This is a genomic window from Croceibacterium soli (assembly GCF_009828065.1).
Classification (GTDB): domain Bacteria; phylum Pseudomonadota; class Alphaproteobacteria; order Sphingomonadales; family Sphingomonadaceae; genus Croceibacterium_B; species Croceibacterium_B soli.
Map to the genome: position 1 here is coordinate 1 of NZ_WTYK01000010.1, position 54524 is coordinate 54524.

Below are 54524 nucleotides of genomic sequence, written 5' to 3' on the forward strand. Positions count from 1 at the left end.
TGGCCCTTCGTGGCTTCGTGTGATCGAAAATCCTCCCTGTTCGGCGCAGCCGAATGGGGAGGGGGACCGCGACACCGCAGGTGTCGTGGTGGAGGGGTAAGGCCCGCCAGACCCCTCCGTCAGACGCCTGACGGAGTCTGCCACCTCCCCATTCCCGCCCCTCCGTTCGTGGTGAGCCCGTCGAACCACGACCTGCGCGTCGTCCCTCAAGCCGGCTGCGCCGCCTGCATCTCGGCGATCAGCGCCCCGTCGATCGCCTTGCCCGCCTGATACGCCTCCCGTTGCCGCACGCGTTCGGCATAAGCGGAGAGGCTGTCGCGCGCCGGGATCGTGCCGAACTGCATGCCCCAGTCGACATGCGAGCCGACATAGACGTCGGCCATCGTGAAGCGGCTGCCGCAGACGTAGTCGCGCCCGGCGAACCAGCTTTCCAGCGCGTCGACAACTTTGTCATAGCTGCCCCAGCCGACGGTGATCTGCTTCTTGCGGTCGTCTCCGCTGTCGAAGCCGAAGGCCTTGGCGGTGACCGCCGCTTCGAGCGGTCCGGCGGCGAAGAACAGCCAGCGGAAGTAATCGGCCTTCTCCTCCTGCCGCGGGAGCAGTTCGGGCGCGGACATTTCCGCGAGGTAGTGGCACACGGCCGCGGCCTCGCTCACCGCATGGTCGTGCCCGCCATGATGGTGGATCACGGTCGGCAGCTTGCCCAGCGGGTTCGCGTCGAGCAGGGCCTGGGGCTTGTTGTCCCAGTCCACGAATACCGGTTGATAGTCGGCGTGCGCCTCGTGCAGAGCCCAGCGGGCAATCTGCGCACGCGACATCGGATTGAAGAAGAAGGTGTACTCGGCCATCGAATCGCCCTCCGTCCAGAAGCGGAACATTGCAAGAACAAATCCTACAAGTCAAGCAGCTTCGCAAAGCGCCTTGAGCTGGTCGGCGCAGGCGCCCCAGCCTTCGGTGAAGCCCATTTCCTCGTGCCGCTTGCTGTCCTCCTCTTTCCAGTGCCGGGCACTGGCGGTGTAGCGCGTTCCGCTGCCTTCGGGTTCGATCGACCAGATGCCGATCATGAACGGCCCCGCAGGTTCGAGGTCGCCGACGATCGCATCGGTGGAGGCGAACCGGTGCCCTTCGTCCCAGGCGAGCACGGTTCCCGGATGCGAATGGACCTCGCCGTCCGGCCCGTACATCGTGCAGTTCGACACTCCGCCGGGCCGCCGCTCCAGCCGGTCGAACTCGGCGCGCCACGGCTTTGGGCACCACCATTCCTCCATCCGGTTGACCATGACGTCCCAGACTTTCTCCGGCGGGGCGTCGATGAAGCGGGTTACGCTAAGCTCATGCATGGGGTGGTCTCCTTCAATCCCGATCAGGGGCACCGTATGGAAAGAATGCGCGATAGGGCCGCGCGTCGTCCACGCAGCGAACGACTGCGGGCAGGGCGAGTAGCTCCGCACGCAGGGCGGCGAGGCGCGGGCAGTCGGCGGGGATCGGCTCGACCCAGTCGGCGTAGAACAGCGACGGGGCGGCTGCGCAGGTGACCAGCGAAACGTGCGGGGGCAGGGCGTTCTCGCCGAGCCAGCGCTCGAGCCAGGCATAGGCTTGGCGCAGCCGCGCCTGGCCGGCCGCCACTTCCGCCGCATCGGGGCTGTCGCGCAGGCCTTTTCCGGGATTGTCGCGGTCGGCGAAATGCGCCGCGATGACCCGCTGCATGCTGCCCATCACGTAGTTGTCGAACACCCGGTCGAGCATCCGCACGGTCGCCGCCTCGGCCGGGTCGCCCGGGATCAGCGGAGCGGGGCCGGGGTGGTAAAGTGCCAGATGCTCGACGATCGAGCTGGTCTCGACCACCACTGTCCCGCCGTCCACCAGCACCGGGAACTTGCCCGCGGGGTGGACCTGCCGAAGAAAGTCCATGCTGTAGCCGTCGTCCGGCCCCAGCGCGCGGAACTCGAACGCGGTTCCGTTGGCATAGAGCGGGATCAGTGCTTTCCAGGTGTAGGACGAGAACGGGTGTCCGTAGAGCGCCAGCATCACTAGATATTCTCTCCGCATGTCTTCATGCCGCGAGCGGGATCTTCGATCTTTCCCCTCCCGCAAGCGGGATCTTCGATCTTTCCCCTCCCGCAAGCGAGAGGGGAGAAGATCACGCTTCGGCAGGTTCGCCTTGCGCCGCCGCTTCCAGAGCAGCGATGTCGATCTTCCTCATCGTCATCATCGCCTCGAAGATTCGCTTGGCGCGCGCGGGTTCGCCGCCCATCGCCTCGGCCAGGAGGCGCGGGGTGATCTGCCAGGAGACGCCCCACTTGTCCTTGCACCAGCCGCACATGCTTTCCTCGCCGCCATTGCCGACGATCGCGTTCCAGTAGCGGTCGGTCTCTTCCTGGTCCTCGGTGATCACCTGGAAGGAAAACGCCTCGCTCTGCTTGAAGTGCGGCCCGCCGTTGAGGCCGAGGCAGGGAATGCCCAGCACGGTGAAGTCGACCGTCAGCGGTTCGCCTTCCTTTGCCGACGGGTTGTCCGCCGGCGAGTTATGGACTTTGCCGACCGAGCTGTCGGGGAAAGTCTCGGCGTAGAAGCGCGCAGCTTCCAGCGCGTCCTTCTCGTACCACAGGCAGATCAGCGCTTTGTTCGTGGCCATGGTCATCGGCCTTCGACGAACAGCGGCTGGAAGCCACCGAAGATCATCCGCCCGCCGTCGAACGGCATCTCCATTTCGCGCATGACCGGGTCGTCCATGATCCCGGCCATGCCGGCATCCCGCGTGGCTTTGTCCGGCCATTCGATCCAGCTGAAGACGACCGTCTCGTCCTCCTTCGCCTGCACCGCGCGTTTGAAGTCGGTGACCTTGCCGTCCATCACGTCGACGCCCCAGCTCTCGACCAGCCGGGTAGCCCCCAGCCTGCGGAACGCCTCGGACGCAGCCTTGGAGAATTCGACGTACTTGTCGCGGTTGGCGGAAGGGACCGCGGCGACCATGCCGTCAAGATAGCCGAACGGCCCGCCGCCTTCGTCCATGATGCACTCGAACCCGGAATAGACCATCCGCTTCGGGTCGAACGGCATCTCTGGCGGCATCTGCATTCGCTCATCGGATTCCATGCGCTTGCCCGCTTCGTCGCAGGTCGCCTTGTCCGGGTATTCGATCCACGAGAACACGACGTTCTCGCCCGGCTCGGCAGCGACCGCACGCTTCATGTCGGTCTGCTTGCCGTCGGGCACGTCGTCGCCCCAGGCTTCGACGATGCTGGCGGCGCCGAACTCGGTGAACATCGGCGCGGCGTCCGCGGCCATCTTGAAATAGCCGTTCTTCTTCTCGTTGGGGACGGGCAGCAGGAAACCTTGGATGTACGTCATTGTCACTCTCCTCAGGCTGCTATGGGTGGTTCTTCGCTGAAGGCCTCGAGCTGGGCTTCGATGGCCCGGCCGAACGCGGGCCGCTCCATGCCGCGCTCGAGATAGGCGGCGAGCGACGGGAACTTGCGCAGCTGGCCGTTCCGGTCGAACTCGCGGAGCGTGGTGACCAGCGCGATGTCCGCGATGGAGAAGTCGCCGGCGATCCATTCGCGCTCACCCAGTGCATCGGTCACGCGGGAAAGCTTCTTGTCGATCGTCTCGAACAGGATCGGCTTGCGCGCTTCGGCCCAGTCCTCCCCGGCATGGAAGATCAGCACGCTGGCCTGCTCCATCGCGACCGGTTCAATGCTGTTGTAGGCGGCGAACAGCCAGCCGAATACGTCGGCGCGGGCCTGTCCGGACTGCGGCAGCAGGCGGCCCTCCCGCTCGGCGAGGTGCACCAGGATCGCGCCGCTTTCGAACAGGCGCAGGGCGCCGTCGCGGACTACAGGCACCTGGCCGAACGGCTGTTCGGCATAGAACCATTCGGGCCGGTGCATCGCGCTGATCGGCCGCTCGCGATAGGCCAGGCCCAGTTCCTCGCAGGCCCAGCGCGGGCGCAAGTCGCGCACGAAGCCGCGGGCGAAATCCGGCACCCAGTCGAAGCAGGTGATCTCGATGGTAGCATTCGGATCGACAGGCATCGTCAATTCCTTTCGCTGGCAATTGGTAGGACGGAGCCGAACGGCCGATCCCTCGGCCGCGCCGGTCCGAATGGGCGTTCAGGCCAGTGCCTGCTCCGCCACGGTCTCGCCTTCGGGCACGGCGCCCATGTTCATCCAGACGTTCTCCCAAATGTGGCCGTCGGGATCCTCGAAGCTGCGGCCGTACATGAAGCCCATGTCCTGCTTGGGCGTCGTATCGGCCTTGCCGCCGGCCGCCACGGCCTTGTCGACGATCGCGTCGACATCGCCCTGGCTGTCCTGGCTCAGGCACAGCAGCACTTGCGCCGTCTCGTGCGCGTCGGGGATCGTCTTGCTGGTGAAGGTTTTCCAGAAGTCGTGCCGCAGCAGCATGACCACGATCTCGTCCGACCACATCATTGCAGCGGCCTGCTCGTTGGTGAACTGGGGGTTGTTGGTGAAGCCGACGGCTTCATAGAACGCCATCGACCGGGGCAGGTCCGTCACCGGCAAGTTCACGAAAATCATCCGGGGCATCGCTTTCTCCTTCCATCCTCTGCGACTCGTCACTTGCGATTCGTGGCCCATCAAGTTACTAAAGGCAACCATGAAGTTACTAAAAGAAACTAAGCCTCTGTCAGATCACGGAAAATGGTACCAGGACGCATGCGGCACGGCCTTCGCGATGGAACTCGTGGGGGAGCGCTGGTCCATGCTGATCGTCCGCGAGCTTATGCTGGGCGGACGACGGTTTTCGGACTTGCGCGCCAGCCTGCCCGGGATTTCGGCCAAAGTGCTTACCGAACGGCTCGCGAGCCTGGAGCAGGCCGGGGTGCTGATCAGACGCAAGCTGGCGCCGCCCGCCGCTACGCAGGTCTATGAACTCACCGAGTGGGGCTACTTGGCGGAACCGGCGATCCAGGAACTCGGCCGCTGGGCCGCGCGCTCCCCGCAGCACAACCCGCAGCTCCCGCTCTCGCCGGTCTCGTTCATGCTTTCGCTGCGCACGTTGATCGATCGCGAAGCGGCGCGGCATTTGGAGACGACCGTCGGCTTCACCGTGTCCGGCGAGAGCTTCCTGGCTGAGCTGCGCGACGGGCAGATGCCGGTTCGCCGCGCGCAGCCGGGGGAGGGCGAGATCGGGTTCGAAGCCGACGAACCGCTGCCCCTGCTGCGCGTGTTCTATGGCAAGCAGCCGATCGAAGCGGCGCTGCACGACGGTGGGATCAGGCTGACGGGCGACCAGGCGCTCGCCGAGCGCTTCGTCGCCCTGTTCGGCCTTCCGCCGAAGGTCGACCTAGCCGCCGAGTGACGCGAGTACCGTCGCTTCCTCTTCGGCCACCTTGCGCCAGGCCGGGCGTGCGGCGGTGCGTTCGAACCATGCGGCGATCTTCGGATGGCGCGCCGTGTCGAGCGTCCAGCCGGCGTAGCTCAGCGTCTTGATCGACGAGGCGAGGCCGATGTCGCCGACCGAGAAGGTGCCGTCGAGCCAGCCGTCCTCGCGCAGTTCGCCTTCGAGATAGTCGAGCGGGCGCAGCACGGCCTCCTCGGCGGCCGCTGCAGCCGTCTCGTCGCCTTCGGTGCCGAAGATCTTCGGCCGCAGGAAGCGGTTGAGCACGATCGGCGCGGCGGCGGGGATCAGCACGGTATCGATCACTTCGTCGAACCACACCGAGCGGCCTCGCGAGCGCGGCTCCGCCGGCAGCAGCGGGGGCTCGGGATACTGCGCATCGAGGTAGGTCACAATCGCGGTCGAGTCGGCCAGGCAGAAATCGCCGTCGGAAAGCGCCGGAATCTTCTTGAACGGGCTGATCCGCGCGAACTCTTCGGTCGGCTGGCTGGGATTGCTTGGCTCCCATTCGTAGTCGAGCCCCTTCTCGCTGGCCGCGACAGCCACTTTGCGCACGAACGGCGACAGCGGGAATCCGTAAATCTTCATGGTGCATCTCCTCCCCTAAGTCTTGCCGATTGATACAGCGCGATCGCGACACGTCCAATGCCGGCGCGATCAGCGGCCGAAGGCCCAGCGCAGGGTCCGGGCGATGCCGAACGTCGCCGCGCGGACCGGCAGGGCCTCCGCGCCGCCGGAGCGCAGATCGAGCATCGTTCGCGCATAAGGCGGCAGCAGGTCGACCGCCGCGGCGGCCAGGAGCGGCTGTATCGCGCCCACTCCGCGCGGCCGTTGCTCCAGGATCAGCCTGGCGATGGCTTTGGCCTGTTCGCTGCCTTGCAGGTGCGGCTGCATCGTCCGTTCGAGTTCGGCGGCCTCGCTGCGGCTTTCCGGCACCGGGTCGGCCCCCAGCTTGCGCGCGATGATCGCCGACTGGCGGAAATAGGCGTCCTGTTCGGCCAGGGGCATCGCCGGCTGGACATAGCGCAAGTGTGCTTCGAGGAAGCTGGTCGCCTCCGCGAGGTGGACCCAGGCAAGCGTCCGCGGATCCCGCGCGGAGTAGGGCGTGCCGTCGGCCAGCCGGCCTTCGACCGACCCATGGATGCGGTTGACCCGCTCGATCGCCGCTTCGGCGTCATCTCGATGTCCGTAAGTCGTGACGGCGATGAACCGCGCAGTACGCCGCAGCCGGCCGTGCATGTCGGCGCGGAAGTCGGAGTGGTCGAGCACGCCCTGCAGCGCGTGCGGGTGAAGCATCTGCAGCATCAGCCCGCGCATTCCGCCGACCATCATCGCCACCACGTCGGCATGGACCATGCGGATCGGAGAGTTCCGCTCGAACAGCGCATCGTCGGATGGCTGGACCGGCCGTTCGCCCGCCTCGATGTCGTTGAACATGGCGCGAACTTCGCGCACCAGGCGCCGGCGCAGCGCGTCGGACGGCGACAGCTTCATCAGGCGATTGCGCAACGACACAGGGCCCTCGCTCTCGATACGGCAGCAATGCCTACGAAGCGCCTGGCGCACCGTCGAGTCATCTTGCGCTGCCGCCGCCATTGCCGGTTGCAGCACCCAACGCGCGCGTCTAGGCACGCCGACGCGATGAACGAGATGACCAACACCCATGGCGACTCAGGCACGGCGATGTCCGCGCCCGACAAGGAAATCGACGTCCGCGAGACGTTTGGCGTCGATATCGACTGGAAAGTCCCCGCCTTCTCCAAGGCCGACGACCGCGTGCCCGATCTCGACGAAGGCTACGTCTTCGATCCGGACACCACGCTCGCGATCCTCGCCGGCTTTGCGCACAACCGCCGGGTGATGATCCAGGGCTATCACGGCACCGGCAAGTCGACCCATATCGAACAGGTGGCCGCCCGCCTCAACTGGCCCTGTATCCGCATCAACCTGGATGCCCACATCAGCCGCATCGACCTGATCGGCCGCGACGCCATCGTGCTGCGCGACGGACTGCAGGTGACCGAGTTCCGCGAGGGCCTGCTGCCGTGGGCGCTGCAGCATCCCGTGGCTCTGGTGTTCGACGAATACGACGCCGGCCGCCCGGACGTGATGTTCGTCATCCAGCGCGTGCTGGAACAGGCCGGCAAGCTGACCCTGCTCGACCAGAACCGCGTCATCCGCCCGAACCCGTGGTTCCGCCTGTTCGCCACCGCCAACACGGTCGGCCTCGGCGACACCAGCGGCCTCTATCACGGCACCCAGGCGATCAACCAGGGCCAGATGGACCGCTGGAACATCGTCACCGCACTCAACTACCTGCCGGCCGAAACCGAGCTGCAGATCGTCAAGGCCAAGAGCACGCTCGAGCCGAAGAAGATCGCCGACATGATCCGCGTCGCCGATCTTTCGCGCCAAGGCTTCATCAACGGCGACATCTCGACCGTGATGAGCCCGCGCACCGTGCTGACCTGGGCGCAGAACACCGAGATCTTCGGCGACATCGGCTTCGCCTTCCGCCTGACCTTCCTCAACAAGTGCGACGAGGCGGAACGGATGCTCGTGGCGGAATACTACCAGCGCGTGTTCGGCGAGGAGCTGCCGGAGAGTGTGGTCGCGAAAGCTTGAGCGCGAATCCTCCCCCCTCCTCTTCAGAGGAGGGGCCGGGGGTGGTGGAAGCACCGTGAAACGTCGCGTCCTGCCTCCGCATCGCACGCTGATGAAACCGCTCGCAATCGCTGTATTGTTAGGATAACACAGCGGAATGGCTGCCTGGCGTCCCTTCGCTAACAGCAAGCCCGCGCGCGGCGGTCCGGAGGATCCGGGCTATTACGCGCTGCAGGAGCCGCCGGGCGATCCCTGGGCCGATCGCCTGGACGAGGTCGACCGCTACCTCGAAGCCGACCGCGAACAGCCGAAGAAGGCCCGCACGCGCTGGTGGTGGTTCAGCCGGGGCGTGGCGGCGTTTCTGGCGCTGCTCATCCTCCTGGCGCTCTGGCTCGCGTTCACCGCGCCGCTCTCCAAGTCGCTGCAGCCGATCGCCCCGCCGCAGATCACGCTGCTCGCCGCCGACGGCACGCCGATCGCCCGCAACGGCGCGATCGTGGACGAGCCGGTCCAGGTCGAGAAGCTGCCGCCGCATGTCGTGCAGGCGTTCCTCGCGATCGAGGACCGGCGGTTCTACAGTCACTGGGGTGTCGACCCGCTCGGCATCGCCCGCGCGTTGTGGGGCAACCTGACCAGCAGCCGTACGCAAGGCGGCAGCACGATCACTCAGCAGCTCGCCAAGTTCACGTTCCTGACCCCGAAGCAGAGCCTCACCCGCAAGGCGCGCGAGGCGCTGATCGCCTTCTGGCTCGAGGCCTGGCTGAGCAAGGACGAGATCCTCGAACGCTACCTGTCGAACGCCTATTTCGGCGACAACACCTACGGACTGCGCGCCGCCTCGCTGCACTACTTCTACCGCCATCCGGAGCGGCTGAAGCCGGAACAGGCGGCGATGCTCGCCGGCCTGCTGCAGGCGCCTTCGCGCTATGCGCCGACCAACAACTTCGACCTGGCCGAGCAGCGCATGCGCACGGTGATCGGCGCCATGGCCGATGCAGGGTACATCACCGCGGCGGAGGCGAGGGCGATGCCCACGCCGCGGCTTGACGTCCGCCCGCGGAACGACCTGCCGACCGGCACCTACTTCGCCGACTGGGCGCTGCCCGAGGCGCGCAGGCTTAGCGATGTCGGCTATTCGCGACAGACGCTGCGCACCACGCTCGATTCCCGGCTGCAGGGGATCGCCCGGCGCGTAGTCGGCAATGCTCCGCTGGGAGGGGCGCAAGTGGCGCTCGTGGCGATGCGCTCCAACGGCGAGGTCGTGGCGATGATCGGCGGCAAGGACTACGCCGCATCGCCCTTCAATCGGGCCACCCAGGCGCGGCGCCAGCCTGGATCGACCTTCAAGCTGTTCGTCTACCTTGCGGCGCTCGAAGCCGGGATGACGCCTGAGACCCTGATCCCGAACACTGCGTTCAAGACAGGGTCCTACCGCCCCAAGAATTCTGGCGGCAATTACTCGGAGAGCATCACCCTGCAGGATGCCTTCGCCCGCTCCAGCAACGTCGCTGCCGTGCGCGTGCTGCAGCAGGTCGGCGACGACGCGGTGATCGAAATGGCCCGCCAGCTCGGCGTGACATCTCCGCTGGCGGAGGGCGACCCGAGCCTCGCTCTCGGCACTTCGACGATGAACCTGATCGAGCTGACCGCCGCTTATGCCGGGGTCGCGGCGAACCAGTTCCCGGTCAAGCCGCGCGCCTTCCCGGCGGCGGAAGCGGGCTGGTTCGACTGGCTGTTCGACGATCGCCACAGCCTGTCGGGCCGGGCTCACGAGGACATCCAGCAGATGCTCCGCCGCGCCGTGAACCGGGGCACGGGGCGGGCGGCAATGCTGTCCGTGCCGAACTTCGGCAAGACCGGCACCAGCCAGGACAACCGCGACGCCCTGTTCGTCGGCTATGCCGGCGATCTGGTCGTCGGCGTGTGGATCGGCAACGACGACAACACTCCGCTTGCCGGGGTCCACGGCGGCGGACTGCCGGCGCGGATCTGGCGGGACTTCATGACCCAGGCCCTCGGCCAGATGGTCGTGCCGCGTCCCTCGCGCCCCACGCCTTCGCCCAACCCCAGCGGTCCGGTCCAGCCGCAGGACGTGCCCGACCTGAGCGACATCCCGCTCGGCGACGGGCGCTCGCGCCTGAGCATCGGCGAGGGGGAGGCCGTGTTCTCGACCGAGATCGAAGGCGTGCCGATCGATCTGCGCGTGGACGAGAGCGGCCTGCAGGTAAACCCAGGCGCGCGTGCCTCGCCCACGCCGCGAGCGACCGCCACAGCGCCCTCGCCGGCTCAGCCACGTCCGGAGCTCTAGCTCCTCTGCCATGGCATCGGTCCTTCGAAACGGGCTCGCGGCCTTTGGCCTCGACCCCTCCTCAGGACGAGCGGGTAAGGTGAGGGTCTCGCTCTCACCGGTTGTCCCCCCATCCCGTTCGTCCTGCGGAGCGAGGACGCAGTCCGAGGGTCTCGAAGGACTAGGCGCTACTCTTCCGGATAGGCCGCCCGAACGAAGTACAGCCCCTCACTCGGTGCGTTGAGACCGAGGGCCGCTCGGTCCTGCGCCGCCAGCGCCTCGCCAACCTGTTCCTCGCGCCACTGCCCCTGTCCAACCAACGCCAGGGTCCCCACCATCGAGCGCACCTGGTGATGCAGGAAGCTGCGCGCAGCGGCCTCGACGATCACGCGGTCGCCCTCCCGCCGGACGTCGAGCCGGTCGAGCGTCTTGAGCGGGTCCCTGGCCTGACAATGGGCGGAGCGGAACGTGGTGAAGTCATGGAAGCCGACCAGCGCCTGCGCCGCCCTGTGCATGGCCTCTGCATCGATCGGGCGGGCGATATGCCAGGCGCGGCCTTTCTCCAGCGTCAGCGGCGCGCGGCGGTTGACGATGCGGTATTCGTAGGCCCGCCCGACGCAGGAAAAGCGCGCATGCCAGTCACCGGGCTTCACCTCGCAGGCGGTCACCGCGATGGGGTTCGGCCGCAGCACGGCGTTGAGTGCCTGCATCAGCCGGAACGGCGCGATGTCCTTCTCGACGTCGACATGGCTGCGCATTGCGAGCGCGTGCACCCCGCTGTCGGTTCGCCCGGCCGAGTGCATCGTCACCGTCTCGCCGGTAATCGCCTGGACCGCCTCCTCGACGCACTGCTGCACGCTGGGGCCGTGGTCCTGCCGCTGCAGGCCCATGAACGGGCCGCCGTCGAACTCCAGAGTGAGGGCGAAGCGGGTCATGGGGCCGTCCGCAGCACCGTCCCTGCCGGCACCGGCTTGCCGCGCAGGAAGGCCTCAGCCTCCATCGCCGGCTTGCCCGCGCGCTGGATCAGCAGCGGGCGGATCGCCGCGTTGCCGCAGGCGATCGTCAGCTTGTCGTCCAGCACCGTGCCTTCGGCGCCGTTGACCCCGACAACGCGCGCCCGCAGCACCTTGATCCGTTCACGGTCCAGCTCGAACCATGATCCGGGGAAGGGCGCGAAGGCGCGCACTTCGCGCTCGATCAGTTCGGCCGGCTTGCTCCAGTCGATCCGCGCTTCGGCCTTGTCGATCTTCGCGGCGTACGTGGCGCCGAAATCCGGCTGCGGTTCCGGCCTGATTTCGTCCAAATGTGCGACAGTCCCGACCAGCAGCTGGGAGCCGATCTCAGCCAGTTCCGCGTGCAGTTCACCTGCGGTCTTCTCGTCCACCGGCACTTTCGCGGTCGCCAGCATCGGACCCGTGTCGAGCCCTTCCTCCATCCGCATGATGGTGACGCCGGTCACGTTATCGCCGGCCAGGATGGACCGCTGGATCGGCGCGGCGCCGCGCCAGCGCGGCAGCAGCGACGCGTGGACGTTGAGACAGCCGCGGGTCGGCCCATCCAGCACCGCCTTCGGCAGGATCAGCCCGTAAGCAACGACGACGGCCAGCTCCGGCTGCAAGGCGAGGAAATCGGCCTGCGCGTCCAGGTTGCGCAGCGTATTCGGATGGCAGACGGGAATGCCGAGCGCTTCGGCCGCGCGATGCACCGGCGATGTCTGTTCCTGCTTCCCGCGTCCCGCCGGGCGAGGCGGCTGGGTGTAGACGGCAGGGATCTCGTGCCCCGCCTCGTGCAGCGCGTGCAGCGTCGGGACTGCAAAGTCCGGCGTACCCATAAACACGACGCGCATTTGGCCCCACTTCCGTTCGCTCTATTGGCGGCGTCGCGCAACTCGTGGTTCGACAAGCTCACCACGAACGGGATAACACCGGTCCGTTCGCCCACGAACGGGACAACACCAGTCCGTTCGCCCTGAGCTTGTCGAAGGGCGACAAGCGCTCCCCGAGCCGATAAAGGGCCTGCCATGGCATCGCAAGAGATCGAGACCCTGGCGAGCGCACTGGCCCGGCTTCCCGGACTCGGCCCGCGCTCGGCGCGCCGGGCAGTTCTGTGGCTGGTAAAGCGGCGCGAGACTGCGCTGGTGCAACTGGTCCAGGCGCTGGCGGCGGTGCAGGATACGCTGGTGGAGTGCTCCATCTGCGGCAACGTCGACACGCGCGACCCTTGCGGCATTTGCGCCGATCCCAAGCGCGACCCGCGCCAGCTTTGCGTGGTCGAGGATGTCGCCGACCTCTGGGCGCTCGACCGGGCGCGTATGTTTACCGGCCGCTACCACGTGCTCGGCGGGCGGCTTTCGGCGCTCGAAGGCATCCGGCCGGAGGATCTCTCGATCGGCAAGCTGATCGAGCGGGTCGCCGAAGGTGGCATCGACGAGGTCGTCCTGGCCATGAACGCCACCCTCGAAGGCCAAACCACAGCCCACTACATCGCCGAGCGGCTCGAGGCGTTTCCCGTCCGGATCACCCAGCTCGCCCACGGCCTGCCCGTCGGCGGCGAACTCGACTATCTCGACGAAGGCACCCTGGCGCAGGCGCTGCGGGCAAGGCGGCCGGTGTCCTAAAATCCTCCCCGGGACGGGGAGGGGGACCGTGCGCAGCACGGTGGAGGGGGCTTACCGGCAGCGCCACGCGAGAAGGCGCACCCCCTCCGTCAGCCGCCTGCGGCGTCTGCCACCTCCCCGTTCCGGGGAGGACCTGGTCCTCGTTCACTTGTCGTTCGGGCGGGAAATGCTTATATTCGCGCGATGGCAATCCGTGAAATCCTTGAAGTGCCGGATCCCCGGCTGAAGATCGTATCCAAGCCCGTCGAGACTTTCGACGATGGCCTGAAGGCGCTCGTCGACGACATGTTCGAGACGATGTACGCCGCGCATGGCATCGGCCTGGCGGCGATCCAGGTGGGCGAGCCGATCCGCCTTCTGGTGATCGACCTGCAGGAGCCGGACGAGGATGCCTCGCCCGAAGATTGCGGCGATCATGGCTGCGGCCACGACCACCGCCCGGTCAAGAACGATCCGCGCGTGTTCGTGAACCCCGAGATCCTTGCGCCGGCCGAAGAGCTGTCGACCTACCAGGAAGGCTGCCTCTCGGTGCCTGACATCTATGCCGACGTGGACCGCCCGGTGCGCTGCCGCGTCCGCTGGCAGGACCTCGAAGGCCAGGTGCACGAAGAGGACATGGAAGGCATGATGGCGGTCTGCATCCAGCACGAGATGGACCACCTGAACGGCATCTTGTTCATCGATCACCTCAGTCGCTTGAAGCGCTCCATGGCGCTGAAGAAGCTCGAGAAGCTCCGCAAGGCCGCCTGATCGCGCCCGGCGGAGCCCGGCCTCGCCGGGTCCGCCTGACGCTGCTTCGGGTCTAGCTCAAGCCGCGCCGTGCTCGAAGGTGCTGCGCTGCCCGTCGGCGTGGACTTCGTCGTTCAAAGTCTCGAGAGCTCTGCGGCAATCGTCGGCACATTCGCGGCACATCTGCGCACAGCGTCGGCAGTGATCGGTGTCGTGCTTGGCACATTCTTCTTCGCAGATCTCGCAGGCGTGGATGCAGGTCGCCAGCAGCGTGCGGATCAGTTGGCGGTTCTCGTCGGTTCGCCGGGTGGCGACCCGATATGTCGCCTCGCACACGTCGGAGCAGTCGAGGCACAGCCGGATGCAGCGGCGCATGTCCATCTCTTCGGCGCTGCAGGCATCGGCGCAGGAGTTGCAGATCGCGGCGCAGTACATCGCGTGCTTGACCGCCTCGCCCAGAGCCTCGTTGTAGTCGGAGCCGACCGACGGGTGCTCGGAGATCATCTTTTGAATCGACATGCAAACCGCTCCTTTCCGTTCCGTTTGGGAGCGCTTCAGCAGGGCGTTGGTTCCGCCGCGGCCTGACTGGCCGCTCGCCAAACGAAAAAGGGTGGCGCGGCCTGAACCGCGCCACCCGAGAGGTCCTGCGATGCAGGTGTTTAGCCGCGCTCGCCGGTCGGCGGAACGTACGGTGCCGGGGGCACCGGGCAGTTCTGCATCACGCCCACAACCGAGCCGTCCGGGCAGGTCTTCGTCTGCGGCGGGGGCGGAGGCGGGGGCGGGGGCGGCGGGGGCGGCGGCGGCGGGGGCGGAGGCGTAGCCGCGCCGAAGTTGAAGATCAGGCTGGCGAGCAGCGAGTGGGAGCTGAAATCGGTGTCGAACCGGTCGTTGCCGGGGCTGACCATGCTCAGGTCCTCGACGTTGAAGTAACGGTACTTCACGCCGATGTCCGTGTTGGTGTTGAGCGGCAAGCGCATCCCGGCAATCAACTGCCAGGCCCAGCTGCCGTCCGAATCGTCCACGAACGGACCTGCGAGGCCTTCGATCTCACCTTCCAGGTCGACCCATGCGTAACCGACACCGCCGCCGCCGTAGAACTGGAGGCCGCCGTCCGGCGCGAAGTCAGCCAGAGCGTTGATCATGAGGCTCTTGACGTTCACGTCGCCATCGATCGGGAAAGCCGTGTCGATGGCGGGCGTGCCCGGGTTCAGGTCGAAGCCCGGTTCGGACTCGACTTCGTCGATATCCAGCGTCTTGTAGGCTGCTTCGCCTTCGAGGCGGAAGCCGCCGAAGTCATAGCCGAGGATCGCGTCGACATCCCAACCCATCTTGGTGTCGAGGTCGACGAGGTTGCGCTCGCCATCCTCGATGTCGCCATCGCCATCTGCGTCGTAGTCGACGGTTAGGGAATCGCCGAAAGCTAGCCCCCCTTCGATGCCTGCATACATGCTGCCGTCGCGAGCCAACGCCGGTGTGGCGGCGAGGATCGTTGTTGCAAGTGCCAGGCCGATTGCTGCCTTGCGCATTGTGTTAAGCTCCCTTTTGATCCGAGTACGGATATAGCGCCTCCGGGTGCGGCGGGTTTTTCCCGCCACGATTACGATCCATCGGCTGGAAATGAGACCATATCCGCTGCCTTTGGTTCCGGCCGGTGTTGCGAGTGTTGGAGACCTGTTGCGCGGCGGCCACAGTGAGTGGGGAGCGGGGGTTGCACGCCAGGTAGCCCGTTCGCCGGGCCGTACGCGTTCAGGCACCCCGGCGGCGCGCCTCAGCCAGTTCCTCAAAATCCTGCCCCTCTGGGGGAGGGGGACCACGCGAAGCATGGTGGACGCCCCCTCCGTCAGCCGCTTCGCGGCTGCCACCTCCGCCAGAGGGGAGGATCGAGGCCGGGGCCCGAATGGCAGGCGGCGTGCGCGTGTGCAGTCAAATGGGCTCTGGAACGAGTCCAGGATGACAGCGGAGTGTTCGCAGCGAGACCGGCTCAGTCGGCGAGTGCCGCGAGGGCGGTGCCTCCGAGCTTATCACGGCCGTAAGGATCGGGTCCGAGGGCGATCCTGTCGCCGTCGGCATGCGCGGTCAGGTAGGCGACGTAGATCGGAACCGGGCGGGCGAGGTCGATCTTCTGTTCCGGGCCGCTCGATGCTTCGGCGGCGGTACCGCCGAGCAGCCAGCGGGCCAGCCTGTCCGCGTCTTCCAGGCGGATGCAGCCATTGCTGAAATAGCGCGCCTCTTTGGCCAGCAGGTCCTTGTCGGGCGTGTCGTGTAGGTAAATGCCGAACGGGTTGGGGAATTCGAACTTCATCTCGCCCATCGCGTTCGAGGCCCCCGGGCGCTGACGGACGCGCAGGTCCAGTTCGCCTCGCTGCACGGCGCGCCAGTCGACGCTCTTCGGATCGAGCAGCTCCGCCTCCTCCTCCCAGCCGGACAGGACTTCGTAGCCGCGTGCCTTGAGATAGGCCGCGCCGCCCCTGAGGACCCCGGGTGCGATGGTCTTGCGGACGAGGTCGGACGGCACGTTCCAGTATGGATCGGCGATCGCATGGCGGATCCATCCCGAGATGGACGGCGTCTGGCTGTCGGGCTTGCCGACCACCACGCGCATCGAATCGACGGGGCGGTTGCCCTCGTACATCCACAGGCGGGCGCTGGCCGTGTCCACCAGGACGTGGCGTTCCCTCGGCTGCGCGGGGATCTGGCGGATGCGCTCAAGATTGCGGATCGCCAGTTGCCGGGCAGCGGCGGAGCCGCCCTCGGTCAGCAGCGTGCGCCGCAGCGGCGCGTAGAGCGGGTGCATCCACGCCATTCCACGGACGTATTCCTGCAACGAAGGGGCCTTTGCGGCCTGGTCGAGCGTCAGGTAAGTGCTGGGAAGTTCGGGCCGCAGCGCATCGTGCTCGTAGATCATGCCCGCATCCGTCGGCCGGCGCAGCGCCGCGACATAGGCGGCGAGCGTGCGCGAGAGAAGAAGCTCGGCCCTCTCCAGCGCCTCCGGCGTGCGCTGTGCCTCGGCCGCCTGGATGGCCTCGGCAAGCTCCGCCGCCTCGAGGGCGGCTGGAGCGATCCCGTCGTACTCCGCCGTCTGCACCAGTTCGAGCAGGGCCCGCGCCGCCGGATCGAGCGACCCGTCCGGCGAGATCCACAGCGGACTGCTGGCATAGGCATAGAACGTCCGGAGCTCTCCGCCCGCGCTTTTCGCCAAGCGAGCCTGGACCGTAGACGGCTCGGAAGGACTTGCGGCCAGCGCCGGAAGCGGCGCGGCAAGGCACATCGCGAGGGAGAAGGAGAAAAGCCGGGGTGAAATAAAGAAGCGGTTCAAGGACATAATCAACCAACCGCTGGTGGAGGCCCCGGTTCCACCTCTTGTGGAACCCGCGTGGCGCCTGACCCATTGCTCCGGCATGTTGACCGACCCTCAAATGCTTCAGTTCGCCATTGCGGTGGCGCGGATATTCGAGTTCGCCGGCATCGGAGCGATCGTCGTCGGAACGCTTGTGGCGCTTATCAAGTTCGGCCTGGCCGGCGTTGGGGCCCGCCGGGCCGACGGCGCCGAAGGCAAGTCCGAACTGTCGTCCGAATTCCGCAAGAACCTGGGCCGTTCGATCCTGGTCGGGCTGGAGCTCCTCGTCGCGGCGGACATCATCCGCACCGTCTCGGTCGTGCCGACGTTGGAAAACGTGCTGGTGCTTGCGCTCATCGTGCTAATCCGCACGTTCCTGTCGATGAGCCTGGAAGTGGAGATCAACGGACGATGGCCCTGGCAAAGCAGCGGAAAAGGCTGAGCGTCCGCGCGGGGTTTCTCCAGACGGCCGCTGCGAGGGCCGGCGGAACGATGATTCCGCGCCGCGGGCACGCCAGCGCCTGACGAGCGTTCAGCAGCGATGGGCCGCCGTATCCTCGTCGTGGAAGACGACCTTCTCAACCGGATGTTCTATTCCGCCGTGCTGGAAAGCGGCGGCTACGCGGTGGAGACGGTCGCCGACGGGGACCTCGCCATCGAGGCGGTAAGGAAGTTCTCGCCCGACCTGATCGTCATGGACATCCAGCTGCCCAATGTCTCCGGCCTCGATCTGATCGAAATCCTGCAAGCCGATCCCGAACTGAAAGCCATTCCGATCCTCGCCGTAACCGCGTTCGTGGGCAAGGGGGAGGAGCGTAGGATACGCCAAGCCGGAGCCAGCGGGTTTCTGGCCAAGCCGGTTTCCATCAAGCCCTTCCTCGCCGCGATCGAGGCGCTGCTGGCAGGGTAGGCAGCGCCGCGCGAGGGCGGGTCCTTCCGAAACGGGATTTCAGCCTGGCTTCGATCCCTCCTCAGGACCAACGGCGAGGAGTCGTCGTGACCAACGATAGTGGCTGCTCACCGTGGAATTCGTCATGCTGAACTTGTTTCAGCATCTATCGCTCCGACAGGACCGGGGTGCCCCACTCAGGCGCGGCCGGCCCCCCAATTGCCGATGAGCACTCTCCGCCCCAGCGGCCCCATGGACCCTGAAACGAGTTCAGGGTGACGAAGGAAGGAGTATAGAATTGGCAGCGGCCCCGAAGCCAGTCCGGGGCCGCACAGTGTTGCGCTTAGAACAGGCCTTCGATCTGGCCGTTCTCGTCGAGGTAGATGCCTTCCGCGCTCGGCACCTTCGGCAGGCCGGGCATGGTCATGATGTCGCCGGCGATGGCGACGACGAAGCCGGCGCCCGCGGAGAGACGCACTTCGCGGATGGCGATCTCGTGCCCGTCCGGCGCGCCGAGCTGGGTTGGGTCGGTCGAGAACGAGTACTGCGTCTTGGCCATGCAGACCGGGAAGTGGCCGTAACCCATCTCTTCCCACTGCTTCAGCTGGTTGCGCACCGCCGGGGAGATGCTCACGCTGCCGGCGCGGTAGATCTCGGTGGCGATCGTCTCGATCTTCTGCGCCAGCGGCATTTCCGACGGATAGAGCTGCTTGAAGCCGGGCGCGCCCTTGTCGGCCTTCTCGGCCACGATGCGGGCGAGCTCTTCCGCACCGGCACCGCCATCGGCCCAGTGCTTGCAGATCACGGCGTCGGTGCCGTACTTCTTGGCCATCTCCTGGATCACCGCGATTTCCTCGTCGGTGTCGAGGAAGAAGTGGTTGATCGCCACGGTCGGGTTGATGCCGAACTTGTTGAGGTTCTCGATGTGGCGCTCGAGGTTGACGGCGCCCTTGCGGACGGCGTCGACGTTGGGCTCACCGAGATCCTTCTTGGCGATGCCGCCGTTCATCTTCAGCGCGCGGACGGTGGCGACGAGAACGATCGCGTCGGGCTTCAGGCCGGCGGCGCGGCACTTGATGTCCATGAACTTCTCGGCGCCCAAATCCGCGCCGAAGCCGGCTTCGGTGACGACGTAATCGGCCATCTTCAGCGCGGTGGTCGTGGCGATCACCGAGTTGCAGCCGTGGGCGATGTTGGCGAACGGGCCGCCGTGGAGGAACGCCGGGTTGTTCTCCAGCGTCTGCACCAGGTTCGGCTGGATCGCGTCCTTCAGCAGCACGGTCATCGCGCTGTCGGCCTTCACGTCGCGGCAGAACACCGGCGTCTTGTCGCGGCGATAGCCGATGATGATGTCGCCGAGGCGCTTCTGCAGGTCCTCGAGGTCGGTCGCGAGGCACAGGATCGCCATGATCTCGGAAGCGACGGTGATGTCGAAGCCGGTCTCGCGCGGGAAGCCGTTGGATACGCCGCCGAGCGGGCCGACGATCTGGCGCAGGGCGCGGTCGTTCATGTCGAGCACGCGGCGCCACACGACGCGGCGCAGATCCAGCTCCAGCGCGTTGCCCCAGTAGATGTGGTTGTCGATCATCGCGCTCAGCAGGTTGTGTGCGCTGGTGATGGCGTGGAAGTCACCCGTGAAGTGCAGGTTGATCTCGTCCATCGGCATGACCTGGCTCTTGCCGCCGCCGGCGCCGCCGCCCTTGACGCCGAAGCACGGGCCGAGGCTCGGCTCGCGCAGGCACAGCAGCGACTTCTTGCCGATCAGGTTGAGCGCATCGTGCAGGCCGACCGAGGTGGTGGTCTTGCCTTCGCCGGCCGGGGTCGGGTTGATCGCGGTGACCAGGATCAGCTTGCCCTGCTTGCCGCCCTCGGGAAGCGCGTCACGGTCGATCTTCGCCTTGTACTTGCCGTAGGGGATCAGCGCCTCGTCCGGCACGCCGGCCTGGGCGGCGACTGCGGTGATCGGCTTCAGGGTTGCCTGGCGGGCGATTTCGATATCGGTGGGCATCGGCGGTCCTCTTCCTTGGCGCTCGGGAGCGAAGTTTCACTTACGCGAAAATTTCGCGAATCTGAAATTGTAAGCAGGCCATACAGTTTTGCAGGGGCAAATCTCAAGGGTGATTCTGGCAGCAGCGTCTAGAGCGGCCGTGGACTGTTCGCCAGCCGGGGTTGTGCGGCAGGCGGTGCGCCGATAGGTTCGCGCTTCGTTCCTGCGGCTTCGTCCGCTTTCGAGGTGCCGTTCAGTCCATGGATCCCGTTGCAGTCTTCCTTTTCGTCTTTGCTCTCGCTCTCGGTGCGTTCCTCGGGTGGTTCCTCGGCTCGCGACCAGTGGCCGACTGGAAGGCCCGCCACAGCCAGCGCGACGGGGAGGCGCGGGAGCACGAGGCGGCGTTCCGCAAGGCGGTAGCGGAACTCGGGGAAGCACGCATCGAACTGGCCACGCACAAGGCCAACGCGGAGAACTTCGACAAGCAGATCAAGCAGCTGAACGAAGCGCGCGAGCACTTGCTGGCGCAGTTCAAGGCCGCCGGCGGCGAAGTGCTGTCGAAGGCGCAGGAGGAATTTCTCAAGACCGCTGCCGAGCGCTTCGGCAATGCCGAACGCGCGAACAAGGAAGCGGTCCGTTCGCTGCTGGAGCCGGTCAACCAGCGGCTCAAGAGCTATGAGGAGCAGGTCGCCGCGCTCGAAGCCAAGCGCGTCGATTCGTTCGGCCAGCTGACCGGCCTGATCGAGAACATGCGGGCGGGGCAGGAAGCGATCCGCATGGAAGCGGCGCGGCTCGGCAATTCGCTGACCAATGCGCCGAAGGCTCGCGGCCGCTGGGGCGAGCGGGCGCTGCAGAACGTGCTCGAGCAGTGCGGCCTGTCGGAACACACCGATTTCCACCTGGAGCGGTCGATCGACACCGACGAAGGGCGCCTGCGCCCCGACGCGATCATCAACGTGCCCGGGCAGAAGAAGCTGGTGATCGACGCCAAAGTCTCGCTCAACGCCTACCAGCAGGCTTTCGAGGCCGACAACGACGAAGCCCGCTCCAGGGCGCTCGACGCGCATGCGAAGTCGATGCGCAATCACGTCCAGCAGCTCAGCGCCAAGAGCTACCAGAGCCAGTTCGAGGATACGCCGGATTACGTGATCATGTTCGTGCCGGGCGAGCACTTCGTCGCCGCTGCGCTGGAGCATGATCCGGCGCTGTGGGACTTCGCCTTCGAGCGGCGGGTTCTGCTGGCGACGCCGACCAATCTCGTCGCCATCTGCCGCACCGTGGCGCAAGTCTGGCGGCAGGACGGGCTCGCGCGGGAAGCGCAGGAGATCGGCCGCATGGGCGCCGAGCTCTACGATCGGCTGGCCGTCGCCGCCGAGCATCTCAAGCGGGTCGGGGGCGGGCTGGAGTCCGCCGTGAACAACTACAATAAGTTCGTCGGCAGCTTCGAGCGTAACGTACTCTCTTCCGGCAAGCGCCTGGCGGAGAAGGGGGTTGAGATCGGCCGGCGGGAAATCGAGGAGGTACCCCTTGTCGAAAGCGCCCCGCGCTATACTGGTAGCGATGTAGAGGAACCCGCAGCGGCGAGACTGGTTGAGGGCACTCGGGAGGAGGCCAGCGCACGCGCATGACGAGACGAGATTGGTCCCTGGCTGCGGCCCTGCCGCTGGTCCTGCTGCTGCAGTCGTGCGAGCGGCAGGAAGCGCCGGCGGACGAACTCGTGGAATCGGCCGAGCAGTTCGTCGGGACCAAGAAGAGCGAACCGAAGCCGCTCGCCAACGGACCTTATGCCCCGCGCGACACCTGCGGCGATCTCGAAGGCGCCGATGCGTTCCGCCAGAGCCTGGCCGAGGCGGTTCGCCTGCGGGATGCGGACGCGCTCGTCGCGCTGGCGGCGGAGGACATCAAGCTCGACTTCGGCGGCGGAACCGGCCGCGCCGAGCTGCGCAAGCGGCTGACTAGCGGCGAGTGGAACCTGTGGCAGGAGCTCGACGAGCTGCTGGCGCTCGGCTGCGCGGCCAACAAGCAGGGCGGGATCACGATCCCGTGGTATTTCGAGCAGGCGATCCCCGGCGTCGACCCGATGGCGGGCATGATCGTCACCGGCGAAGACGTGCCGCTGCGCGAAGCGCCGGAGGACGGCGGAGCCGCGGCGAGCGCGTTATCGTGGGGCGTCGTCGAGATCAGCAACTTCCGGCCGGAGGCGCCTTACCAGCAGGTGAAGACCACAGACGGCAGCCAGGGCTTCATCGCCACCGACAAGCTGCGCAGCCTGATCGACTATCGCCTGTCCGCAACCAGCCGCAACGGCAAATGGAGCATCGTCAGCTTCGTTGCCGGCGACTGATGGTCGTCGTCCCGGACTTGATCCGGGACTGCTGCCGGCCGAGTCCTACCAAGAGGCCAGCGGTCCCTGGTCAGGCCCGGGACGACGTTGAGGTGGGGATGGCGTTGTAGTGGGGCGACGTTGAAGTGGGGATGGTCGTCGTCCCGGACCTGATCCGGGACCGCTGGCGGCCAGGTCCGGCCAGGAGGCCAGCGGTCCCGGGGTCAGGCCCGGGACGACGTTAGCTTTCGAGCGTCGCGAGCACTTCGTAGGACAGCACAGCGGCGGCCACTGCGGCGTTGAGGCTGTCGGCCCGCCCGCGCATCGGCATCGTCACGCGCAAGTCGCAGGACGCCTCGTATTCCTCCGGCAACCCGCGCGACTCGTTGCCGACCAGGATGAAGCACGGTGCGCGGTAGGCAGCGCCGCGATAGGGCACGGCATCGCGCAGGGAGGCGGCGACGAGCTGTGCCTGCTCGCCGGTGCGCAGCCAGGCGATGAACGCGTCCCACGGCGCCTGGGCGATGCGCTGGGTGAACACCGCGCCCATGCTCGCGCGGACGGCCTCCGCGGAGAACGGATCGGCGCAATCGTCGATCAGGATTAGGCCGCCGGCGCCCACGGCGTCGCCGGTGCGCAGCATCGTCCCCAAGTTTCCGGGATCGCGCAGCGCCTGCGCCACCAGCCAGATCGGCGCAGCGGAGCGGTCGATCTGGGCGAGGGCGGTGTCGAACTCCTCAAACACGCCGATCACCGCCTGCGGATTGTCCTTGCCGGTGATCTTGGAAAGGATGTCCGGCGCGGTCTCGACGATCTCGCCGCCGGCGGCTTCGACGTCGTCGATCAGCGCGGACAGCAGCGGATGATCGTCGCGCTCATCCGCCATCACCAGCATTTCGGGCAGGCGCCCGCTCTCGCGCGCGTCGGTCAGCAGCCGCAGCCCTTCGGCCAGGAACTTGCCCTCGCGCCGCCGGTGCTTCTTGTCGCGCAGCGCACGGAGGGATTTGACGGTCGGGTTGGAGAAGCCGGTGATTGTGCGGCGCACGGAGGATCAATCCTCGCCGAAGCCGCTGACCACCAGCGCGACCAGCTCCGCCAGCCGCGATTCGGCCTGCTCACCTTCCGCTTCGATCTCGATCGTGTCGCCCTTGGCCGCGCCCAGCATCATCAGGCCGAGGATGGAACTGCCAAGCGCCGAGTTGCCGTCCTTGCGGACGCGCACCGTCGTTCCCTCCATCGCCGCCGCCGCGCCGACGAAGCGCGCGCTGGCCCGCGCGTGCAAGCCGCGCTTGTTGACGATCTTTACCACCTGGCTCGCTGCAGCCACGCCCTGCTCTCCCAGACTTCCCGGCACGCTTATGCGTCTTGTCCGAGAAATTCCGATGCGACGGTGATGTAGTTGCGCCCGGCTTCCCGCGCCGCGGTAACCGCCGAGCGCAAGTCCATCTCCTTGCGGGCACCCGCCAAGCGGATCAGCATCGGCAGGTTGATCCCGGCGATAACTTCGGTCTTGCCGGTCTTAAGCAGAGATATCGCCAGGTTGGACGGCGTGCCGCCGAACAGGTCGGTCAGCAGCACCGCGCCGGAGCCGGTATCGACACGCTTGATCGCGCTGGCGATCTCGCGCCGACGCGCTTCCATGTCGTCGTTGGGGCCAATGCAGACGGTCGCGACGTCGGGCTGTTCGCCGACGACGTGCTCCATCGCATGCACGAATTCCTCGGCCAACCGGCCGTGGGTCACCAGGATCATTCCGATCATTCGGTCAGATAACTCTCGAAGCGCTTTCCCGCGACCCGTCTTCGCGGACAAGGACGCGGCCCATATCGCGATTTCATTGCCGATGCGACCCCTCAATCAATTCGGCCGTCCGTGACTTCAGATTGCGGTGAAGCACGGTCGGCGAAAAGCCCGCCTCTCTGAGCGCTGCCGCCATCCGTTCCGCAATAAAGACAGAACGATGTCTGCCGCCTGTACAACCGAAGGCGATGTTGACGTAGCTCTTACCCTGGGCGGCATAGCGCGGGAGCAGGTCCAGCAGCAGGTCGCGAATCCGTTCGAAGCTCGCCGCGAAGCCTTCGTCCTTCTGGATATGCGCGCCGACCGGCTCGTCCAGGCCGCTGTAGTCGCGCAGCTCCGGATCCCAGTGCGGATTGTCGAGGAAGCGCATGTCGAACACCAGGTCCGCGGCCGGCGGGACCCCGCGGGCGAAACCGAAGCTCAGCACGGTAACGGTCATCGGCTCCTGCGAAGCCCCGGCGAAGTGCTGGCGGATGACCTGCTGCAGTTCCTTCGGGCTGAACAGCGTGGTGTCGATCAGCACGTCCGCCCAGCGGCGCAGCGGCGCCACGAGGTCTCGTTCCGCCGAGATGCCGACGTCGACCGGCACGTCGTGCGCCAGGTGATGGCGCCGGCGGGTTTCGTCGAACCGCCGCCGCAGCTCCGCGTCGGAGCAATCGAGGAACAGCGTCGAGAGCTCCAGGTCGGGCCGCGCGTCGAGCTGCTTCACCCGTTCGATGATCGCACCCGGCGCGAAACCGCGCGTGCGCGAATCGAAGCCGATCGCCAAAGGCGGCGCTCCGCTGTCACGCTCCCCCTCGCGCCCGATCAGGCGCGGGAGCAGGCGGATCGGGAAGTTGTCGATCGCTTCCCAGCCGAGATCCTCCAGCTCGTGCAGAGCGGTGGTCTTGCCGGCGCCGAGCATTCCGGTGACCAGCAGGATGCGTTGGCGCTCGAGGAGGGATTCGCTGGACATTGCGCGATCTCTGCGCGCTCCCCCAACAAATGTGAAGGGGTCAGTCCAGACCGTGCAGTTTCAGGGCAAACTCGGCCCGCAGCGGCAGCAAGGGGCTTTCGGGGTAGAGCCCGACCAGCGGGAGCGAATGGCCGCAAACCTCGGTGCGCTCAGCCTGCTCCAGATAGCGCGGGGCATCGGGATCGAACCGGATCACGATGGCGAGAGGAGCGGAGCAGGTCGGAAGGCTGGCCAGGCCGACGTTGCGGATCTCGATCAGCCCGGCGATGTTCGGCGGCGGGAGCGCCCAAAGCCGACCACCGCGGCTTTCCAGCGTCACCGCGTCGTCCCCCACCAGCACCGCGCCCCGGTCGATAAGGGCGAGCGCCAGGCTGGACTTGCCGCTGCCGGGCTCTCCCTCGATCAGGACGCCGCGACCGGCGATCGCGACGCAGCTGATGTTGGCCAGCGTGGTCATGCTGCTGGCAAGGTCAGCACGAGGCATGCGCCGGTGCTGCCGTTCCCGTTGTCATGCACTGTCAGCGTCCCGTCGTGCGCTTCGGCGATCGTCCGCCCGATCGCCAGGCCGAGCCCGCTGTGGTCGCCGAAGTCCTCCGCCTCGGGCCGCAGCGAATGGAACCGGGCGAAGACCTTCTCGCGCGATTCGGCCGGAATGCCCGGTCCCTCGTCGCACACAGAGGTTTCGACATGCTCGCCGCGCCGCGCGACGCACACGGTGATCGTGCCTCCCGGCGGCGAGAACGAGACGGCGTTGTTGAGCAGGTTCTCGATCACCCGTTCGAGCCGCAGCGGCACGCCGAGGACCAGGGTCGAGCTGCCTTCGCGCAGCAGGTCGATCCGGCAGTCGCCGTTCTCCCCCCGGGCTTCGCGCCGGTCGACCACGTTCTCCACCAGCCGGGCCATGTCTACCGATTCGAAAGTGGCGCGGCTCAGCTCGGCATCGATGCGGCTGGCTTCGGAAATCTCGCTGACCAGCCTGTCGATCCGCCGGACATCGTGCGCGGCAACCTGGATGAGCTGGTTGCGCAGCTCCGGATCGTCCACTTTGCCGAGCGAATCGACGGCACTGCGCAAGCTCGCCAGCGGGTTCTTGATCTCGTGCGCGACGTCGGCGGCGAAGCTTTCCACCGCGTCGATCCGATGGCGCAGCGCGCCGGTCATGTCGGCCACGGCGCGGGCGAGCAGGCCGATCTCGTCCTGCCGCTCCGGCAGCCGTGGCACTTCGACCTCGCGCTCCCGGCCCAGCCTCACGCGGATCGCGGCGCGGGCCAGGCTGCGAAGCGGGGTGACGATCGTCCGCGCCAGATAAAGCGAGAGCAGGATCGAGGTGAGCAGCGCCAGGCCCAGGGCCATGCCGAGGGTGGTACGCGCCTCGCGCACCTTTTCGGTGATGTCGACCGCGTTGCGGGTCGTCAGCAGAGTCGCGCCGACCAGGCCGACCGGCGCGGCGGCGTTGATCACCGGCGTTCCGTCGGGCGCGTCGCGCAGCTGGATCTGGGTGAGGCCTTCCTCGCGGGCGCGCCGCAGTTCGGGCCAGGCGTCGGAGTTCGGCGTTTCGGGCTCGACGTAATCGGGAATCGGATCGGCGCCGACGATTGTGTTCACCGCGCGGTCGAGCCAGCGCGCGAAACGTTCGGACCTGGTCTCGTCGCCGACTTTGTCGAACTTGAACGCGGGCTGGTCCAGCGCGAAGCTGTCGGCCCACAGGTTGCCTTCGGCATCGAACATGCGCAGGCGCATCTTCTGCTCCTTGCCGATCTGCGTGAGCACGGCCTCCTGCCGTTCGCGTGTCGCGCCGGCGAGCGCTTCGGCGGTGATCTGCGCTTCGATCCGCGCCAGCTTGTAGCGTTCGGAGAGCAGCTGCTTGCGGTAGGAATCGAGATAGAAGATGCCGCCGCCGAGCAGCGCCAGCGGCAGGATGTTGACCGCCAGGATGCGCGAGGTGAGCGAGAAGCGGCTCGACCAGCGCAGCGGATCGGGCCGGAAGTCGCGGCGACTGCCCGCGTCGTCCTCAGCCATCGGAGAAGCTGTATCCGGCCCCGTAGAGCGTCTCGATCGCGCCGAACTCCGGGTCGACCGAACGGAACTTGCGGCGCAGGCGCTTGATGTGGCTGTCCACGGTGCGATCGTCCACGAACACGTCGTCCGGATAGGCCGCGTCCATCAGCTGGTTGCGGCTCTTGATCACGCCCGGCCGGCTCGCCAGCGCTTCAAGGATGAGGAATTCGGTGACGGTAAGAGAGACCGGCATGCCGTCCCAGGTCACCCGGTGCCGCGCGGGGTCCAGCGCAAGGCGGCCGCGCTCGATCATCGCGCCGTCGACGCCTCCGTGCGGCTCGTCGCTCGATTGCTGCGCCGGGCCCGCGCGGCGCAGGATCGCGCGGATGCGCGCGAGCAGCAGGCGCTGGCTAAAAGGCTTGGCGATGTAGTCGTCGGCGCCCATCGCCAGACCGGCGGCTTCGTCCTGCTCCTCGTCCTTGCTGGTCAGGAAGATCACCGGCAGCTCCGACCGTTCGCGCAGCCGGCGCAGCAGCTCCATGCCGTCCATCCGCGGCATCTTGATGTCGAACACCGCCAGGTCGGGCGGGTTCTCGGTCAGCGCCTTGAGCGCCTGCTCGCCATCGGAATAGACGCGGGTGGCGAAACCCTCCGCCTGCAGCGCGATGGACAGGGTGGTGAGGATGTTACGGTCGTCGTCGACCAGCGCGATCGTGCGCCGGCTGTCGGGGGCTGGCTGATCGGCAGCGGGCGAGGGGGGATCACTGGCCATGGGGTCGAGCGTTAGCTTGCACGGGGGTGGAATAACAGCTTTCGCGGCCACGAAACAACGCGCAACGCGCGGCGACCGCCGGGGGTGCGGTAAATCGTTGCAAGAATGGCCGAATCCGAAAGTCGGGGAGTCAATTTGACGTATCGCCGCTCGGCGACTATGCGCGGGCTATGCAGGCCGCCGCCGCTGCGCGGTCCGTTTCCCGTCGCATATGGAGACGCTACTTGACCGCTTCGCTTTCAGGCTCACTGGCCGATTTGGGCATTAACACCAACGCCGAGATCAAGGCCAATCTGGGCACCGCCGCGCTGGCCGAACAAGCCATCATCAATGGCGAAGGGCGCCTGGCGAAGGACGGCCCGCTCGTCGTCGAAACCGGCAAGCACACCGGCCGCAGCGCCAAGGACAAGTTCATCGTGCGCGATGCCGAGACAGAAAGCACCGTCTGGTGGGGCAAGGTCAACGTGCCGATGACGCCGGAGCACTTCGCCGCGCTGAAAGCCGATTTCTTTGCCGCGCTGGCCGACAAGGACCGGCTCTATGTCGCCGACCTGTTCGGCGGATCGCAGCCGGAGCATCGCGTCAACGTGCGGGTGATCAACGAGTTGGCCTGGCACAACATGTTCATCCGCACGCTGCTGGTGCGCCCGACGGCTGAGGAGCTGAAAGGCTTCGCGCCCGAGTACACGATCATCGACCTGCCGAGCTTCCGCGCTGATCCCGAGCGCCACGGCACGCGCAGCGAAACGGTCGTTGCTGTGAACCTGAGCGAGAAGCTGATCCTGATCGGCGGCACCAAGTATGCCGGCGAGATGAAGAAGAGCGTGTTCGGCATCCTCAACTACCTGCTGCCGACGCGCGGCGTGATGCCGATGCACTGCAGCGCCAACATCGGCCCCGATGGCAAGACCGCGGTGTTCTTCGGCCTTTCCGGCACCGGCAAGACGACCCTTTCGGCAGACGCCACCCGCACGCTGATCGGCGACGACGAGCACGGCTGGTCGGACACCGCCGTGTTCAACTTCGAAGGCGGCTGCTACGCCAAGATGATCCGCCTTTCGCCGGAAGCGGAGCCGGAAATCTACGCCACCACGAAGATGTTCGGCACCGTGCTCGAGAACGTCGTGATGGACCCCGAGACGCGCGAGCTCGACTTCGACGACAACTCGCTGGCCGAGAATTCGCGCGGCGCCTACCCGATCGAGTTCATCCCCAACACCTCGGCCGACAACCTCGGCCCGGTTCCGGCCAACGTCGTCATGCTCACGGCCGACGCCTTCGGCGTGCTGCCCCCGATCGCGCGGCTGACGCCGGACCAGGCGATGTATCATTTCCTGTCGGGCTACACCGCCAAGGTCGCGGGCACCGAGATCGGCGTGACCGAACCTGAAGCGACCTTCAGCACCTGCTTCGGCGCGCCGTTCATGCCGCGCCACCCCAGCGTCTACGGCAACCTGCTCAAGGAGCGGATCGCCAAGGGCGGGGTGCAGTGCTGGCTGCTCAACACCGGCTGGACCGGCGGCAAGTACGGCGTCGGCAAGCGCATGCCGATCAAGGCGACCCGCGCGCTGCTGAACGCCGCGCTCGACGGTTCGCTGAACAATGCGGAGTTCCGCAAGGACCCGAACTTCGGCTTCGACGTGCCGGTGGCGGTCGAAGGCGTCGACAGCGCGATCCTCGATCCGCGCGCGACCTGGAGCGACAAGGAAGAGTACGACCGCACCGCCCAGAAGCTGGTCCAGCTGTTCGTCGACAACTTCGCCCAGTTCGAAGCCCACGTCGACCAGGGCGTACGCGACGCGGCTCCCCAGGCGGCGTAAACGTCGACTAGAAAATCCTCCCCCTCTGGGGGAGGTGGCATCGCGTAGCGATGACGGTGGGGGCGTGGCCTGGTGCGAACGTTCGTCCAGGCCAGCCCCCACCACCGCCTTCGGCGGTCCCCCTCCCCGTTCCGGGGAGGATTGGGCCGATCAGGCCTTCGCGCCGGCGATGTAGCGGTCGACGTTCTTGGCCAGCACGTCCATCGGCACGTTGCCGCCCAGGATCACGGCGTCGTTGAATGCCTTGAAGTCGTAGGCCGGCCCGAGCTCGCGCTGCGCCCGGTCGCGCTGGCGCACGATGGTGGAGTGGCCGACCTTGTAGCCGCAGGCCTGGCCGGGCCAGGAGCAGTAGCGGTCGACTTCGCTCTCGACTTCCTCGCGCTTCGATCCGTTGCGCTCGACGAAGAAGTTCACCGACTGCGCCCGGCTCCACCGCTTGTGGTGCAGCCCGGTGTCGACCACCATCCGGCAGGCGCGGAAGGCGAGGCTCTGGAGATAGCCGAGCCGGCCGACCTGGAAATCCTCGTAGGCGCCGAGTTCGTCGGCGATCTGCTCCGCGTACAGCGCCCAGCCTTCGGAGAAGGCGTTGAACGCGAGGATCGAGCGGATCAGCGGCAGCTTGTTCGAGTATTCGCCTTCCCAGACGTGACCGGGGATCGTCTCGTGGTAGGTGAGGTCGGCGAGATCGTACTTCCGGTGCAAGTCGGTGGTGCGCAAGTTGATCCACATCCGCCCGGGGATCGATCCGTCCTTGCTGCCCGCGCCGCCGTAGGCGCCGGGCGCGCCAGGCTCTTCGGCTAGCGGCAGGCGGCGGACTTCGAGATTGGGATCGACCAGCGTGTTGAAGGCGCGCGGCATCTGCGCCGTGATCCAGTCGATCCGCTCGCGGATGAAGGCCATGATCTCGGCGCGGCCGGGATCGCCCTCCGCGAACTTGTAGCGCGGGTCCTCGCTGAGGGCGGTCATGCGGGCGCCGACGCTGCCTTCGGCATAGCCGATGTCGCGCAGGATCGGGTCCATGCGCGCGTGTAGGGAGGCGAGCTCCTCCAGCCCCTGTTCGTGCACTTCGTCGGGCGTCAGGGTGGTCGTGGTGCTGGCGCGCAGGGCCCAGCGGTACCATTCCTCGCCGCCGGGCTGGGACCACATGCCGGGATCGCTGTCCGCCACCGCCCGCTCGGCCCGCAACTCGGCAAGCTGGCGCTCCAGAGCCGCGGCGATCGGGCCGGTGACGATCGGCCGCGCGCGCGCATCCCAATCGCCGGCGACTTTCCCGTCGGCCGCGTTCTTCACCAGCGAGCTCACCAGCGATCCGCCCGATCGGGCGTCCGTGATGGTCGCTTCCATCTGCGAGATGGCCTTGTCGAGCAGGAAATCCGGCGGGACGACGCCGATCGCGCGGGCTGCGCGGATCCGTTCGAGCTCGCCGTCCAGGACCGCCGGCACCTGTTCGAGGCGCGCAATGTAGGCTTCGGCATCGCTGGCATCGCGCACCGGATGAGTCGAATCGAAGAAGCGCGGCAGGTCGAGATAGGCGCCGACGTTCTGGATCACGACGTACGGTGCGTTGCGCCAGCCGCCGACCGCGACGTCGCCATAGGGCAGGGCGAGGCCGTCGAGAGACGTCGAATAGGCGCTTTCAACCACTTCGAAGCTGGTGCGCGTGGTCGGATCGAGGTTCGAGGTATCCACCGCGCGGGCGCGGGCGAGATCGGCCCGCAGCGTCGCTTCCAGCGCATCGACCGCCGCCTGGGAGGAGCCGCCGAGCTGCCTGCGCATATACGCCCGCTCGCCGGTATCCAGGCCCAGCGCAGTCGCTCCGGCCGGCGAGTGTTCCAGCAGGTTCCAGGCAATGTCGTCGAGCAGCGCCTGCGGCGCCAGCGACCCGGGACCGGCGGCGAGCGTGCGGGCGCAACCGGGGAGAGCGAAGGCGGAAACACCGGCGGCCAGGCCGGCGAGCGCCTGGCGGCGGGTGATCGTTGCGGATGAAATCATGAGCAAGGTCTAGCCGCCCTTGCCATGCTGTCAATCGGGGCGGTCTCCGCTGACGTGGGCCGGTTCGTCCCGGTCCTGGCTGCCGAGTTCCTGCAGAGTTCGCCGGTGGAGCCAGTTGTCCATGTCCTGCGATCCGTCGGCCGGGCCGGGGTAGCCCAGCTCCTGAGCCAGGGCGATGCGGGATTCGAGGCTGGAGTCGACGCCGATCAGGGTCATCAGGTCGACGATCGAGCTGCGCCAGGAGAGATGGTCCGCCCCGGGCATCGCGTCGAGGTGGTTCTCGATGTCGATCAGGTGGGGCTCGTGTTCCGCCTCGTGACCCAGCAGCGCATCCCTGATCGAACTGAAAACACCCATCGCGCCGGTTCCTCCTTGGCTTCCAAGGTCAACCGGCGGCGCGAAGCGGGGTTCCGCGCGGGCGCGGTCCGTTCTAGGCTCGCGCCATGGAAACGGTGCTCTCGATCGTCATGCTGGCCGCGCTCGCCCTGATCGCCGGGGCTTTCTGGCTGTGGCGGCGCCAGGGCGCGATCAAGCAGGTCTGGCTGATGCTGCTGCTGGCCGGTGTCATGCTGATCAACGTGGCGATCTGGACGATCCCGGACGCGAGCGGCACCGCCCCGATGGAGCATGCCGCCGCGCTGGAGTGAGTGCTTGCTAGGGCATTGTCAGCAGACGTCGTCCCGGACTTGATCCGGGACCGCTGGCGTCTTCGCGGCGCCGTAGCAGGGAAGTTCCAGGCGGCCAGCGGTCCCGGGTCAAGCCCGGGACGACGACTTCAGCGGAAGCCAGCGGTCCGGGGTCGAGCCCGGGACGACTCATGGACCTCAGCGGATCGGGCAGCTCGGGTCGAGGCGGAAGTCGAGGTAGTTGTCGACCGACTTCATCAGTTCGTCGGTTTCGTTTTCGAAGAAGTGGTTCGCCCGGGGGATTTCCTCGTGGTGAATCGTGATGTGCTTCTGCGTGCGCAGCTTCTCCACCAGCTTCGTCACCGCCTGCGGCTGCACGACCGTGTCCGCCGCGCCCTGGATGAAGATGCCCGAGGCGGGGCAGGGGGCGAGGAACGAGAAATCGTACATGTTGGCCGGCGGGGCGATCGAGATGAACCCGCGGACTTCGGGACGGCGCATCAGCAGCTGCATGCCGATCAGCGCCCCGAAGCTGACGCCGGCGACCCAGGTGGTCTGCGCTTCCTGGTGGATCGACTGCACCCAGTCGAGCGCGGCGGCGGCGTCGGACAGTTCGCCGATCCCGTTGTCGAAGCTGCCCTGGCTGCGGCCGACGCCGCGGAAGTTGAAGCGCAGCACGGCGAAGCCGCGATCCACGAACGTCTTGTAAAGGCGCTGCACGATGCGGTCGTTCATGGTTCCCCCGCCCTGCGAATGCGGGTGGAGGATCATCGCGACCGGGGCGCGAGGGCGGGGCGGCGGGGCGAACCGGCCTTCGAGGCGGCCTTCGGGGCCGGGGAAAATGACGGCGGGCATTGGCGTGCTCTCTGGCAAGGGGTTTGCACGCGGCTGGCGCGTGCGAGGTTGGCGGCTATATAGTGCGCGTGCAACATTTCGCAATTCCCACGCGATGACCCGAGTCTATCTCGATCACGCCGCCACCACGCCCTTGCGCCCCGAAGCGGCCGAGGCGATGCGGCGCGGCTTCGATCTCTGGGCCAATCCGTCGAGCCCGCACGCCGAAGGCCGCGCGGCGAGGGCCGCGCTGGAGGATGCGCGGGCGCGGGTAAAAGCGGCGCTCGGCTGGCAGGGGGAGGTGATCTTCACCAGCGGCGCCAGCGAGGCGGCGGCCCTTGCTCTTGGCCAGGCCAAGGCCGGGGAGCGGCTGGTCAGCGCGGTGGAACACGATGCGGTGCTCAAGGCCGCGACCGGCGCCACGGTGCTGCCGGTGCGCCCCGACGGAGCGCTGGACCTGGCGGTGCTGGAGCGGGAACTCGCGGCGGCGGACGAGCCGCTAGTGGCGGTCCAGTCCATCAACTCCGAAACCGGCAATCGGCAGGACCTGGCGGAGATCGGCAGCGCGGTGCGTGGCGCCGGGGGCCTGCTGCTGGCCGATTGCGCGCAGAGCGCCGGCAAGTTCCCGTTGCCTGACGCCGACATGATCGTGATTTCAGCGCACAAGTTCGGCGGCCCGGTCGGCATCGGCGCGCTGCTGGTGAAGGATTTCGCCATGCTGCACCCGGTCGGCGGGCAGGAGCGCGGCTATCGCCGGGGCACGGAAAGCCTGCCGGCAGTGCTCGGCCTTGCGGCGGCCCTGGAGGCCGGCGGCGACCCTTACCTCGACCACGAAGTGTTGGCTCCGCTGGAGGGCTTCGCCGCCGAAGTTCGCGCGCTCCGCGGAGAGTGGCTGTCCGACCGCCTTTCCAACCCGACGCCCTACATTCGCGCAATCGCCATGCCGCGCCTCTCCGGCAGCGCGCAATTGATGCGCTTCGACATGGCCGGCATCGCCGTGAGCCAGGGCAGCGCCTGTTCCTCGGGCAGCCTGCGAACCAGCCACGTGCTCGAGGCGATGGCCCTCGACGCCGAGACCGCCTCACGCACGATCCGCGTGAGCTTCGGCTGGAACACCCTGCGGGCGGAGGTCGAGCGCTTCTGCGACGCCTGGATTGCCATGGCCCGCGACGCCGCCGAAAGGGCCGCATGATCGGTTTCCCCACCGCCGTTCGTGCTGAGCTTGTCGAAGCACCTTGCTCGGCGCCCGCCGCCCTTCGACAAGCTCAGGGCGAACGGGGTAGGGGCACCGCATGATTCGCTCCCTCTCCACCGTTCGTGCTGAGCTTGTCGAAGCACCTTGTCCGGCACTCGCCGCCCTTCGAGAGGCTCAGGGCGAACGGAGTAGGGGCACCGCATGATCTATCTCGATTACCAGGCGACCACGCCGCTCGCGCCCGAGGCGAAAGAGGCGATGCTGCGCTGGCTCGCCGGGCCGGAGGGGGACGGATACGGCAACCCGCACAGCTCGCACAGGCTCGGCCGGCTGGCCGGCGCGGCGGTCGACATCGCGCGCGAGCAGGTCGCGGCGCTGTTCCCGCCGGGTGGCACCGTCACGTTCACCAGCGGCGCGACCGAGGCGCTCAACATCGCCATGCGCGGCTGCGAGCCGGGGCGCAGTGGCCATGGGATCGCCGTCAGCGCGATCGAGCATTCCGCCGTCCTGCGTACGGCTGAGGCGCTGGCCGGTTCACCCCACGTCATCCCAGTCGATGGCGAGGGGCTGGTCGATCCCCTGGCCGAATGGCCGGAGAGCACCGGCATCGTCGCCGTCATGCAGGTCAACAACGAGATCGGCACCGTCCAGCCGGTGGCGGAGCTGTACCGGCGAGCGAAAGCCAAGGGCGCGCTATTCGTGTGCGATGCGGTGCAGGCGGCCGGCAAGATGCCGATCGCCGATGCCGACATGATCGCCATAACGGCGCACAAGTTCCACGGGCCCAAGGGCATCGGCGCGCTGTGGGTGCGCGAGGGGATCGAGCTGACGCCGAGTGTCAGCGGCGGCGGGCAGGAGCGCGGCCTGCGCTCGGGAACCCTGAGCCCCGCACTCTGTGCCGGGTTCGGCGCTGCAGCCAAGCTGGCGCTGGAGCGGATGGAGCAAGACCGGGCTCACGTCGCCGCGCTGTTCGACCGCGCCCGCGATCTCCTGCCCGGCTGGCAGCTCAACGGCAGCGCCACGCAGCGCTACAAAGGCAATCTCAACATCCACCGGGAGGGCATCGACGTGCCCCGGCTGATGTCGGACGTGCGCGACATCTGCTTCTCCGCCGGCTCAGCCTGCGCGAGCGAATCGAAGATGCCCAGCCGGATTCTTTCCGCAATCGGGCTCACCCCGGCGCAGGCGCGCGGCTCGATCCGCCTGGGCTTCGGGCGCTACACCACTATGGCCGAGCTGGAAGAAGCCTCGGCGCGCATCGACGCGGCCGCGGCGCTGCAGGAGTGACGATGGTTCGGGTCCGCTTTATCGATCGTGACGGCAACGCAACCGAGGCCGAAGGCGCGCCCGGCACCAGCTTGCTCGAGCTGGGCCAGGCCGCCGGAATGCCGCTCGAGGGAACGTGCGAAGGCCAGATGGCCTGCTCGACCTGCCACGTCGTCGTCGCCGGGGAATGGTTCGACCGGCTCAGGCCGGCGAGCGAAGAGGAAGAGGACATGCTCGACCTCGCCGCCAGCGTCACGCGCAACAGCCGCCTTTCCTGTCAGATCGATCTGACGGAGGAGCTCGACGGGCTCGAGGTGCGCATTCCCGCCGAGGCGCGGGACATGCAGAAGCACTGATATCGGCGTACCGGCCCTTGTTGTTTCGGCGCCCGTGGCGTAGGCGGTGCTTCCTCCAGAGCAAATTCATCCCGGCGGCCCGGACCGCGTGGCCACATTCGCGAGAGCGCCGCTCCGGCGCAATCTGAAGCCAAAACTTCCAGCACTCTCCCGCACGCGGCGGGGGAGCGGCCACCTGCGCACGAAGCGCATCGAAAGGACCACCGCATGCCCAGCAGCAGCAGCCTCAAGCCCTTCCTCATCGCCAAGGACGAAGAAGGCCAGGTCCGCCTGACCGTCCGCGAGACGCGGTACAACAGCCAGGGCTACCCGTGGGTCACCGCGCGCCTCGTCGAGCAGCCTTTCGCCAGCGCCGCCGCGGCGCGTGCGCATGCCGCCGAAGAGTACGGCGCCAAGGCCGGCGAGTTCGCCGCCAAGTAAGCCTGACGTCACCGCGGCTCGAGAGCCGGGAAGCGCTTTACGGATGGGGAAAGCCCTTCCGGAGGTGCTGTCCCGCGCGCTTTGGCAATGTTAGGGCAGCCGCATGGTGACCACCGTGGATCATGAGAAAGACCCGTTCGACGCCATCGTCGACGCTCCGTTCGATAGCGCCTTGTCGGAGCGCTACCTGGTCTATGCCCTGTCGACGATCACTGCCCGTTCGCTGCCCGACCTGCGGGACGGGCTGAAGCCGGTCCACCGGCGGATCCTGTGGGGCATGCGCGGGCTGCGGCTGACGCCGGACAGCGCCTACAAGAAGTGCTCGCGCATCGTCGGCGACGTGATGGGCAAGTACCATCCGCACGGCAACCTGGCGCTTTACGACGCGATGGTCCGGCTCGCGCAGCCGTTCACGCTGCGCTATCCGCTGGTCGACGGGCAGGGCAACTTCGGCAACATCGACGGCGATAACGCGGCGGCCGAGCGCTACACCGAAGCGCGGCTGACCAAGACCGCGATGCAGCTGATGGAAGGCCTCGACGAAGGCACCGTCGATTTCGTCCCGACCTACAACAACGAGGAAGAAGAGCCGACGATCTTCCCGGGGCTGTTCCCCAACCTGCTCGCCAACGGCGCCAGCGGCATCGCCGTGGGCATGGCGACGAGCATCCCGAGCCACAACGTCGCCGAAGTGATCGATGCGACGCTGGAGCTGATCGACAATCCCAGCGTCGAGCACTCCCGGCTGATGGAGCTGTTCCAGGGGCCGGACTTCGCCACTGGCGGACTGATCGTCGATTCCGCCGCGGCGATCAGCCACGCCTACGAAACCGGGCGCGGCAGCTTCCGCGTGCGCGGCCGCTTCTACGCTGCGGAAGCCGAACGGGAAGAGGACCGCGAGGCCGGCATCGAGCGGCTCGGCGGCGGGCAGTACCAACTGGTCATCTCCGAGATCCCTTACCAGGTGCCCAAAGGCAAGCTGATCGAGCAGATCGCCCAGGCGATTGCCGACCGCAAGGTGCCGATCCTCGAAGACGTGCGCGACGAGAGCGACGAGCAGGTGCGCATCGTGCTCGTGCCCAAGAGCCGCAACGTCGACCCCGACCTGCTCAAGGAATCGATCTACAAGCTGACCGATCTCGAGACCCGCTTCGGGCTCAACCTCAACGTGCTCGACGCCACGCGCACGCCGATGGTCATGGGGCTGAAGGAGCTGCTCGAGCACTGGGTCCTGCACCAGATCGACATCCTGCAGCGCCGCACCCGCCATCGTCTGCAAAAGATCGCCGACCGGCTGGAGCTGGTCGAAGGCTACATCGTCGCCTTCCTCAACCTTGACCGGGTGATCGAGATCATCCGCACCGAGGACGAGCCCAAGCCGGTGATGATGGCCGAGTTCGGCCTGACCGACCGCCAGGCCGAAGCGATCCTCAACATGCGCCTGCGCTCCCTGCGCAGGCTCGAGGAGATGCAGCTCCGCCAGGAGAAGGACACGCTGGAGAAGGAGCGGGCCGAGCTGGAGAAGCTGCTCGACAGCCCCGCTCGGCAGCGCACCCGGCTGAAGCGCGACCTGACGGCGATGCGCAAGGACTACGCCGAGGACACTCCGCTCGGCCGCCGCCGCACGACCATCGCCGAGGCGGCGCCCACGGTCGAGTTTAGCATGGACGCGATGATCGAGAAGGAGCCGGTGACGGTGATCCTCTCCCAGCGCGGCTGGATCCGCGCGGCGAAGGGGCACATGCCGCTCGATACCGAGTTCAAGTACAAGGAAGGCGACGAGCAGGCGTTCGTCATCCACGCGCAGACGACCGACAAGCTGCTGCTGGCGGCGGACGACGGGCGCTTCTTCACCCTCGGCGCCGACAAGCTGCCCGGCGCGCGCGGCTTCGGCGAGCCGATCCGCAACACGCTCGACATCGATACCGAGGCGCAGATCGTCTCGGTGATCGTGCACAAGCCCGGTACGCAGCTCCTGCTCGCTTCCACGACGGGCAAAGGCTTCGCCGCGGTGACCGACGAGCTACTCGCCGAGACGCGTAAGGGCCGCCAAGTGGTCAACATCAAACCCGGCGCGAAGCTCGCCGTCGCCCGTCCGATCGCGCCCGAGCACGACCACATCGCGGTCGTCGGCGACAACCGCAAGCTGGTGATCTTCAACCTCGAGGAACTGCCGCTGATGACGCGCGGGCAGGGCGTCACCCTCCAGCGCTACCGCGACGGCGGCCTGTCGGACGCGATCACCATCAAGCTCGACGAAGGTCTGAGCTGGCAAATGGGCGGCGACAGCGGCCGCACCCGCACCGAGGACGACGTGCGCGAATGGAAAGTCGCCCGCGGCGCCGCCGGCCGCCTGCCGCCGAGGGGCTTCCCCAAGAACAACAAGTTCTAGTACTTTCAAGATCCTCCCCCCTTGGGGGCGGTGGCAGCGCGAAGCGCTGACGGAGGGGGCTTGGCCTGGCTCTACCGTTCCTCCAGGCCAGCCCCCTCCACCACCGCCTTCGGCGGCGGTCCCCCTCCCCCAGAGGGGGAGGATCTTAGTAAGCCGCCACAAAAAAGGGCGCCCAGCTCGCACTGGACGCCCCCTTAACACTTAGATCCCGCAAGCTTACGAAGCGGAAGCCTCGGCGCTGGCGCCGAGCGCGGTCTTGACCTGGTCGGCCTGCACCTGCGCAGTCACGCTGCCCTGGCCCGGCAGGAAGTTTTCCTTCTTCAGCGCGAACGCGCCCCATTGGGTCTCGACGGTCACATCCTCGCCTTCGATGGCGCCGACGGAACCGAGCGCGGTGCCGTTGACGTCCACGACGGGCGTGCCGGCGACCAGCACCGCTTCGAGTTCCGCGGCGGCCTTCGCCAATTGCTCGTCGACCATGGTGTTGAGCTGGTCGCGGCCGACGGCGATCGTCGTCTGGCCTTCGGCATTCTCACCGAAGCGGTCGAGCGGAAGCCCGATCTTGTGCTTGCCGGTGTCCAGCGTGGCGACGCCATCGGCAACGCTCTCGATGGTGCCGACTTCGTTGCCCTCAGGGCCGTAGATGGTCAGGCCGGCGGCCACTTCGGTGGTTGCGGCAGCGTCCTGCGCCATTGCGGCGCCGGAGGCGGAAGCCAGCGACAGCGCGCCGGCAGCCAGAAGAGCTTTGGTGAAGTTCAAGATTTATCCCCTCTCGGTTTGTAGGGCCGGGCGCACTGACATGTCCGCGCAAGTGGCCGGCAGATGTGTGTGCGGAAGGAGCAGCGGCCCGGCGTAGTTCGCCAGCGACCAAGAGCGCTCACACCGACAACCGCCGGCGCCCGCAAAAAGCCCGCCAAGCGGCGAACTGCGACAGGTTTCCAGCCGAGGGCCGGCTTGGCAACCCCTAAATGCCCGATATTGGCTGAAGATCGGCTGAATTGCGCGTTCAGGAGGTGACGGAGCTGCGCAATTCCTCGTCGAGGATCGCTTCCACCCGCTCACGCCCCGGGAATCCCTCGTCGACCCAGCGGTTCTCGACCGCGCGCAGGATGCGGGCCACCTCGGGTCCGGCGGCCACGCCGCGGGCGACGATCTCGCCGCCCTTGAGCGGCAGCTCGGGGATCTCCCGCTCGGCCAGCGGGGCCGGGTCCTGCCCGGCGAGCAGCAGCCGGTCGATCGCCTGTTCGCGGCCGAGACGATAGGCGAGCGCGTGCGGATCGCCGGGATCGCCGCTGCGCCCGGCGGCCGTAACCAGCCGCTTCTTGTGCGCGCTCGAAAGCCGCAGGCGAGAGGCGGCCTGCGCTACCGCGTCAGGGTCGGCCGGCAGCAGGGCGGCCAGCCGGCGCAGCGGGGACGGGGGTACCTCGGCCTCGAACTCGGACTCGACCAGGTTCTCGAACGCCATGATCTCGTCCTCGCCGGTCTCCGGCAGGATGACTCCGAGCACGCCCTTGTTGAACATGCGCACGACGGTGGAAGTCGGATCGTTGACCGCCAGCAGGATCTGCAGCTCCGACCAGACCCGTTCCCGGCTCAGGCCCTTGAGCATCGGCGCCAGTTCGGCGCAGGCTTCCTCGGCCTCGTCGTCTAGGTCGCAGCCGAAGCGGGCCTGGAACCGGTAATAGCGCAGGATGCGCAAGTGATCCTCGCGAATGCGCTCGCGCGGATCGCCGATGAAGTGGACGCGGCGGTGCTTGAGATCCTCCAGCCCGCCGAAGAAGTCGTACAGCTCGAGCGTGGCGGGATCGGCGTAAAGCGCGTTGATCGTGAAATCGCGCCGGGCCGCGTCCTCCTTCCAGTCGTCGGAGAAGGCGACTGTCGCGCGGCGCCCGTCGGTCGAGACATCCTTGCGCAGCGTGGTGATCTCGACGTTGCCGCCGGGGAGCACGGCGGTGACGGTGCCGTGGTCGATCCCGGTCGGCACATTGCGGATCCGCACCTTGTCGAGCCGGGCGATCACTTCTTGGGGTTCGAGCGGAGTGGCGGCGTCGACATCCTGCACTGGCTTCGCGAGCAGCGTGTCGCGCACGGCGCCGCCCACCCAGCGCAGATTGCCATCGCCGAGCGCTTCCGCCAGCCGCGCGAGGTCCTCGCGCTGGGTCCATTCGGCTTCGGGCAGCTTCGTCATGTTTCTCATCGTTCGTCCTGAGCCTGTCGAAGGACCGCTTTGCCTTTGGGCACGGCGCTAGCAAGGAAAGACTGCCCTTCGACAAGCTCAGGGCGAACGGATGAGAGGTGTGCGCGGGCGCTATCCATTCACCACCTCCTGCCACGCAAGGCGGCGCGAGAGGTTGTGGATGATCGCGGCGGTCACGCCCCAGATGCGGTGGCCCTGCCACTCGATCTCCAGGTATGGCCGCTCGTACCCGCGAAACACGCCGATCTTCTGCACGTGGTTGGCGCTGTCGAGGATGTAGCGCAGCGGCGCTTCGAACCAGGCGGAGACTTCGTGCGGAGCGGGCACGATCGGCAGGTCGGGCGGGATCAGGGCCAGCACCGGAGTCACGTCGTAGCCCGATCCGGTGACGAACCTGTCGCTGGCGCCGATCACGCGGACGTGGCCGGGGTCGATGCCGAGCTCTTCCTGCGCCTCGCGCAAGGCGGCCTCGACCGCGTCCTCGCCGGGATCGATCTTGCCGCCGGGGAAGGCGACCTGGCCGGGATGCGCGCGCATCGTCTCGGGCCGGTGAGTGAGCAGCACGCCAGGCTCGGCGCGGTCGGTCACCGCGATCAGCACGGCGGCGGGGCGGACTTCGGGCGGGGCGAAGCGGGCATCGTCGCGCAAGTCCGGCACCTCGACGCCGTGGCCTTCGTGGAACAGCCGTTGCAACCGGTCGAACAGCTCGCTCATGCCGGCTCCAACGCGAACCGGGCGCCCTGGCTGACGACGGAGAGGTCGCCGCCTGCGGCCAGCGCGTGCTCGATCAGCTGGAGATATGTCGACCGGTTGAGCCGCGCCTCGCAGCCGCGGCGGACGGCGAGGTAGAGCGCCGGCACGTCGGGATCGCCGGCCGCGCGCAGCGGGTGTTCCGGGCCGGCCAGGACCAGCTCGTCGGTGTTCAGGCGGAAGGCCAGCGCATCGCCCTGTGCGCTCATCTCGATCGCGACGAAGGCGGCATCCTCCACCGCGATCGACTGCTTGCATTCGGGCGTCACCAGCCAGTGCTGCCCGTCCTGGTCGCGCGTCAGTAGCGAAGCGAAAGCGCGGACCATCGCCGGGCGCGCGATTGGGCGGCCTTCGTGGAACCAGGTTCCGTCGGCGGCGATGCGCATGTGGCTGTCGGCGGTGTCGCTGGGGGCCCACTGCTCCACCGGCGGCAGCTTGCGCGCCTCGACCGCCGCGGCGATCTCCGCAAGCGACATTCCTGCAAGGTCGGGGAGCGGATCGTAGGGCATCGCCGAAAGAGCGATGCCAGATCGCGCTAGGGCCGCCAAGGCCCCAGCATGCCTTCGCGCGGCAGGACCGCGGGATTGGCGCAGCGGACCATCAGGCGGGCCGGGTCCCATGGGCCCGGGCAGCGCCAGCCGCCGGTGTAGGCATTGGTGAAGCCGAAGCGCTCGTAATAGGCGGTGTCGCCGATCAGCACTTGCGGCAGCGGCGCCTGCGGCTCGAGCCCGGCAGTGAGTGCGGCAATCAGCGCGCGGCCATAGCCCTGGTCCTGGTTCTCCGGCAGCACGGCAATGGGCCCGACCATGATCATCGGGTGCGCGCGCCCGGCCGGATCGGTCAGCGCCACCGGCCAGGCCTGGATCGTTGCGGCGAGCATCTGGTCCTCGTCCAGCGCCGCGAAGCTGAGCGCCGGAAGCCAGTCGGTACCTTCGCGGATCTTGTAGGCGGTTCGGCCGTGGCGATCGGGACCGAAGGCGCGGTCGAGCACCTGTTCGATCATCGCGCTCTCGACATTCTCGAGCGGGATCAGCGTGCGAGTCGGCTCAGCCATGGGTGCGCGCCGATAAGGGCGGGCGGGCAGCGTGGCAATCGGTCATTGCTCCGCCTTCGTCGGTCCATCTCACCCCAACCTGTCATGCTGAACTCGTTTCAGCATCCCTCCCGCAACCCGCGCCGGAGCCCGGTGGCCGGGTGGGCACGCCTATGCGAGCTCCGCGGCGGCGGTGAAATGGGCCCTGAAACAAGTTCAGGGTGACGAAGGAAGGGTGTGGCGCGATGCACCCCCGCTTCGTCATGCTGAACTCGTTTCAGCATCCATCCCGCAACGCGCGCCGGAGCTCGGTGGCCGCGTGGCCACGCCTATGCGAGCTCCGCGGCGGCGGTGAAATGGGTTCTGAAACGAGTTCAGGGTGACGGGGTGCGGGACGTTGTGGGCTATCGGCCCGCCGGCGTCAGTTGCAGCAGGCGGCCGCCTTTGCCGTCTTCCACGACGTAGACCGAGCCGTCCGGCGCCTCGACGATGTCGCGCAGGCGCTTGCCGAACTTGGTGCGGCCTTCCTCGGTGCCCTGCTCGCCGCTGAGGCTGACGCGCACGAGCGACTGCGAGCCGAGGCCGGCGATCAGCGCGTGGCCGCGCCACTCCGGCCACAGCTTGCCGGAGTAGAAGATGAAGTCGCCCGGCGCGATCACCGGGGTCCAGCCGATCGCCGACTTGGCGAAGCCGTCGTCCGCCGAATGATCGGGGATCGGGTCGCCGTTGTAGTTGTCGCCGTTGGACCGGACCGGCCAGCCGTAGTTGTTGCCCGGCTCTACCCTGTTGAGCTCGTCGCCGCCGCGCGGGCCGTGCTCGAGGTCCCATAGCTGACCGTTAGGATCGAACTGCAGGCCGGCGACGTTGCGGTGGCCGTAGCTCCAGATCTCGCGCGACACCCCGCCGCGGTCGGCGAACGGGTTGCCCTCCGCCGGCGTACCGTCGAGGTTGAGTCGCAGCACTTTGCCGAGGTTGTTGTCGAGGCCCTGCGCCGGATCGCCCTGCATGCGCTCGCCCGATCCGAGGAACAGGTACTTGCCGTCGGGCGAGAACTCGATGCGGTGCGAGAAGTGGCCGGGGCTCTTGATGGCCGGCTGCTGGCGCCAGATCACCTGCAGGCCTTCGATGCGGCAGGCGTCGGCCTCCTCGCAGACCAGGGTTCCGCGACCCAACTCCGCGCGCCGCTCATCTCCGACAGCGGCCGCCCAGGTCAGGTAGATCGTCCGCCGGTCGAGCGTGGCCGACGCCTCGGATTCGAGGAACGCGACGTCGCCCAATCCGCCCTGGCCGCCATAGGCGACTTCCGGCAGGCCGCTGACCGTACCCACCCGTCCGCTCGGCAGGTCGACGAACTTCATCGTCCCGGCCTTTTCGGTGATGAACAGCACCTCCGTGCCCGGGGCGAAAATGATGCCCCAGGGCTCTTCGAACGTGCCGCGCGGGGTAATCGCGAACGGCCCGGCGCTCTCGCTCGCCGCGACGCCGGTGCGTGCAGGTTCCGCGGCGCTATCCCCGGATTGGGCGCTGCCGCAGCTTGCGGTCACCAATGCGGAAAGCGATAGGGCAAGGGTCGAGATTCTCATGAACATGCTCTCCGGAACGCCATCACCTGAATTCTGCGCCGGCTGGGCTCCGCACCTGCTCGTCGCCGGTGTGGACGAGGCGGGCCGCGGGCCGCTGGCCGGGCCGGTTGTTGCAGCAGCCGTGGTGCTCTGCAAGCCGCGACCGTCGGGGCTCGACGATTCCAAGAAGCTGACCGCCGATAGGCGCGCCCTGCTGGACGAACGCATCCGCCGCCGCTGCGCCTTCGGTATCGGCGTGGTCGAAGTCGAGGAGATCGACCGGCTCAACATCTTCGGCGCGACCATGCTGGCGATGACCCTGGCGATGCACCGCCTGTGCGAGGCGCTCGGGGTGGACTGCACGCAGGCGCTGGTCGACGGCAACCTGACCCCGCACGGGCGCCGCCCGGAATGGCGCTGGCCGGCGCGCCCGATCGTCGGCGGCGACGCGCTGGAGCCGGCAATCTCGGCCGCCTCGATCATCGCCAAGGAGCACCGCGACCGATTGATGCGGGAATACCATGAGGCGCACCCGCATTACGGGTGGGAGCGCAACAAAGGCTACGGCACGCCCGACCACCTTGAGGCGCTCCGCCGGCATGGGCCGAGCCCGCTCCACCGCAAGAGCTTCGCTCCGGTGGCGCAAGCCGATCTCTTCGCCGCCTGAACGAGTCTTTCGCGCCACACCACCAGATATCGAGTCCCTGAAAGGCGAGGGGACTCAAGATGATGTGGCAGGCTCCTTTCGTTCCGCCTTAACCTTGTTCCGCTAAGCGGGTCCTGCCGCGAACTTGCCGCTTGACGGCGGACTCGGCTGGACTCACCCTGTGGACAACTCAGGGGAACAAGGGACGGACATGGGCACGCTTACGAAAATCCGCGCCGCGGCGGCGCCGGCGGTGGACGAACCTCGCGAGCTGCCCCTAGGCCGTATCCTGCCCGGCGACTGCGTAGCCGCGATGCGTTCGCTGCCGACCGCCAGCGTCGACCTGGTGTTCGCCGATCCGCCCTACAACTTGCAGCTCGGAGGCGACCTCAACCGCCCGGACGGCAGCCATGTCGACGCCGTGACCGATCACTGGGACCAGTTCGCCAGCTTCGCCGCCTATGACAAGTTCACCCGCGAGTGGCTGGCCGAGGCGCGCCGCGTGCTCAAGCCCGACGGGGCGCTTTGGGTGATCGGCAGCTACCACAACATCTACCGCGTCGGCGCGATCCTGCAGGATCTCGGCTTCTGGCTGCTCAACGACATCGTCTGGCGCAAGACCAACCCGATGCCGAACTTCCGCGGCACCCGCTTCACCAACGCGCACGAGACCCTGCTGTGGGCGAGCACCGGGGAGAAGGCGCGCTACCACTTCAACTACCGCGCGATGAAGACGCTCAACGACGAGCTGCAGATGCGCAGCGACTGGGTGATCCCGGTCTGCGGCGGGCAGGAACGGCTCAAGGAGAACGGCCACAAGGCCCACCCGACGCAGAAGCCCGAAGCGCTGCTCTACCGCGTGCTGCTGGCCACCACCGAGAAGGGCGACGTCGTGCTCGACCCGTTCTTCGGCACCGGCACCACCGGCGCGGTCGCCAAGCGCCTCGGCCGCCAGTGGATCGGCTGCGAGCGCGAGGAAGGCTACCGCAAGGTCGCGCTCAAGCGGATCGAGAAGGAACTGCCGCTCGACGAGAGCGCGCTCGAGACGATGCAGAGCCGCAAGGGCCAGCCGCGGGTCGCATTCGGCGCGCTGGTCGAGGCGGGCCTGCTCGCCCCCGGCGCGGAGCTGTTCGACCGGCAGCGCCGCTGGACCGCCTCGGTCCGCGCCGACGGTTCGATCATAAGCGGGGCCGAGACCGGCTCGATCCACCACGTTGGCAAGACCCTGCAAGGCGCGCCGAGCTGCAACGGCTGGACCTTCTGGCACCTGGAGCACGAGGGCGAGGTGAAGCCGCTCGATGCGCTGCGGCAGCTTTATCTGCTGGCGGTGGAGGACTGAGGCGAGGCGAGGGCGGCGGCGGGCCCTCATCCAAGCTTCGCTAACCCGCTTCGCGGGTAAGCTGCGCTATCCTTCTCCCACGAGTGGGAGAAGGAATCGAACGGCGCCACTGATCTTGCGCCCATCGGCGGGAGAAGGAACGGAGCGGCGCCACTGATCTTGCGCCCATTGGTGGGAGAGGGAAGGAGCGGCGCCACTGATCTTGCGCCCATTGTTTAAAGAGGAAGGTGGAAGCGGCGCAACTACTTCTTCTCCCACTGGTGGGAGAAGGATACGGAGACTTAGCCACGAAGTGGCTTAGTCGGAGTTGGATGAGGGCTGCGGGCGCAAACCACGTAGCCGCAGATGAGGGCCCCTTGCTTTGCCAGACAAGATCTACATCCAGCCGCTGACGTTCGCGCCCTCACCCCAGGCGTTCCAGGGAGATGCCATCCCACTGGCCGGCGGAATGGTCTACGCCCGCGAATTCGCCATCGTGATCCGCCGCGACGGCCGGATAGCCGAACGCGCGATCGCTACGCCGGAAACAATCGCCGAAGTCCTCGCCGGCCTGCCGGGCGAGCTCGGGCCCGAGGCCGAAGCGCAGTGGGGCAACCTCCGCATGGCGCACCCGCCACTCTCGCTCGGCGAGCGCACGATCCGGCTGGACCAGCCGCAGGTGATGGGCATCCTCAACGTCACGCCTGACAGCTTCTCCGACGGCGGCAAGTTCCTCGACGATCCGGAGGAGGCTCATTCCCACGCCGCGGCGATGCACGAGGCCGGAGCGGCGATCATCGACATCGGCGGCGAGAGCACCCGCCCCGGCGCCGCGGCGGTGTGGGAGGGCGACGAGATCAAGCGCGTCGTTCCGGCGGTGGAGCGCTGTGTCGCCATGGGCGCGGCGGTCAGCGTCGACACCCGCCGTCCGGCGGTGATGGAAGCCGCGCTGGCAGCCGGCGCGCACATCATCAACGATGTCTCAGCCTTGCGGCACGATCCCCGCAGCCTCGAATTCGCCGCCGCCAGCGGCAAGCCGGTGATCCTGATGCATGCGCCGGGCGAGGGCGAGGACCTGCACGCCGGAGCGGCTTACGACAACGTGGTGTTCGACGTCTTCGACTGGCTCGCCGCCGCGCGCGACCGGGCGATCGCCGCCGGGATCAAGCGGGCGAACGTGATCCTCGATCCGGGGCTCGGCTTCGGCAAGTCGCTGGCCGACAACCTCGCGCTGCTGAACGCGCTGCCGCTGTTCCATGCGCTTGGCCAGCCGCTGTTGCTCGGCGTCAGCCGCAAGCGGATGATCGGCGCGCTCAGCAACGAGGCCCCGGCCCACCGGCGCCTCGGCGGAAGTGTGGCGCTGGCGCAGCGCGGGATGGATGCCGGCTACCAGATGCTGCGCGTCCACGACGTGTACGACACGGTGCAGGCGCGCAACGTCTGGCGGGGCCTACGGGATGCCGCGCTGACGGATTTCAGCGGGCTCGCCGCGGACTGATCACATCGCCGGGGCGTCAGGCGTATGCTGGAGCCGGGCATCGCTGCTGAGCGGCCCCCCGGCCAGCCGGGGTGCATCCTCGGTCCGCCGCGGCATGGCGGAGCCGCCCTGGTTCTTCTCGAGATACTTGTACCCGGCATAGCCGAGGGCCCCGAGTGCGGCGAGCTTGAGCAACATGATGAAGTCTCCTTTCGTTCGGGGTCTCAACCCCTTCCCGAAAGGAAAGGTCCGCGCGGCGGCTGCATTCCGCCTTACAGCGAATAGCCCCCGTCGCTCACCAGCACCGCCCCTGTGATCGTCGCCGCGGCGCCGGACAGGAGGAAGCCGATCTGCGCGGCGACCTCGTCGGCCGAGGCGTAGCGGCCAAGCGGGGTGGCCATCCCGGCCATCGCCGCAAGCGCCGCGTCGCGGTCGCCTTCGTGCTGCGCCACGAGGTCCTGGAAGAACGGCACGTCGTCCCAGATCGGCGTGTCGACGCCGCCCGGCGCTATGGCGTTGACCCGAATGCCGCGCGCCGCGCCCTCTTTGGCCGCGACTTTGGCGAGCTGGATCACGCCGGCCTTTGAAGCGCCATACGCGGCGGTGCCGGGCTCCGCCTTTTGGCCGGACACGGAGGCGGTCAGGACGGCCGAGCCGCCATCCCGCAGCAGCCGCATCGCCGTGCGCAGCGACAGGAACGTGCCGTCGAGATTGACCGCCAGGACGCGGCGCCATTCCTCGAACGGCAGGTCGGCAATCGGGCCGCCGGATGAAACGCCGGCGTTGAGCACGGCGCAGTCGAGCGGACCGGCTTCCGCCTCCACCCGCTCCCAGAGTGCCGGGTCGGCGACGTCGCCGACGAAGTGTGTAACCGCGCACTCGACGGCGAGCCGATCGAGTCCGCCCTCGTCGCGATCGATCAGGATCAACCGGACTGCGCCGTTGCGGGCGAGCCAGCGCACCGCCGCCGCACCGATCCCGGAGGCGGCGCCGGTGACGAGGGCGGTGTTTCCAGCAAAGTCGGTCATGGCCCCAGGGCTAACGGCCGCAAGGCGGCTTGCCTAGAGACAGGTCGACTCCCGTTAGGTTTAACGCCCTCAGGCGGCGTTCTCGATCCCGAGGTCGCCGAGCTTGCGGTAGAGGGTCGAGCGGCCGATGCCGAGGCGGCGGGCGACTTCGGTCATGCGTCCGCGGTAGTGGCCGATGGCCAGGCGGATTACGTCGGCCTCGATCTCCTCCAGCGGGCGCAAGTTGCCGTCGGCGGTGTAGAGCTGCACGCCGACGCCGTCCTGCATCGGGCTTGCCGTATCCTCGGCTTCCTCCCCGCCGACCATCTCGCGCAGTTGCGGGAAATCGTCGCAGGTCAGCGCGTCGCCGTCGCAGAACACGGCCGAACGGAACAGAACGGCCTGCAACTGGCGGACGTTGCCCGGCCAGTGATACGCGGCGAGGAGCTTGAGCGCCGCGTCCGTTATGCCGAGTTCCCGCAGGCCCGGTTGCTCGCCGATGCGGGCGAGGAAATGGCGCGCGAGCGAGGGGATGTCGCTCGCCCGTTCGCGCAGCGGCGGGAGGACGATGCGCGTGCCGGAAAGCGCCCTTAGCAGGTCTTCGTCGAACTTTCCGGCGGCAGCGAGCTCGGCAAGCGGGGCGTTGCTGGTGGCGATGACGCGCAAGTCGATCTTGAAGCTGTGCTGCGCGCCGATCGGCCGCACCGTGCGCTTGGTGAGCGCTTCGGCAAGGCGGGCCTGCAGCTTGGGCGAGAGCCGGTCGATTTCGTCGAACACGAGGGTCCCGCCGTCGAAGCTTTCGAGCACGCCGGTCTGCCGGTCGAAGGCGCCAGGGAAGGCGTCTTTCTCATGGCCGAACAGGACCGATTCGAGAGAGGCGGAAGGCACCGAGCGGACGTTGATGATCCGGAAGGGAGCCTTCGAGCGCGGGGAGGCGCCATGCATGGCGCGGACGAGCATTTCCTTGCCGGTGCCGCTCGGTCCTTCGATCAGCACCGCGCCATGGCCGCGGGCCGCCTTGGCGGCCTTCGCCAAGGCGGCGCGGAACGGCGGTGCCGTGCCGATCATCGAATCGAAATCGAGGCTGGAGCTCATCTTCTCGGCCAGCGGGGTGAGCTCGTCCTTCGGCGCTTCGCGCGTGGTCGCGTGGCGCAGCGCCTGCATCAGGCGGTCAGGTGCCACGGGCTTGACCAGGTAATCCGTCGCGCCGGCCCGCATGGCTTCGACCGCGAGGAGGGGGGAGGCGCTGGTGGTGAGCATCAGGATGGGCAGGGCGGGGCGGCGGCTCTTGAGCTCGGCAATCAGCGCGCAGGCGTCGTCGCCCGGCAGCCACTGGTCGAGGATGATGGCGTTGAGCTGCATTCCATCGCGGGTGCCCAGCATTGCGATGGCCGTCTCGGCATCCTTCACCACGTGTACGCGCCAGCCCTCGCGGGAGACGATCGCCGTGATCAGCCGCCCTTGTGCCGGTTCGTCGTCGATCAGCATCAGACTGCGCTGTTCCTGCTCGGCCATTCGCTCCCTGCTTTCTGGTGTTGAGATATGTTCCACAGCGGCGGGACTAACGGTGATCGGTAAAGAGCCGATTAAGCGTCCGTCCACAGGCTCGGGGCTTGAGAACGCCGGCCGCGGGAGATAGAGCTTGCGGCACGGTACCAATCAGACAGGAAGTGGCGGAAAAATGGCTTCGGCAAACGACATGAAGGCGGCGGAAAAGACCTATGGCGGGTTCATCAGCATGCTCAAGTGGTCGGTCCCACTGATTGCGATCATTGCCCTCTTCGTGATCTTTCTGATCTCCTGAACGCTCGAAGGGGGGAGGGGCAAGGATGCGGATCGCGGTTCTGAAGGAAAGGGCCGCGGGTGAGCACCGTGTTGCCGCTACCCCGGAAACAGTCAAGAAATTCAGCGCACTGGGTGGCGTGCTGGCTGTGGAAGCCGGTGCGGGCGAAGGCGCCGGCGTATCCGACGAAGCCTATCGCGAAGCCGGCGCGGAGGTCGGCCCGGCGGAGGCGGTGGTCAGGGATGCCGACATCGTGCTCGGCGTGCAGGCGCCCGATCCGGCGGCGCTCGCGACGGCCCGCAAAGGCGCCCTGGTGGCGGCCGGCTTCGATCCGTTCGGCAACCGCGCGCGGGTCGATGCCTACGCCGCAGCGGGCTTCGAGGCGCTGGCGATGGAGTTCATGCCGCGCATAACCCGTGCGCAGTCGATGGACGTGCTCTCCAGCCAGTCGAACCTCGCCGGCTACAAGGCGGTGATCGCCGCCGCGAATGCCTATGGCCGCGCGTTCCCTATGATGATGACAGCCGCTGGTACGATCACCGCCGCGCGGGTCTTCGTGATGGGCGTGGGCGTTGCCGGGCTCCAGGCGATCGCGACAGCCAAGCGGCTCGGAGCGCAAGTCTCGGCTACCGACGTGCGCAGCGCCACGAAGGAGCAGATCCAGTCGCTCGGCGCGAAGCCGGTGTTCGTCGAGGAAGTCGCCGGGATCGAGGGCGAAGGCAGCGGCGGCTATGCCACTGAGATGAGCGAGGAATACCAAAAGGCCCAGGCCGAGCTGGTCTCCAGCCATATCGCCAAGCAGGACATCGTCATCACCACCGCGCTGATCCCGGGCCGGGCTGCTCCGCGCCTTGTCACCGACGGGCAGATCGCCACGATGAAGCCCGGCAGCGTGATCTTCGACCTCGCCGTGGCGCACGGCGGCAACGTCGAAGGCTCCGCGCCCGATGAGGTGGTCGAGCGGCACGGCGTCAAGATCATCGGCTACTCCAACACCGCCGCCCACCTCGCCGCCGACGCCTCCGCACTGTTCGCCCGCAACCTCTACAACTTCCTCTCCGCCTTCTGGGATGCGGAGCAGGGCAGGCCGGTCCTGGACGAGGAAATCGGCGACGCCGTGCGGCTGACGCGAGGCGGTCAGGTCGTCAGCGAGCGGCTGAAGGGGTGAAGGGTGGGGGCGGGCCTAAAATCCTCCCCCTTTGGGGGAGGTGGCAGCGCGAAGCGCTGACGGAGGGGGCCTGAATGGAAGATCATTCGCCAGAAGCTATTGAGCGAGCGAAAAAGCTACGTCAGGAGATGAGCCTTCCCGAGGTGCTCCTGTGGAACCGCCTCCGCGGCAAGCCGATGGGCATGAAGTTCCGCAGCCAGCATCCGCTGGGCGACTATGTGATCGACTTCTTCTGCGCGTCCAAGCGCATCGCAATCGAGATCGACGGCATCGCGCATGACATGGGCTCTCGGCCCGATCGCGACGCGAAACGCGATGCCTGGCTGCGGCAGCAGGGTATCGACGTGCTTCGAATCCCGGCGGCCGAGGTGTTGCGCGATGTCGACGCGGCGGCGGAAGCCATTGTCCGCTATTGCGCCGAGGCGCCCCCACCGTCAGCCGCTGACGCGGCTGCCACCTCCCCCAGAGGGGGAGGATTTTTCAGGGCCAGTTCCAATGCGTCGCCCTGCCGCTCAGACGCGCCCGCCCCTAGAGGCCGATATCCCGGAGCCACCAGCTAATGGACTTCATCAGCATTCTGTCGATCTTCGTGCTCGCCTGCTTCGTGGGCTACTATGTCGTCTGGTCGGTCACGCCGGCGCTGCATACGCCGCTGATGGCGGTGACCAACGCGATCAGTTCGGTGATCATCGTCGGCGCGCTGATCGCTGCTGCGGCGGCTGGGGTGCCGGCGGCGAAGTGGCTCGGGCTGCTCGGGGTCGTGCTGGCGAGCGTGAACATCTTCGGCGGCTTCGCGGTCACCGCGCGGATGCTGGCGATGTACAAGAAGAAGGAGCGGCCGGCTCCCAAAGGTGAGGGCAAGTGATGGCGATGCAGCCGGTCGACACGGCCGACCTCTCGCTCGCGGCCGATGCCGCGCATGCGGTGAACCCGTGGGTCGCGGCGGCCTATCTCGTGGCGGGCGTGCTGTTCATTCTGGCGCTGCGCGGGCTTTCGTCCCCGGCGACGAGCCGCGCGGGCAACCGCTTCGGCATGGCCGGCATGATGATCGCCGTCGTGACGACGCTGGTCACGCACGAGCTTGCCACGCTCGGCGAAATCCTCGTCGCCATCGCCATCGGCGGCACGATCGGCTTCGTGATCGCCCGGCGCATCGCGATGACGGCGATGCCGCAGCTCGTCGCGGCGTTCCACTCGCTGGTTGGCCTGGCCGCGGTGCTGGTCGCGGCGGCGGCGTTCCTCAACCCGGATGCGTTCGCCATCCTCGGGCTCGACGGCAACATCCTGGTGGTCAGCCGGATCGAGATGGCGCTCGGCGCGGCGATCGGCGCGATCACCTTCTCCGGATCGGTGATCGCCTTCGCCAAGCTCAACGGCAACATGAGCGGCAAGCCGATCCTGCTGCCGGCGCGGCATGCGATCAACCTCGGAACCCTGGCTGCCATCGTCGTGCTGACGGCTCTCTATGCGCTCTCCGGTGACGCCGGGCCGGGCGAGGGCTGGACCTTTTGGGCCATCGTCGCGCTGGCATTCGCGATCGGCTTCCTGCTGATCATCCCGATCGGCGGGGCGGACATGCCGGTCGTCGTGTCGATGCTCAATTCCTACTCCGGCTGGGCGGCGGCGGCGATGGGCTTCACGCTGCACAACACCGCGATGATCGTCACCGGGGCGCTGGTCGGCAGTTCCGGCGCGATCCTCAGCTACATCATGTGCCGGGCGATGAATCGCAGCTTCATCAGCGTGATAGCCGGCGGCTTTGGCGCGGATTCGAGCGGCGGCGGGGATGCGGCCAAAGTCGACCGGCCATGGAAGCGCGGCAGCGCCGAGGATGCGGCATTCCTGCTCAAGGAAGCCGAGAACGTCATCATCATCCCCGGTTACGGCATGGCCGTGGCCCAGGCGCAGCACGTTCTGCGCGAGATGGGAGACCAGCTCAAGGAGCACGGGGTCAACGTCAAGTACGCCATCCATCCGGTCGCCGGGCGCATGCCGGGGCACATGAACGTGCTGTTGGCCGAAGCGAACGTGCCTTATGACGATGTCTTCGAGCTGGAGGACATCAACCACGAGTTCGCACAGGCTGACGTCGCGTTCGTCATCGGTGCGAACGACGTGGTCAACCCAGCCGCCAAGACCGACAAGTCCAGCCCGATCTACGGCATGCCGGTGTTCGACGTGGACCGCGCCAAGACGGTGATGTTCATCAAGCGCAGCATGGGCGGGGTCGGCTACTCCGGCGTGGACAACGACGTGTTCTACATGGACCAGACGATGATGCTGCTGGCCGACGCCAAGAAGATGGTCGAGGAGATCAACAAGGCGCTCGCCGATTGAGCCGCCGGCAGCGCGGAACCTTTCGCGCTGCAGCATTGTTCGAACCACAGGCATGAGGGGCGGCCGCGTCGCCGCACACGAGGGAACATATCATTGCGTAAACTGGGCCTTATCGGGGGCATGAGCTGGGTTTCGACCAGCACTTACTACACCGCCATCAACACCACGATCCAGGCGAAGACCGACCGCCGGTCGAGCGCTCCGCTGCTGATCGAGAGCCTCGATTTCCAGCTGCTCTACCGCCTGCAGGACCAGGACGAATGGGACCGCGCGGCGGCCGTGCTGTCGGAGTCGGCCCAGCGGCTCGAAGCGGCCGGCGCGGGCGCGCTGATCATCGCCGCCAACTCGATGCACAAAGTCTACGACAAAGTGGCCGCGTCCGTCTCCTTGCCGATCTTCCACATCGCCGAGTGCGTCGGCGAGCGCATGGCGGCCGACGGGGTCGACACCGCCGCGCTGATCGGCACGCGCAACGTGATGACGGAGAGCTTCTACCGCCGCCGGCTCGTCGCCCACGGCGTCGACCTGCTGCCGCCGGACATGAAGAACGTCGAGACGCTCGACGAGATCATCTACGAGCAGCTCATGGTCGGCAAGGCGACCCGCGACGCCGAACGCGCGCTGAAGACGATCATCACCGTGAAGGAACAGGAAGGCGCCAAGGCCATCGTGCTCGCCTGCAC

General features: G+C 67.4%; 59 protein-coding genes (1 of these 59 running past the window's edge). 25 read left to right on the forward strand and 34 right to left on the reverse strand.

Annotated elements, in window-relative coordinates; translation table 11 throughout:
- Positions 1 to 206 precede the first annotated feature (206 nt).
- The 7 genes from GRI75_RS13605 to GRI75_RS13635 all read right to left on the reverse strand — a co-directional run bounded on the left by GRI75_RS13605 (position 207) and on the right by GRI75_RS13635 (position 4550).
- Positions 207 to 848, reverse strand: a complete 642-nt coding sequence (locus GRI75_RS13605) for a glutathione S-transferase family protein (protein WP_160747548.1) — start codon at positions 846 to 848, stop codon at positions 207 to 209.
- Between the two features lie 51 nt (positions 849 to 899).
- The gene (locus tag GRI75_RS13610; protein WP_160747549.1) at positions 900 to 1340 is read right to left on the reverse strand and encodes an SRPBCC domain-containing protein; all 441 of its coding nucleotides are present in this window, start codon (positions 1338 to 1340) and stop codon (positions 900 to 902) included.
- Between the two features lie 13 nt (positions 1341 to 1353).
- A complete protein-coding gene (locus tag GRI75_RS13615) occupies positions 1354 to 2028 on the reverse strand; it encodes a glutathione S-transferase family protein (protein WP_202389775.1) in 675 nt (224 codons plus the stop codon).
- Positions 2029 to 2140: 112 nt separating this feature from the next.
- A complete protein-coding gene (locus GRI75_RS13620) occupies positions 2141 to 2635 on the reverse strand; it encodes a VOC family protein (RefSeq protein ID WP_160747550.1) in 495 nt (164 codons plus the stop codon).
- Between the two features lie 2 nt (positions 2636 to 2637).
- Positions 2638 to 3351, reverse strand: a complete 714-nt coding sequence (locus GRI75_RS14850; protein WP_160747551.1) for a DUF1428 domain-containing protein — start codon at positions 3349 to 3351, stop codon at positions 2638 to 2640.
- An 11-nt stretch (positions 3352 to 3362) separates the two neighbouring features.
- Positions 3363 to 4034 (reverse strand): glutathione S-transferase family protein, encoded by a 672-nt coding sequence (locus GRI75_RS13630; RefSeq protein ID WP_160747552.1) that lies wholly within the window; start codon positions 4032 to 4034, stop codon positions 3363 to 3365.
- A gap of 78 nt (positions 4035 to 4112) precedes the next feature.
- On the reverse strand, positions 4113 to 4550 hold the full coding sequence (locus tag GRI75_RS13635) for a VOC family protein (RefSeq protein ID WP_160747553.1): 438 nt from the start codon (positions 4548 to 4550) through the stop codon (positions 4113 to 4115).
- Positions 4551 to 4620: 70 nt separating this feature from the next.
- Between GRI75_RS13635 and GRI75_RS13640 the strand changes: the two genes are divergently transcribed.
- Positions 4621 to 5325, forward strand: coding sequence for a winged helix-turn-helix transcriptional regulator (locus GRI75_RS13640; protein WP_160747554.1), 705 nt, complete (start codon positions 4621 to 4623; stop codon positions 5323 to 5325).
- Here the strand turns inward: GRI75_RS13640 and GRI75_RS13645 are convergent.
- Together GRI75_RS13645 and GRI75_RS13650 are read right to left on the reverse strand one after the other, a co-directional pair.
- Complete coding sequence (locus GRI75_RS13645; protein ID WP_160747555.1) at positions 5311 to 5952, reverse strand: glutathione S-transferase family protein; 642 nt, start codon at positions 5950 to 5952, stop codon at positions 5311 to 5313. The two genes, GRI75_RS13640 and GRI75_RS13645, sit on opposite strands and share 15 nt — an antisense overlap.
- A gap of 69 nt (positions 5953 to 6021) precedes the next feature.
- Positions 6022 to 6858 (reverse strand): oxygenase MpaB family protein, encoded by an 837-nt coding sequence (locus tag GRI75_RS13650; protein WP_160747556.1) that lies wholly within the window; start codon positions 6856 to 6858, stop codon positions 6022 to 6024.
- 147 nt (positions 6859 to 7005) lie between these two features.
- On the opposite strand from GRI75_RS13650, the gene cobS reads away from it, so the two are divergent.
- Positions 7006 to 7989: a cobaltochelatase subunit CobS gene (gene cobS / locus GRI75_RS13655; RefSeq protein ID WP_202389776.1), complete on the forward strand. Its 984-nt coding sequence runs from the start codon at positions 7006 to 7008 to the stop codon at positions 7987 to 7989.
- A gap of 136 nt (positions 7990 to 8125) precedes the next feature.
- The gene (locus GRI75_RS13660; RefSeq protein ID WP_160747557.1) at positions 8126 to 10276 is read left to right on the forward strand and encodes a transglycosylase domain-containing protein; all 2151 of its coding nucleotides are present in this window, start codon (positions 8126 to 8128) and stop codon (positions 10274 to 10276) included.
- Positions 10277 to 10443: 167 nt separating this feature from the next.
- Here GRI75_RS13660 and truA read toward each other — a convergent pair whose 3' ends face one another.
- Together truA and fmt are read right to left on the reverse strand one after the other, a co-directional pair.
- On the reverse strand, positions 10444 to 11190 hold the full coding sequence (gene truA, locus GRI75_RS13665; protein WP_160747558.1) for a tRNA pseudouridine(38-40) synthase TruA: 747 nt from the start codon (positions 11188 to 11190) through the stop codon (positions 10444 to 10446).
- Complete coding sequence (fmt, locus tag GRI75_RS13670; protein WP_160747559.1) at positions 11187 to 12101, reverse strand: methionyl-tRNA formyltransferase; 915 nt, start codon at positions 12099 to 12101, stop codon at positions 11187 to 11189. Before fmt ends, truA begins: the two co-directional genes overlap by 4 nt.
- 174 nt (positions 12102 to 12275) lie before the next feature.
- On the opposite strand from fmt, the gene recR reads away from it, so the two are divergent.
- Together recR and GRI75_RS13680 are read left to right on the forward strand one after the other, a co-directional pair.
- Complete coding sequence (gene recR / locus GRI75_RS13675) at positions 12276 to 12872, forward strand: recombination mediator RecR (RefSeq protein ID WP_160747560.1); 597 nt, start codon at positions 12276 to 12278, stop codon at positions 12870 to 12872.
- 183 nt (positions 12873 to 13055) lie between these two features.
- Positions 13056 to 13622 carry a peptide deformylase gene (locus GRI75_RS13680; RefSeq protein WP_160747561.1) on the forward strand — a complete coding sequence of 189 codons (567 nt, stop codon included), beginning with the start codon at positions 13056 to 13058 and terminating at the stop codon, positions 13620 to 13622.
- A 57-nt stretch (positions 13623 to 13679) separates the two neighbouring features.
- On the opposite strand, the gene GRI75_RS13685 is transcribed toward GRI75_RS13680, so the two are convergent.
- The 3 genes from GRI75_RS13685 to GRI75_RS13695 all read right to left on the reverse strand — a co-directional run bounded on the left by GRI75_RS13685 (position 13680) and on the right by GRI75_RS13695 (position 16800).
- Positions 13680 to 14120, reverse strand: coding sequence for a four-helix bundle copper-binding protein (locus tag GRI75_RS13685; protein ID WP_160747562.1), 441 nt, complete (start codon positions 14118 to 14120; stop codon positions 13680 to 13682).
- Between the two features lie 140 nt (positions 14121 to 14260).
- Positions 14261 to 15127: an outer membrane protein gene (locus GRI75_RS13690; protein WP_160747563.1), complete on the reverse strand. Its 867-nt coding sequence runs from the start codon at positions 15125 to 15127 to the stop codon at positions 14261 to 14263.
- A 455-nt stretch (positions 15128 to 15582) separates the two neighbouring features.
- Positions 15583 to 16800, reverse strand: a complete 1218-nt coding sequence (locus tag GRI75_RS13695; RefSeq protein ID WP_160747564.1) for a L,D-transpeptidase family protein — start codon at positions 16798 to 16800, stop codon at positions 15583 to 15585.
- A gap of 199 nt (positions 16801 to 16999) precedes the next feature.
- Between GRI75_RS13695 and GRI75_RS13700 the strand changes: the two genes are divergently transcribed.
- A complete protein-coding gene (locus tag GRI75_RS13700; protein ID WP_235911582.1) occupies positions 17000 to 17380 on the forward strand; it encodes a DUF1622 domain-containing protein in 381 nt (126 codons plus the stop codon).
- Positions 17381 to 17479: 99 nt separating this feature from the next.
- A complete protein-coding gene (locus tag GRI75_RS13705; protein ID WP_160747565.1) occupies positions 17480 to 17848 on the forward strand; it encodes a response regulator in 369 nt (122 codons plus the stop codon).
- 322 nt (positions 17849 to 18170) lie between these two features.
- On the opposite strand, the gene GRI75_RS13710 is transcribed toward GRI75_RS13705, so the two are convergent.
- Complete coding sequence (locus GRI75_RS13710) at positions 18171 to 19835, reverse strand: formate--tetrahydrofolate ligase (RefSeq protein ID WP_160747566.1); 1665 nt, start codon at positions 19833 to 19835, stop codon at positions 18171 to 18173.
- A 239-nt stretch (positions 19836 to 20074) separates the two neighbouring features.
- Between GRI75_RS13710 and GRI75_RS13715 the strand changes: the two genes are divergently transcribed.
- Positions 20075 to 21442 carry a DNA recombination protein RmuC gene (locus tag GRI75_RS13715; protein WP_160747567.1) on the forward strand — a complete coding sequence of 456 codons (1368 nt, stop codon included), beginning with the start codon at positions 20075 to 20077 and terminating at the stop codon, positions 21440 to 21442.
- The gene (locus tag GRI75_RS13720; RefSeq protein ID WP_160747568.1) at positions 21439 to 22158 is read left to right on the forward strand and encodes a hypothetical protein; all 720 of its coding nucleotides are present in this window, start codon (positions 21439 to 21441) and stop codon (positions 22156 to 22158) included. Before GRI75_RS13715 ends, GRI75_RS13720 begins: the two co-directional genes overlap by 4 nt.
- Before the next feature lie 220 nt (positions 22159 to 22378).
- Here the strand turns inward: GRI75_RS13720 and GRI75_RS13725 are convergent, their stop codons facing one another.
- From GRI75_RS13725 to GRI75_RS13755, 7 genes are all read right to left on the reverse strand, one after another.
- Complete coding sequence (locus tag GRI75_RS13725) at positions 22379 to 23182, reverse strand: TrmH family RNA methyltransferase (protein ID WP_160747569.1); 804 nt, start codon at positions 23180 to 23182, stop codon at positions 22379 to 22381.
- 6 nt (positions 23183 to 23188) lie between these two features.
- Positions 23189 to 23464, reverse strand: a complete 276-nt coding sequence (locus GRI75_RS13730) for an HPr family phosphocarrier protein (RefSeq protein ID WP_160747570.1) — start codon at positions 23462 to 23464, stop codon at positions 23189 to 23191.
- Positions 23465 to 23493: 29 nt separating this feature from the next.
- Positions 23494 to 23898: a PTS sugar transporter subunit IIA gene (locus tag GRI75_RS13735; RefSeq protein WP_160747571.1), complete on the reverse strand. Its 405-nt coding sequence runs from the start codon at positions 23896 to 23898 to the stop codon at positions 23494 to 23496.
- Between the two features lie 73 nt (positions 23899 to 23971).
- Positions 23972 to 24892, reverse strand: coding sequence for an RNase adapter RapZ (gene rapZ, locus GRI75_RS13740; RefSeq protein WP_160747572.1), 921 nt, complete (start codon positions 24890 to 24892; stop codon positions 23972 to 23974).
- A 40-nt stretch (positions 24893 to 24932) separates the two neighbouring features.
- Positions 24933 to 25349: an HPr kinase/phosphorylase gene (locus tag GRI75_RS13745; protein WP_160747573.1), complete on the reverse strand. Its 417-nt coding sequence runs from the start codon at positions 25347 to 25349 to the stop codon at positions 24933 to 24935.
- Positions 25346 to 26911: a sensor histidine kinase gene (locus GRI75_RS13750; protein WP_160747574.1), complete on the reverse strand. Its 1566-nt coding sequence runs from the start codon at positions 26909 to 26911 to the stop codon at positions 25346 to 25348. The genes GRI75_RS13745 and GRI75_RS13750 overlap by 4 nt, the downstream gene beginning before the upstream one ends.
- On the reverse strand, positions 26904 to 27662 hold the full coding sequence (locus GRI75_RS13755; protein WP_160747575.1) for a response regulator transcription factor: 759 nt from the start codon (positions 27660 to 27662) through the stop codon (positions 26904 to 26906). The genes GRI75_RS13750 and GRI75_RS13755 overlap by 8 nt, the downstream gene beginning before the upstream one ends.
- 224 nt (positions 27663 to 27886) lie before the next feature.
- Between GRI75_RS13755 and GRI75_RS13760 the strand changes: the two genes are divergently transcribed.
- Positions 27887 to 29482 (forward strand): phosphoenolpyruvate carboxykinase, encoded by a 1596-nt coding sequence (locus GRI75_RS13760; RefSeq protein ID WP_160747576.1) that lies wholly within the window; start codon positions 27887 to 27889, stop codon positions 29480 to 29482.
- Positions 29483 to 29632: 150 nt separating this feature from the next.
- Here the strand turns inward: GRI75_RS13760 and GRI75_RS13765 are convergent, their stop codons facing one another.
- Both GRI75_RS13765 and GRI75_RS13770 read right to left on the reverse strand, forming a co-directional pair.
- Positions 29633 to 31474, reverse strand: coding sequence for a DUF885 domain-containing protein (locus GRI75_RS13765; protein WP_160747577.1), 1842 nt, complete (start codon positions 31472 to 31474; stop codon positions 29633 to 29635).
- Positions 31475 to 31504: 30 nt separating this feature from the next.
- Entirely contained in the window at positions 31505 to 31831 is a 327-nt protein-coding gene (locus GRI75_RS13770) for a DUF3597 family protein (RefSeq protein ID WP_160747578.1), read from the reverse strand.
- An 86-nt stretch (positions 31832 to 31917) separates the two neighbouring features.
- Here GRI75_RS13770 and GRI75_RS13775 point away from each other — a divergent pair, with 86 nt between their 5' ends.
- Complete coding sequence (locus GRI75_RS13775; RefSeq protein ID WP_160747579.1) at positions 31918 to 32121, forward strand: hypothetical protein; 204 nt, start codon at positions 31918 to 31920, stop codon at positions 32119 to 32121.
- A 177-nt stretch (positions 32122 to 32298) separates the two neighbouring features.
- Here GRI75_RS13775 and GRI75_RS13780 read toward each other — a convergent pair whose 3' ends face one another.
- Entirely contained in the window at positions 32299 to 32955 is a 657-nt protein-coding gene (locus GRI75_RS13780) for an alpha/beta hydrolase (protein WP_160747580.1), read from the reverse strand.
- Between the two features lie 94 nt (positions 32956 to 33049).
- Between GRI75_RS13780 and GRI75_RS13785 the strand changes: the two genes are divergently transcribed.
- From GRI75_RS13785 to parC, 5 genes are all read left to right on the forward strand, one after another.
- Positions 33050 to 34126 (forward strand): cysteine desulfurase family protein, encoded by a 1077-nt coding sequence (locus GRI75_RS13785; protein ID WP_160747581.1) that lies wholly within the window; start codon positions 33050 to 33052, stop codon positions 34124 to 34126.
- Positions 34127 to 34330: 204 nt separating this feature from the next.
- Complete coding sequence (locus GRI75_RS13790) at positions 34331 to 35416, forward strand: cysteine desulfurase family protein (RefSeq protein ID WP_160747582.1); 1086 nt, start codon at positions 34331 to 34333, stop codon at positions 35414 to 35416.
- Positions 35417 to 35418: 2 nt separating this feature from the next.
- Positions 35419 to 35751, forward strand: a complete 333-nt coding sequence (locus GRI75_RS13795; protein ID WP_160747583.1) for a 2Fe-2S iron-sulfur cluster-binding protein — start codon at positions 35419 to 35421, stop codon at positions 35749 to 35751.
- Between the two features lie 207 nt (positions 35752 to 35958).
- Positions 35959 to 36171, forward strand: a complete 213-nt coding sequence (locus tag GRI75_RS13800; RefSeq protein WP_160747584.1) for a hypothetical protein — start codon at positions 35959 to 35961, stop codon at positions 36169 to 36171.
- Between the two features lie 103 nt (positions 36172 to 36274).
- Complete coding sequence (gene parC / locus GRI75_RS13805; RefSeq protein WP_160747585.1) at positions 36275 to 38563, forward strand: DNA topoisomerase IV subunit A; 2289 nt, start codon at positions 36275 to 36277, stop codon at positions 38561 to 38563.
- 216 nt (positions 38564 to 38779) lie between these two features.
- Here parC and GRI75_RS13810 read toward each other — a convergent pair whose 3' ends face one another.
- The 6 genes from GRI75_RS13810 to GRI75_RS13835 form a co-directional block, all read right to left on the reverse strand.
- Positions 38780 to 39322 carry a hypothetical protein gene (locus tag GRI75_RS13810; RefSeq protein WP_160747586.1) on the reverse strand — a complete coding sequence of 181 codons (543 nt, stop codon included), beginning with the start codon at positions 39320 to 39322 and terminating at the stop codon, positions 38780 to 38782.
- 247 nt (positions 39323 to 39569) lie between these two features.
- Positions 39570 to 40751: a CCA tRNA nucleotidyltransferase gene (locus GRI75_RS13815; protein ID WP_160747626.1), complete on the reverse strand. Its 1182-nt coding sequence runs from the start codon at positions 40749 to 40751 to the stop codon at positions 39570 to 39572.
- Positions 40752 to 40871: 120 nt separating this feature from the next.
- On the reverse strand, positions 40872 to 41474 hold the full coding sequence (locus GRI75_RS13820; protein WP_160747587.1) for a CoA pyrophosphatase: 603 nt from the start codon (positions 41472 to 41474) through the stop codon (positions 40872 to 40874).
- A complete protein-coding gene (locus GRI75_RS13825) occupies positions 41471 to 42019 on the reverse strand; it encodes a DUF1285 domain-containing protein (protein ID WP_160747588.1) in 549 nt (182 codons plus the stop codon). Before GRI75_RS13825 ends, GRI75_RS13820 begins: the two co-directional genes overlap by 4 nt.
- 26 nt (positions 42020 to 42045) lie before the next feature.
- Complete coding sequence (locus tag GRI75_RS13830; protein WP_160747589.1) at positions 42046 to 42564, reverse strand: GNAT family N-acetyltransferase; 519 nt, start codon at positions 42562 to 42564, stop codon at positions 42046 to 42048.
- Positions 42565 to 42947: 383 nt separating this feature from the next.
- Complete coding sequence (locus GRI75_RS13835; protein WP_328597993.1) at positions 42948 to 44126, reverse strand: PQQ-dependent sugar dehydrogenase; 1179 nt, start codon at positions 44124 to 44126, stop codon at positions 42948 to 42950.
- A gap of 4 nt (positions 44127 to 44130) precedes the next feature.
- On the opposite strand from GRI75_RS13835, the gene GRI75_RS13840 reads away from it, so the two are divergent.
- From GRI75_RS13840 to folP, 3 genes are all read left to right on the forward strand, one after another.
- On the forward strand, positions 44131 to 44772 hold the full coding sequence (locus tag GRI75_RS13840) for a ribonuclease HII (protein WP_160747627.1): 642 nt from the start codon (positions 44131 to 44133) through the stop codon (positions 44770 to 44772).
- 190 nt (positions 44773 to 44962) lie between these two features.
- Entirely contained in the window at positions 44963 to 46090 is a 1128-nt protein-coding gene (locus GRI75_RS13845) for a site-specific DNA-methyltransferase (protein WP_160747591.1), read from the forward strand.
- Positions 46091 to 46451: 361 nt separating this feature from the next.
- The gene (folP, locus tag GRI75_RS13850) at positions 46452 to 47567 is read left to right on the forward strand and encodes a dihydropteroate synthase (RefSeq protein WP_160747592.1); all 1116 of its coding nucleotides are present in this window, start codon (positions 46452 to 46454) and stop codon (positions 47565 to 47567) included.
- Here the strand turns inward: folP and GRI75_RS13855 are convergent, their stop codons facing one another.
- From GRI75_RS13855 to GRI75_RS13865, 3 genes are all read right to left on the reverse strand, one after another.
- A complete protein-coding gene (locus tag GRI75_RS13855) occupies positions 47568 to 47744 on the reverse strand; it encodes a hypothetical protein (RefSeq protein ID WP_160747593.1) in 177 nt (58 codons plus the stop codon).
- Positions 47745 to 47818: 74 nt separating this feature from the next.
- On the reverse strand, positions 47819 to 48574 hold the full coding sequence (locus tag GRI75_RS13860; RefSeq protein WP_160747594.1) for an SDR family NAD(P)-dependent oxidoreductase: 756 nt from the start codon (positions 48572 to 48574) through the stop codon (positions 47819 to 47821).
- 69 nt (positions 48575 to 48643) lie between these two features.
- Complete coding sequence (locus GRI75_RS13865) at positions 48644 to 50068, reverse strand: sigma-54-dependent transcriptional regulator (protein ID WP_160747595.1); 1425 nt, start codon at positions 50066 to 50068, stop codon at positions 48644 to 48646.
- A 166-nt stretch (positions 50069 to 50234) separates the two neighbouring features.
- Between GRI75_RS13865 and GRI75_RS13870 the strand changes: the two genes are divergently transcribed.
- From GRI75_RS13870 to GRI75_RS13895, 6 genes are all read left to right on the forward strand, one after another.
- Positions 50235 to 50357, forward strand: coding sequence for an aa3-type cytochrome c oxidase subunit IV (locus tag GRI75_RS13870; RefSeq protein ID WP_160747596.1), 123 nt, complete (start codon positions 50235 to 50237; stop codon positions 50355 to 50357).
- A gap of 25 nt (positions 50358 to 50382) precedes the next feature.
- A complete protein-coding gene (locus GRI75_RS13875; RefSeq protein ID WP_160747597.1) occupies positions 50383 to 51504 on the forward strand; it encodes an NAD(P) transhydrogenase subunit alpha in 1122 nt (373 codons plus the stop codon).
- 74 nt (positions 51505 to 51578) lie between these two features.
- Entirely contained in the window at positions 51579 to 52064 is a 486-nt protein-coding gene (locus GRI75_RS13880) for an endonuclease domain-containing protein (protein WP_160747598.1), read from the forward strand.
- Entirely contained in the window at positions 52064 to 52369 is a 306-nt protein-coding gene (locus tag GRI75_RS13885) for an NAD(P) transhydrogenase subunit alpha (protein WP_160747599.1), read from the forward strand. The genes GRI75_RS13880 and GRI75_RS13885 overlap by 1 nt, the downstream gene beginning before the upstream one ends.
- Positions 52369 to 53841, forward strand: coding sequence for an NAD(P)(+) transhydrogenase (Re/Si-specific) subunit beta (locus tag GRI75_RS13890; RefSeq protein ID WP_160747600.1), 1473 nt, complete (start codon positions 52369 to 52371; stop codon positions 53839 to 53841). The genes GRI75_RS13885 and GRI75_RS13890 overlap by 1 nt, the downstream gene beginning before the upstream one ends.
- A gap of 93 nt (positions 53842 to 53934) precedes the next feature.
- Positions 53935 to 54524: the 5' portion of an aspartate/glutamate racemase family protein gene (locus tag GRI75_RS13895; protein WP_160747601.1), read on the forward strand. The gene runs 109 nt beyond the window's last position; 590 of the gene's 699 nt are visible here — the first part of the coding sequence; its start codon is at positions 53935 to 53937; its stop codon lies off the right edge, out of view.

Coding starts and splice junctions, on each gene's coding strand:
- GRI75_RS13605 (WP_160747548.1), bottom strand. CDS start 848: ATGGCCGAGTACACCTTCTTCTTCAATCCGATGTCGCGTGCGCAGATT.
- GRI75_RS13610 (WP_160747549.1), bottom strand. CDS start 1,340: ATGCATGAGCTTAGCGTAACCCGCTTCATCGACGCCCCGCCGGAGAAA.
- GRI75_RS13615 (WP_202389775.1), bottom strand. CDS start 2,028: ATGCTGGCGCTCTACGGACACCCGTTCTCGTCCTACACCTGGAAAGCA.
- GRI75_RS13620 (WP_160747550.1), bottom strand. CDS start 2,635: ATGGCCACGAACAAAGCGCTGATCTGCCTGTGGTACGAGAAGGACGCG.
- GRI75_RS14850 (WP_160747551.1), bottom strand. CDS start 3,351: ATGACGTACATCCAAGGTTTCCTGCTGCCCGTCCCCAACGAGAAGAAG.
- GRI75_RS13630 (WP_160747552.1), bottom strand. CDS start 4,034: ATGCCTGTCGATCCGAATGCTACCATCGAGATCACCTGCTTCGACTGG.
- GRI75_RS13635 (WP_160747553.1), bottom strand. CDS start 4,550: ATGCCCCGGATGATTTTCGTGAACTTGCCGGTGACGGACCTGCCCCGG.
- GRI75_RS13640 (WP_160747554.1), top strand. CDS start 4,621: ATGAAGTTACTAAAAGAAACTAAGCCTCTGTCAGATCACGGAAAATGG.
- GRI75_RS13645 (WP_160747555.1), bottom strand. CDS start 5,952: ATGAAGATTTACGGATTCCCGCTGTCGCCGTTCGTGCGCAAAGTGGCT.
- GRI75_RS13650 (WP_160747556.1), bottom strand. CDS start 6,858: ATGAAGCTGTCGCCGTCCGACGCGCTGCGCCGGCGCCTGGTGCGCGAA.
- cobS (WP_202389776.1), top strand. CDS start 7,006: ATGAACGAGATGACCAACACCCATGGCGACTCAGGCACGGCGATGTCC.
- GRI75_RS13660 (WP_160747557.1), top strand. CDS start 8,126: ATGGCTGCCTGGCGTCCCTTCGCTAACAGCAAGCCCGCGCGCGGCGGT.
- truA (WP_160747558.1), bottom strand. CDS start 11,190: ATGACCCGCTTCGCCCTCACTCTGGAGTTCGACGGCGGCCCGTTCATG.
- fmt (WP_160747559.1), bottom strand. CDS start 12,101: ATGCGCGTCGTGTTTATGGGTACGCCGGACTTTGCAGTCCCGACGCTG.
- recR (WP_160747560.1), top strand. CDS start 12,276: ATGGCATCGCAAGAGATCGAGACCCTGGCGAGCGCACTGGCCCGGCTT.
- GRI75_RS13680 (WP_160747561.1), top strand. CDS start 13,056: ATGGCAATCCGTGAAATCCTTGAAGTGCCGGATCCCCGGCTGAAGATC.
- GRI75_RS13685 (WP_160747562.1), bottom strand. CDS start 14,120: ATGTCGATTCAAAAGATGATCTCCGAGCACCCGTCGGTCGGCTCCGAC.
- GRI75_RS13690 (WP_160747563.1), bottom strand. CDS start 15,127: ATGCGCAAGGCAGCAATCGGCCTGGCACTTGCAACAACGATCCTCGCC.
- GRI75_RS13700 (WP_235911582.1), top strand. CDS start 17,000: ATGTTGACCGACCCTCAAATGCTTCAGTTCGCCATTGCGGTGGCGCGG.
- GRI75_RS13705 (WP_160747565.1), top strand. CDS start 17,480: ATGGGCCGCCGTATCCTCGTCGTGGAAGACGACCTTCTCAACCGGATG.
- GRI75_RS13710 (WP_160747566.1), bottom strand. CDS start 19,835: ATGCCCACCGATATCGAAATCGCCCGCCAGGCAACCCTGAAGCCGATC.
- GRI75_RS13715 (WP_160747567.1), top strand. CDS start 20,075: ATGGATCCCGTTGCAGTCTTCCTTTTCGTCTTTGCTCTCGCTCTCGGT.
- GRI75_RS13720 (WP_160747568.1), top strand. CDS start 21,439: ATGACGAGACGAGATTGGTCCCTGGCTGCGGCCCTGCCGCTGGTCCTG.
- GRI75_RS13735 (WP_160747571.1), bottom strand. CDS start 23,898: ATGATCGGAATGATCCTGGTGACCCACGGCCGGTTGGCCGAGGAATTC.
- rapZ (WP_160747572.1), bottom strand. CDS start 24,892: ATGTCCAGCGAATCCCTCCTCGAGCGCCAACGCATCCTGCTGGTCACC.
- GRI75_RS13745 (WP_160747573.1), bottom strand. CDS start 25,349: ATGACCACGCTGGCCAACATCAGCTGCGTCGCGATCGCCGGTCGCGGC.
- GRI75_RS13750 (WP_160747574.1), bottom strand. CDS start 26,911: ATGGCTGAGGACGACGCGGGCAGTCGCCGCGACTTCCGGCCCGATCCG.
- GRI75_RS13755 (WP_160747575.1), bottom strand. CDS start 27,662: ATGGCCAGTGATCCCCCCTCGCCCGCTGCCGATCAGCCAGCCCCCGAC.
- GRI75_RS13765 (WP_160747577.1), bottom strand. CDS start 31,474: ATGATTTCATCCGCAACGATCACCCGCCGCCAGGCGCTCGCCGGCCTG.
- GRI75_RS13770 (WP_160747578.1), bottom strand. CDS start 31,831: ATGGGTGTTTTCAGTTCGATCAGGGATGCGCTGCTGGGTCACGAGGCG.
- GRI75_RS13775 (WP_160747579.1), top strand. CDS start 31,918: ATGGAAACGGTGCTCTCGATCGTCATGCTGGCCGCGCTCGCCCTGATC.
- GRI75_RS13780 (WP_160747580.1), bottom strand. CDS start 32,955: ATGCCCGCCGTCATTTTCCCCGGCCCCGAAGGCCGCCTCGAAGGCCGG.
- GRI75_RS13785 (WP_160747581.1), top strand. CDS start 33,050: ATGACCCGAGTCTATCTCGATCACGCCGCCACCACGCCCTTGCGCCCC.
- GRI75_RS13790 (WP_160747582.1), top strand. CDS start 34,331: ATGATCTATCTCGATTACCAGGCGACCACGCCGCTCGCGCCCGAGGCG.
- GRI75_RS13795 (WP_160747583.1), top strand. CDS start 35,419: ATGGTTCGGGTCCGCTTTATCGATCGTGACGGCAACGCAACCGAGGCC.
- GRI75_RS13800 (WP_160747584.1), top strand. CDS start 35,959: ATGCCCAGCAGCAGCAGCCTCAAGCCCTTCCTCATCGCCAAGGACGAA.
- parC (WP_160747585.1), top strand. CDS start 36,275: ATGGTGACCACCGTGGATCATGAGAAAGACCCGTTCGACGCCATCGTC.
- GRI75_RS13815 (WP_160747626.1), bottom strand. CDS start 40,751: ATGACGAAGCTGCCCGAAGCCGAATGGACCCAGCGCGAGGACCTCGCG.
- GRI75_RS13820 (WP_160747587.1), bottom strand. CDS start 41,474: ATGAGCGAGCTGTTCGACCGGTTGCAACGGCTGTTCCACGAAGGCCAC.
- GRI75_RS13825 (WP_160747588.1), bottom strand. CDS start 42,019: ATGCCCTACGATCCGCTCCCCGACCTTGCAGGAATGTCGCTTGCGGAG.
- GRI75_RS13830 (WP_160747589.1), bottom strand. CDS start 42,564: ATGGCTGAGCCGACTCGCACGCTGATCCCGCTCGAGAATGTCGAGAGC.
- GRI75_RS13835 (WP_328597993.1), bottom strand. CDS start 44,126: ATGAGAATCTCGACCCTTGCCCTATCGCTTTCCGCATTGGTGACCGCA.
- GRI75_RS13840 (WP_160747627.1), top strand. CDS start 44,131: ATGCTCTCCGGAACGCCATCACCTGAATTCTGCGCCGGCTGGGCTCCG.
- GRI75_RS13845 (WP_160747591.1), top strand. CDS start 44,963: ATGGGCACGCTTACGAAAATCCGCGCCGCGGCGGCGCCGGCGGTGGAC.
- GRI75_RS13855 (WP_160747593.1), bottom strand. CDS start 47,744: ATGTTGCTCAAGCTCGCCGCACTCGGGGCCCTCGGCTATGCCGGGTAC.
- GRI75_RS13860 (WP_160747594.1), bottom strand. CDS start 48,574: ATGACCGACTTTGCTGGAAACACCGCCCTCGTCACCGGCGCCGCCTCC.
- GRI75_RS13865 (WP_160747595.1), bottom strand. CDS start 50,068: ATGGCCGAGCAGGAACAGCGCAGTCTGATGCTGATCGACGACGAACCG.
- GRI75_RS13870 (WP_160747596.1), top strand. CDS start 50,235: ATGGCTTCGGCAAACGACATGAAGGCGGCGGAAAAGACCTATGGCGGG.
- GRI75_RS13875 (WP_160747597.1), top strand. CDS start 50,383: ATGCGGATCGCGGTTCTGAAGGAAAGGGCCGCGGGTGAGCACCGTGTT.
- GRI75_RS13880 (WP_160747598.1), top strand. CDS start 51,579: ATGGAAGATCATTCGCCAGAAGCTATTGAGCGAGCGAAAAAGCTACGT.
- GRI75_RS13885 (WP_160747599.1), top strand. CDS start 52,064: ATGGACTTCATCAGCATTCTGTCGATCTTCGTGCTCGCCTGCTTCGTG.
- GRI75_RS13890 (WP_160747600.1), top strand. CDS start 52,369: ATGGCGATGCAGCCGGTCGACACGGCCGACCTCTCGCTCGCGGCCGAT.